Below are 57135 nucleotides of genomic sequence, written 5' to 3' on the forward strand. Positions count from 1 at the left end.
TGCGGCCGCTGCTGACCGCGGTGTCCAGCGCGGCGAGGGTCTCGTCGAGCGGGGTGTGCTCGTCCCAGGAGTGCAGCTGCCACAGGTCGACGTGGTCCAGGCCCAGGCGCTCGAGCGAGGCGTCGAGGGCCGCCAGCAGGTGCCCGCGGGAGGCGCCCCGGCCCATCGCGCCGCTGCGCGTGCGGCCCACGGCCTTGGTCGCCACCAACACGTCCTCCCGGGGGACGACGTCCGAGAGCAGCCGGCCCAGGGTGCGCTCGGACTCGCCGTCGACGTAGACGTCGGCGGTGTCCACCAGCGTGCCGCCGGCGTCGACGAAGGCGGTGAGCTGCATCGCAGCCTCGTCCTCGTCGGTGTCCTTGCCCCAGGTCATCGTGCCCAGCGCGAGCCGGGAGACCACCAGGCCGCTGCGCCCCAACGCCCGCTGTTCCACGAGGGGTCAACCTACCGGGAGCTGCCAGGGCCGGACCGTAGGCTGCCGCCCCGTGGGTTGGGTAGAAGCAGTCGTCCTCGGGTTGGTGCAGGGACTCACGGAGTTCCTGCCCATCTCCTCCAGCGCGCACCTGCGGGTGGTCGGCGCCGTCTTCGGCTGGGACGACCCGGGGGCCGCGTTCACCGCGATCACTCAGATCGGCACCGAGATCGCGGTGCTCCTCTACTTCCGGCACGACATCTGGAACATCATCCGCACCTGGGTGCTGTCGCTGGCCCGCAAGGAGCTGCGCAGCGAACCCGACGCCCGCATGGGCTGGCTGATCATCATCGGCTCGATCCCGATCGTCGTCCTGGGGCTGCTGTTCCAGGACCAGATCGAGACGACGTTCCGCGACCTGCGGATCATCGCCATCGCGCTGGTCGTGTTCTCCCTGGTCCTGTACTTCGCCGACCGGATCGGCACCAAGCAGCGGCAGCTGGCCGACCTCACCGTCGGGCACGGCGTCCTGTACGGGCTGGCGCAGGCCGCCGCGCTGATCCCCGGCGTCTCGCGGTCCGGCGGCACGATCACCATGGGCCTGTTCCTGGGCTACTCCCGGGCGGCCGCGGCGCGCTACTCGTTCCTGCTGGCCATCCCCGCCGTCCTGGGGTCGGGGTTCTTCCAGGCCTACGAGTCGCTGGGCAGCGGCATCGAGTGGGGCCCGACGATCGTCGCGACCGTCATCGCGTTCGGCGTCGGGTTCGCCGTGATCGCCTGGCTGCTGCGCTACCTGGAGCGCGGCACCTTCACCCCGTTCGTCGTCTACCGGATCGTGCTGGGCCTGCTCCTGCTCGCGCTGGTCGGCGCCGGCGTGCTGACGCCCTAACCTCGGGGGCATGACCACCGTCATCCTCCTGCGCCACGGCCGGACCACCGCGAACGCGTCCGGCCTGCTCGCCGGCTGGACCCCCGGGGTGCAGCTGGACGAGAAGGGGCAGGAGCAGGTGGCCGCCGTCGGCGCACGCCTCGCGCCGGTTCCGCTCGCCGCCGTCGTCTCCAGCCCGCTGGAGCGCTGCCAGCAGACCGCCGGCGCCGTGCTGGCCGGGCGCGAGCTCGAGCTGCAGACCGACGACCGGCTGGGGGAGTGCCGCTACGGCGACTGGACCGGCAAGCCGATCAAGGACCTCCTGAAGGAACCGCTGTGGAAGGTCGTGCAGCAGCACCCCTCCGCCGCGGTGTTCCCCGGCCCCGAGGGCGAGGGGCTCGCGCAGACCCAGGCCCGCGCCGTCGCCGCCGTGCGCGAGTGGAACGCCCGGCTGGGCCCCGACGCCGTCTGGCTCGCCTGCACCCACGGCGACGTGATCAAGGCCATCCTGGCCGACGCCTACGGCATGCACCTGGACTCCTTCCAGCGCATCGTCGCCGACCCCGCCTCGATCTCGGTGGTCAGCTACACCGAGACGCGGCCGTTCGTGCTGCGGGTCAACGACTCCGGCGGTGACGTCAGCGGGCTGATCCCGCCGAAGAAGAAGGCCCGCCGCTCCCGCAAGGCCTCCTCCGACGCCGTCGTGGGCGGGGGCGCCGGCCCCGCCGGCGCGTAACCTCGTCGCCGTGCCACGCCAGGTCTTCCTCTTCGAACGCCCCGTCCGCTTCGTCGCCGGCACCGTCGGCCAGCCCGGTGACCGCACCTTCTACCTGCAGGCCGCCGACCAGGCCGGCCGCGTGGTCAGCGTCGCCCTCGAGAAGTCGCAGGTCGAGGTGCTCGCCGAGCGCATGAGCGAGCTGCTGGACGAGATCGCCACCCGCGCCACCACCGTCGTCCCCCCGGACGCCGACGTCGACGACCTGGACCCGCTGACCGCCCCGGTCGACGAGGAGTTCCGGGTCGCGGCCATGGGGCTGGCCTGGGACGGCGAGCAGCAGGCCGTCGTCGTCGAGGCCGTGGCCGCCGGTGAGGAGCCGATCGACGAGGACGCAATCCTCTCCGACGCCGACGAGGGCCCCGACGCCCTCCGGGTGGTCATCACCCCCGCAGCCGCCCGCGGCTTCGTCGCCCGGGCCCGCCGGGTCGTCTCCGCCGGCCGCCCGGCCTGCCCGCTGTGCTCCATGCCGCTGGACCCGGCCGGGCACGTCTGCCCGCGGCAGAACGGGTACCGGCGCTGACCGAGCCCGAGGGCCGCACGGGCGACGAGCTCGTGGACGCCTTCCTCGACGGTGACCTCGACGACCTGGTGGACGACGGGGCCGACGACGAGGAGTACGAGGACGACGAGTCCGGGGACGGCGAGACCCGCGAGGTGGAGGGCCTGGCCTTCGACCACGGCGACCGCCGCTCCCCGCGGGACGACGCCGAGGCCCGCACCCTGCTGCTGGACGGCGAGCTGGACCTCGAGGGCCGGCTGCTCGACGCCTCGAACGTCACGCTGATCGGGGCCATCCGCACCGACGATCTGGCGGGGGAGTGCGTCTACAAGCCGGTGCGCGGCGAGCGCCCGCTGTGGGACTTCCCCGACGGCACCCTGGCCGGCCGCGAGATCAGCGCCTACCTGGTCTCCGAGGCCACGGGCTGGCGGGTCGTGCCGCCGACGGTGCTGCGCGACGGGCCGTTCGGCAGCGGCATGGTGCAGCTGTGGCAGCACATCGACCCCACGGTCGAGATGACCACGTTCGTGCGCCGCGACGTCCCCGAGCTGCGCCGGATGGCCGTCTTCGACGCGGTGGTCAACAACGCCGACCGCAAGGGCGGCCACATGATCCCGGTGGCCGGTGGCCACGTGTACGGCGTTGACCACGGCATCTGCTTCTCCGCCGACCCCAAGCTGCGCACCCTGCTGTGGCGCTGGGCGGGGCAGCCGCTCACCGACGAGGCGCTGGAGGTGCTGGAGCGGCTGCAGGACCAGCTGCGCGGCGACCTCGGCGAGCAGCTGCACGAGCACCTCACGCGCACCGAGGTCCGCCGCACCCAGCAGCGGGTCGCCGACCTGCTGCGCAGCGGCCGGCACCCCGAGCCCAGCGGTGACTGGCCCGCCCTGCCCTGGCCGCCCTTCTAGCCGGTGGCGGCCTGCTCCAGCGCCTCGAGCGACTGGTCCAGGAACGTGCGCGGGAACGCGGGCAGCCCGCCGATCTCGTCGCGGACGGCCTGCGGCGTGGCGCTCCAGTCGTAGGTGAGCGTCACCGCGGTCCCGTCGCCCTCCGGCGCCAGCTCGTACCGCCACGTCCACCCGCCGGTGCCCAGCTCGCCGGCGTCGTCCACCTGGCCCGGCTCCCAGGCAATCACCCGGTCGGGTTCGAACGCGACGACCCGGTTGTGCATCACGTAGGGCTTCCCGCTGCTCGGGAACGCCATGTGCATGCCGAACACCTGACCCACCGCGGTGATCGGGGCCGGGTCGAGGGCGTCCCGCACCCAGTTGCCGGGCTCGGTCTCCCGGTGCCGGGTCGGGTCGGCGAGCACGGCGAACACCGCCTGTGGCGTGGCGGGGACGATCCGGCTGACCACGAACCGCTCCTCGGCGCTCATGCCTGGGCCGCCGGTGCGCCGTACAGCCGGGCGACGTCGGGGGAGTCCAGCCAGCCCGCGTAGGTCTCGCCGACCGGCCAGCCCTCGGGGTGGTCCTGCCAGGGCTCCTGGCGTCCCCACGGGAGGAGGTCGACGAGGGGGAAGGTGTGGCTGAGCTGCTCGACGCCGCGGCCGGACGTCGTCCACGTGCGGAAGACCTGGTCCCCGCGCCGGAGGAGCACGTTGACTCCGAACCCGCCGCCGGCCGGGGCGCCCAGGTCGGCCCCGAACGGGCTGTCGGCCGTGGAGTACCAGGTCAGCCGGTTGCCCACCTTCTCCCGGTAGGCGAGCGCCTGGTCGATCGGGCCCGGGGTGACGACGACGAAGCGGGCGTCGTAGCCGTGCAGGAATCCGGTGCCCCGGAACTGCGAGGTGAAGCTGGTGCAGCCGCCGCACTGCCACTGGGCGCCCGGGTGCCACATGTGGTGGTAGGTGATCAGCTGCGCGGCGCCCTCGAACACGTCGACCAGCCGGACCGGTCCGTCGGCCCCGACCAGGGTGTACTCGGGCAGCGCGACCATCGGCAGGCGGCGCCGCTGCGCCGCGATGGCGTCGAGCTCGCGGGTGGCCGCCTTCTCGCGGGCCCGCAGCTGGTCGAGCTGCGCCTGCCACTGCGCTGCGTCGACCACCTCGGGCCACGCGGTGGGGGTGCTGGACACGGTGCCTCCTCGTCGAGGGATGGGTGCGCGGCTCCCACGCTGGACCCGCTCGGCGTGCGCGGTCAAGGGCACCGGTCCGCACCGGGTGCTCACCGGCCCGGCCACCTGTCGGACACCGCCCGTAGGCTTCCGACGTGCTGAGCTGGCCCGCCCCCCTCCTGCCCTCCCTCCCCGGGAACGGCCCCGCCCTGCGGTTGCACGACACCGCACGCGCCGAGGTCGTGGCGACCAGCCCGGGCCCCACCGCGCGCATGTACGTCTGCGGCATCACGCCCTACGACGCCACGCACCTCGGCCACGCCGCCACCTACCTGGCCTTCGACCTGGTCAACCGGCTGTGGCGCGACCTCGGCCACGCCGTGCACTACGTGCAGAACGTCACCGACGTCGACGACCCGCTGTTCGAGCGGGCGAATCGCGACGGCGAGGACTGGATCGTGCTCGGCATGCGCGAGACCGCGCTGTTCCGCGAGGACATGACCGCGCTGCGCGTGCTGCCGCCCGAGGACTACGTCGGGGCCGTCGAGGCCATCCCGCAGATCGTCGCCCACGTCGAGGAGCTGCAGGCCGCGGGCCTGGCCTACACGCTCGACGACGGCACCGGCGACGTCTACCACGACATCGCGCAGGCGCCGGGCTTCGGCGGCGAGAGCGGCTACGACGAGCCGACCATGCTGCGGCTGTCCGTCGAGCGCGGTGGCGACCCCGACCGGCCGGGCAAGCGCAACGCGCTCGACCCGCTGCTGTGGCGCGGTGCCCGCGAGGGCGAGCCCTCCTGGGCCGGCCCGCAGGGCGTCGCCGGGCGCCCGGGGTGGCACGTCGAGTGTGCCTCGATCGCGCTGGGCACGATCGGCATGGGCTTCGACGTCCAGGCCGGCGGCAGCGACCTGGTCTTCCCGCACCACGAGTTCTCCGCCGTCCACGCCGAGGCGCTCACCGGCACCAAGCCCTTCGCCCAGGCCTACGTGCACGCGGCGATGATCGGCCTCGACGGCGAGAAGATGAGCAAGAGCCGGGGCAACCTGGTGTTCGTCTCCCGGCTGCGCGGCGACGGCGTCGATCCCATGGCGATCCGGCTGGCCCTGCTGAGCGGGCACTACCGCACCGACCGCGCCTGGACCCCCGACCTGCTCACCGCCGCCGAGCGTCGGCTGGCCACCTGGCGCGAGGCGGTCACCCGGCAGTCCGGTGCGTGCGCGGCCGAGGTGCTCATCGCCGTCCGCAAGCGGTTGGCCGACGACCTCGACTCACCCGGCGCGATCGCCGCGGTCGACGCCTGGGCCCTGGCCACCCTGGGCGGCGGCGACACCGCCGAGCAGGACGAGGGCGCCCCCGACGTCGTCCGCGACGCCGTCGACGCACTGCTCGGCGTGGCGCTGTAGGCGCGGTGAGCACCTCCTTCCGGCTCACCGACCGGGCCGCCCGCGAGCAGGCCGAGCAGTCGCTCGCCCCGGGGGCCGCGCGGTCCACGGCGTCCCGCGGCCGGGTGCGGCCCGAGCCCGAGGACCCGCTGCGCACGGCCTACGAGCGCGACCGCGACCGGATCCTGCACGCCAAGGCGTTCCGCCGGCTCAAGCACAAGACGCAGGTCTTCCTGCACCCGGACGGCGACCACTTCGTCACCCGGCTCACCCACACCCTGCAGGTCACCCAGGTCGCCCGGTCGCTCGCCGCCGCGCTGGGGCTGAACGAGACCCTCGCCGAGGCGATCGCCCTGGGCCACGACGTCGGGCACTCACCCTTCGGCCACATCGGCGAGGACGCCCTGGAGCCCTACGTCCCCGGCGGCTGGCACCACGCCGCCCAGGGCGTGCGCATCGTCGAGGTGCTCGAGGACCTCAACCTCACCTGGGAGGTCCGCGACGGCATCCGCGCGCACAGCTGGAAGATCGACCCGCCGCCGACCACCCGCGAAGCCGAGTGCGTGCGGTACGCCGACCGCATCGGCTACCTGTCGCACGACGCCCTGGACGCCGTCCGGGCCGGCGTGCTGCGGCCCGGCGACCTACCCGCCCGGGCCCGGGCGGTCTTCGGCGAGCCCGGCAGCCAGATGGTGGGTGCGATGATCGACGCCGTGGTGGCCGGCAGCCTGGCCGACGGCGGGCGCGTGGTCATGGAGCCCGACGCGCTGGAGGCCATGCACGAGCTGCGGGCGTTCATGTTCGAGCGGGTCTACGGCTCCGAGGTCGCCGCCGGGCAGAAGCACGTAGCGGTCGGGGTGATCCGCCGGCTGGTCGAGCACTACCTGGAGCACCCCGAGCAGATCCCGGCCAGCTACCGCGACCCGGCCGCCGGCACGATGACCCAGGTCGTCGACCACGTCACCGGCATGACCGACCGCTACGCCCTCACCACCCACGACCGCCTCTTCGACGCCGACGCGAGCCTGCGGATGACGCCCCTCCTCTAGCGCTCGCGGCGCTTGAGGTAGCGCTCGAACTCGCGGGCGATCTGGTCGCCGTCAGCCTGGCTGAGGTCGCTCTCCGTGGCCCGCTCCTCGAGGGAGCGGACGTACTCGACGACCTCGTCGTCGTCGGCGGCCATCTCGTCGACCTGCTTGACCCACTGCTCGGCCTGCTCGGGCAGGGCGCCCATCGGCACGGTGAGCTCGAGGACCTCCTCGACCCGGTGCAGCAGCGCGACGGTGGCCCGCGGGGACGGCGGCTGGGACACGTAGTGCGGGACGGCGGCCCAGAAGCTCACCGCGGGCAGCCCGGCCTGGACGCAGGCGTCCTGGAACACCCCGAGGATGCCGGTCGGCCCCTCGTAGGTCGAGGTCTCCAGGCCCCACTTCTGGGCCGACTCGGTGTCGTAGGCCGAGCCCGAGACCGGGGTGGGCCGGGTGTGCGGGGTGTCGGCCAGCAGGGCCCCCAGGGCCACCACCGTGGACACCTGCAGCTCCTGCAGGATCGCGATCAGCTCGGCGCAGAACCCGCGCCACCGCATGTTGGGCTCGATGCCGCGCACCAGGACGACGTCGCGGTCGCCGCCCGCGGGCGTGCGGGCCACCGAGATGCGGGTGGTGGGCCACTCGATCCGGCGGCTGACGCCGTCCTTGAGGGAGACCTGCGGGCGGTTGACCTGGAAGTCGTAGTAGTCCTCGGGGTCCAGGGCGGCCAGCGGCTCGGCGTCCCAGATGAGCTCCAGGTGCTCCAGCGCGCCGGTCGCGGCGTCCCCCGCGTCGTTCCACCCCTCGAAGGCCACCACGACGACGGGGTCGGTGAGCCGGGGCAGGTCGGACGGAGTCGGGTCGATCACCCGACCGAGCCTACGTCGCCCGCGCGGTGTGCCCCCGGCACCGCGGCCCGACGTGCGACCATGGGGTGATCCGGTCGCACCGTGGAGCCCCGCAACGCAGCCGACTCGCCCCGCCGGCGAGCCGCACCCGTTGACCCGTGAGGTACCCGTGCCGCAGTCACCCGACGTCCGTCCCGACGCCACCGAGCAGCTTCGCGAGCTGCTCAGGCAGCGCATCCTCGTGCTCGACGGCGCGATGGGCACCGCGATCCAGCGCGACCGCCCCGACGAGGCCGGCTACCGGGGCGAGCGCTTCGCCGACTGGCCCAGCGACGTCCAGGGCAACAACGACCTGCTCAGCCTCACCGCGCCGGACATCATCCGGGGCATCCACGACGAGTACCTGGCCGCGGGTGCCGACCTGCTCGAGACGAACACGTTCAACGCGACGTCGATCTCGCTGTCGGACTACGGCATGTCCGACCTGGCCTACGAGCTGAACGTGGCCAGCGCCCGGTTGGCCCGGGAGGCCGCCGACGCGGTCGGCACGCCGGAGAAGCCGCGGTTCGTGGTCGGCGCGATCGGCCCGACCAGCCGGACGGCGTCCATCAGCCCCGACGTCAACGACCCGGGCGCGCGCAACGTCAGCTACGACGAGCTCGTCGAGGCCTACCGGGTGCAGGCCGACGGGCTGGTCGACGGCGGGGCCGACGTCCTCCTGGTCGAGACGATCTTCGACACCCTGAACGCCAAGGCGGCGATCTTCGCGCTGGAGTCGCTGTTCGAGGACCGCGGCCGCCGCTGGCCGGTGATGATCTCCGGGACGATCACCGATGCCTCGGGGCGCACGCTCTCGGGGCAGGTCACCGAGGCGTTCTGGAACTCGGTGCGGCACGTCCGACCGCTGCTGGTGGGGCTGAATTGCGCGCTCGGCGCGGCCGAGATGCGGCCCTACATCGCCGAGCTGGCGCGGGTGGCCGACACCTTCGTCTCCTGCTACCCCAACGCCGGCCTGCCCAACGCGTTCGGCGAGTACGACGAGGCCCCCGACGAGACCGCCGCGGTGCTGCGCGAGTTCGCCGACGCCGGGTTCGTCAACCTGGTCGGCGGCTGCTGCGGCACCACGCCCGCCCACATCGCCGCGATCGCCGGGGTCGTCGAGGGCCTGGCGCCGCGCACCCCGGCCGTCATGGAGCCGGCGCTGCGGCTGAGCGGGCTGGAGCCGCTGACCGTCGTCCCCGAGTCGTTGTTCGTCAACGTCGGCGAGCGCACCAACATCACCGGGTCGGCCCGCTTCCGGAACCTGGTCAAGGCCGGCGACTACCCGGCCGCCCTCGCCGTGGCCCGCCAGCAGGTCGAGGCCGGCGCGCAGGTCATCGACGTGAACATGGACGAGGGCATGATCGACGGCGTCGCGGCCATGGACCGCTTCGTCAAGCTGATCGCCGCCGAGCCCGACATCAGCCGGGTGCCCACGATGGTCGACTCCTCGAAGTGGGAGGTCATCGAGGCCGGCCTCAAGTGCGTGCAGGGCAAGAGCATCGTGAACTCCATCTCGCTGAAGAACGGCGAGGCCGAGTTCGTGCACCAGGCCCGGTTGTGCCGCAAGCACGGCGCGGCGGTGGTCGTCATGGCCTTCGACGAGGACGGCCAGGCCGACAGCCTGGAGCGGCGGAAGCAGATCTGCCGCCGGGCCTACGACATCCTGGTCGACCAGGTCGGCTTCCCGGCCGAGGACATCATCTTCGACCCGAACGTCTTCGCCGTGGCCACCGGCATCGAGGAGCACGCCACCTACGGGCAGGACTTCATCGAGGCCACCCGCTGGATCAAGCAGAACCTGCCCGGTGCGCTGGTCTCCGGCGGTGTCTCGAACGTCTCGTTCAGCTTCCGCGGCAACAACAAGGTCCGCGAGGCCATCCACGCCGTCTTCCTGTTCCACGCGATCCGGGCCGGCATGGACATGGGCATCGTCAACGCCGGCGCCCTCGAGGTCTACGACGAGGTGCCCGCGGAGCTGCGCGAGCGCATCGAGGACGTCGTGCTGAACCGGCGGCCCGACTCCACCGAGCGGCTGCTGGAGATCGCCGGGGACTACGCCGGCGACGGCAGCGTGAAGGAGGTGGCCACCGAGGAGTGGCGGTCGCTCCCGGTGGGGGAGCGCATCACCCACGCGCTGGTCAAGGGCATCGACGAGTTCGCCGAGACCGACACCGAGGAGCTCCGGCTGGAGATCGCCGCCCGCGGCGGCCGGCCGATCGAGGTCATCGAGGGGCCGCTGATGGCCGGCATGAACGTGGTCGGCGACCTGTTCGGCGCCGGCAAGATGTTCCTGCCGCAGGTGGTCAAGAGCGCCCGGGTGATGAAGAAGGCCGTGGCGCACCTGATCCCGCACATCGAGGCCGAGAAGCAGCCCGGGGACGCCGCGCGGTCCAACGGCACCGTCGTGATGGCCACCGTGAAGGGCGACGTGCACGACATCGGCAAGAACATCGTCGGCGTCGTCCTGCAGTGCAACAACTACGACGTCGTCGACCTCGGTGTCATGGTTCCGGCGCAGAAGATCCTGGACGCGGCCAAGGAGCACGGCGCCGACGTGATCGGGCTGTCCGGCCTGATCACGCCGTCGCTGGACGAGATGGTCGGGTTCGCCGCCGAGATGGAGCGGCAGGGCTTCGACATCCCGCTGATGATCGGCGGGGCCACGACCTCGCGGGCGCACACCGCCGTCAAGGTCGACCAGCGGTACCACGGGCCGGTGATCTGGGTGAAGGACGCCTCCCGGTCCGTGCCCGTGGTGGCCGCCCTGCTCTCCGACGAGCAGCGGCCCGGGCTGCTGGAGCTCACCGAGGCCGACTACGACGCCCTCCGCGAGCGGCACGCCGCCCGCGAGGACACCCGCTCGCTGCTGCCGCTGGCCGCCGCCCGGGCCGCGGCGCCCGCGCTCGACTGGTCGGACTACCGGCCGCCCCGCCCGCGGCTGCTGGCCCGGCAGGCGCCCGACGCGTGCCGAGGCCCGTCCTGCGACCACCGCGGCGGGCACGTCACCCAGTTCACGAAGGTCTTCACCGACTACCCGCTGGCCGAGCTGCGCGACTACATCGACTGGCAGCCGTTCTTCAACGCGTGGGAGATGCGCGGGCGGTTCCCCGACATCCTCAACAACCCGGCGACGGGGGAGGCCGCCCGGCGGCTCTACGACGACGCCAACGCGATGCTCGACCGGCTGGTCGAGGAGAAGTGGCTGCGCGCCGCCGGGGTGTTCGGCCTCTTCCCGGCCGACCGGGTCGACGGCGTGGAGGACATCACCGTCTACGCCGACGACGACCGCACCGAGGTCGCGGCGACCTTCCACCACCTGCGCCAGCAGGGCGAGGGCCGCGACGGCTCGGCCCGCAAGTCCCTGGCCGACTTCGTCGCCCCGGCCTCGACCGGGCTGCGTGACCACGTCGGCGCCTTCGCCGTCACCGCCGGGCTGGGGTCGGCCGAGAAGGTCGCCGAGTTCAAGGCAGACCTGGACGACTACTCGGCGATCATGCTGGAGTCCCTGGCCGACCGGCTGGCCGAGGCGTTCGCGGAGCGGCTGCACGAGCGGGTGCGCACCGAGTTCTGGGGCTACGCCCCCGACGAGGACCTGGACGGCGACGCCCTGCTGGCCGAGAAGTACCGCGGCATCCGGCCGGCGCCGGGCTACCCGGCCTGCCCCGAGCACACCGAGAAGCAGACCATCTGGCAGCTCCTGGACGTCGAGGCCACCGTCGGCATCGAGCTGACGGAGTCCATGGCCATGTGGCCGGGCGCCGCGGTCAGCGGGCTGTACTTCTCCCACCCGCAGTCGCAGTACTTCGTGCTCGGCCGGGTCGGCCGCGACCAGGTCAGCGACTACGCCGACCGCAAGGGCTGGACCGTGGCCGAGGCCGAGAAGTGGCTCTCGCCGAACCTGGGCTACCGGACGGAGGACGAATGAGAGCCGTGCTGTTCGACATGGACGGGACGTTGCTGGCGACCGAGCAGTACTGGGACGAGGCACTGGTCGAGCTCGGCGCCGGCTGGGGGAAGACGGTGGGGCCCGATGCCCTCGCGGCGACCGCCGGGGTCGACCTGGACGGCGCGATGGCCATCGTCCGGGCCGCCGTCGGCGTGAGCCGGACGCCCGAGGAGTCCGCGGCCGACCACACCTGGGTGGTCGACCGGGTCGAGCAGCTCATGGCCGAGGCGGTCACCTGGCAGCCCGGCGCCCGTGAGCTGCTGCTCGCCTGCCACGCGGACGACGTGAGGACAGCGCTGGTCACCACGACGCCCCGGGCCCTGGTCACCCACGTGCTGGGGCACCTGCGGGCCGACCTGGGGGTCGAACCGTTCGAGGTGGTGGTGTGCGGGGACGAGGTGCCTGCCCGCAAGCCCGACCCGTCGCCCTACCTCCAGGCCATGGCGGCCCTGGACCTCGGGCCCGCGGACTGCGTGGTGGTGGAGGACTCCCTCACCGGCAGCCGGGCGGGTCTGGACGCGGGCTGCCGGGTGCTGGGCGTGCCGGCCGGCCAGGTGCTCCCGGCCGAGGCCGGCCTGACCGTCGCCGAGGGCCTCGAGGGCGTGACCCCGGCCGTGCTGGCCGACCTGCCCCACCCCGTGCGCACCTGACCCCCCGTGCCGGCACCGGCGCAGCGGCCCGTGCGGTCGGTCAGCCCGCGGCGGTCATCGGGAGCGTCGTGCGCCAGCCGGCGGCCGCGGCGGCCTCGGCCGGGAACGGCGGGGGAGTGCCGCCGAAGGACGGGCAGAACGCCTGGTGGTCGCACCAGCTGCACAGCTTGCTGCGGTTGGGTCGGAAGTCACCGGTCTCGACGGCCCGCCCGATCGCCGCCCAGATCGCCTGCAGCGTGCGCTCGAAGCGCAGCAGCTCGGCCTCGTCGGGGCCGTAGGTCAGGACGTCGCCGTCCTTCAGGTAGATCAGCTTCAGCTGGGCGGCCACGACCCCGCGGGTGCGCCACAGCACCAGGGCGTAGAACTTCATCTGGAACAGCGCCTTGGCCTCGAAGGCCTCCCGTGGCATGCCGCCGGTCTTGTAGTCGACCACCCGGAGCGCACCGTTGCGGGCCACGTCGAGCCGGTCGACGTAGCCTCGCAGCAGCAACCCGTCGGGCAGGGTGACCTCGACCAACTCCTCCCGGCCCTCGGGCTGGATGCGGGTGGGGTCCTCGAGCCGGAAGTAGGTCTCGACCAGGGCACCGGCGGACTCGAGCCAGCCGGCCAGCTCGGTCTCGCCCGTGTCGGCGGCCTCGAACAGCTCGGCGACCCCGGGCTCCTCGCGCAGCTCGGCCCACGCCGGGTCGACCAGCTCGCGCGCGGCAGCCACGGTGCGCTGGTCGGCCGGGAGGTCGTACAGCTTCTCCAGCACCGCGTGCACCAGCGTGCCCCGGACGGCGGCCCGGGACTTCTTCTCGGGCAACCGGTCGATGGTGCGGAACCGGTAGAGCAACGGGCAGCTCTTGAAGTCCGCCGCCCGCGACGGGGACAGCGAGGGCCGGCGGGGCGTGGTGTCGGCCGCCGTCGTCCGCTGGTCGGCCGGGTCGGCCGACGGATCGGTGACGTCCAGCGCGAGCTCCGTCGTCGTCATGCCCGCCACGGTAGGTGCGGGGTCCGACAGAACTGCGCTCCGTAGGCTCGGCGTCCGTGGAACCCCAGCCGGACGTGCACGTCCCCGAGCCCCTCACCGCCCCCGGCACCCCGGCCGAGCCCGTCGACGGCGCGTTCGTCGTCGGCGACCGCGTCCAGCTGACCGACCCCAAGGGCAACCGGCACACCGTCGTCCTCGAACCGGGCAAGCAGTTCCACACCCACCGCGGTGCGATCGAGCACGACGCCCTGATCGGCGCCCCCGAGGGGTCGGTCGTGCACTCGACCAACAACACCGGGTACCTGGCGTTCCGGTTCCTGCTGGCGGACTTCGTGCTGTCGATGCCCCGCGGTGCGCAGGTCATCTACCCCAAGGACTCCGCCCAGATCGTCGGCTTCGGCGACATCGGCCCGGGCATGCGGGTGCTCGAGGCCGGGGCCGGCTCGGGCGCGCTGTCGATCTCGCTGCTGCGGGCGGTGGGCGGTACCGGCACCCTGACCAGCTACGAGCGCCGCGAGGACTTCGCCGAGGTCGCCCGCGGCAACGTGGCCTCCTTCCTCGGCGAGGTGCCCGACAACTGGTCGCTGCGGCTGGGCGACCTCGACCAGCACCCGGCCGAGGAGACCGTCGACCGGGTGGTGCTGGACATGCTGGAGCCCTGGGCCGTGCTGCCCACCGTCGCAGCGGCGCTGCGGCCCGGCGGTGTGCTCATCGGCTACGTGGCGACCACCACCCAGCTGTCGACCTACGTCGAGGCGTTGCGGGCGCAGGCCTGCTGGACCGAGCCGTACCCGTGGGAGTCGATGATCCGGCCCTGGCACGCCGAGGGCCTCGCCGTCCGGCCCGAGCACCGCATGGTGGCCCACACGGCGTTCCTGGTCACCTGCCGGCGGCTCGCCGAGGGTGCGGTCGCCCCGCTGCGGGCGCGCAAGGTACGCCGCTTCTGAGCGCCCGGCGGGCACGAGTGACGAGGTGTTGCACGCCTGTCACGCAGCGGCCCCGCGGTGCGGGCGTTCTGTCGTACGGCGTGGATACAGTGGCGGCTCGGCAGCCCCTGACGTGTGCGGAGGTGCGTGGTGGGTTCTCTCGGGCCTGATGAGTTCCGAGCGCGACGTGAGCGTGACGTCGCCTCCCTGGTGAGCCAGATCAGCTACCTCGAGGAGGAGATCGGCCTCCTGCGGCGCAAGGTGTCCGACAGCCCCCGGCAGGTGCGCGCGCTCGAGGAGCGGGTGGCCGAGGCCGAGGGCCGGGTGGCCTTCCTGTCCGAGCGCAACGACAAGCTCACCGACACCCTGCGGGGCGCGCGCGACCAGCTCGTGCAGCTCAAGGAGGAGATCGACCGCCTCGGGCAGCCGCCGTCGGGCTACGGCGTGTTCCTGGGCCGGTTCGACGACGGCACGGTCGACGTGTTCACCGGCGGCCGCAAGCTGCGGGTCTCGGTCTCCCCGGCGGTCGACGGCGAGGGCCTGCAGTACGGCCAGGAGCTGATGCTCAACGAGGCCATGAACGTGGTCGAGGCCCGCGGCTTCGAGCGGTCCGGCGACGTCGTCACCCTCAAGGAGCTGCTGGAGCCGATCGAGGGTCAGCCCGCCCGCGCGCTCGTCGTCGGGAACACCGACGAGGAGCGCGTGGTCCAGCTCGCCGACTCCCTGACGGGTCAGAAGCTGCGCAGCGGGGACTCGCTGCTGCTGGAGAGCCGCTCCGGGTTCGTCTACGAGCGCATCCCGAAGAGCGAGGTCGAGGAGCTGATCCTCGAGGAGGTCCCCGACATCGACTACGGCGACATCGGTGGCCTGTCGCGGCAGATCGAGCAGATCCGCGACGCCGTCGAGATGCCGTTCCTGCACAAGGACCTCTTCAAGACCTACGAGCTGCGCCCGCCGAAGGGCATCCTGCTCTACGGTCCGCCCGGCTGCGGCAAGACGCTGATCGCCAAGGCGGTGGCCAACTCGCTGGCCAAGCAGATCGCCGTGGCCCACGGGGCCGAGGAGGCCACCCGCGCGCGGTCCTACTTCCTCAACATCAAGGGCCCCGAGCTGCTCAACAAGTACGTCGGCGAGACCGAGCGGCACATCCGGCTGGTGTTCCAGCGCGCCCGCGAGAAGGCCAGCGAGGGCGCTCCGGTCATCGTGTTCTTCGACGAGATGGACTCCATCTTCCGCACCCGCGGCACCGGCGTCAGCTCCGACGTCGAGTCCACGATCGTGCCGCAGCTGCTCAGCGAGATCGACGGCGTCGAGGGCCTCGAGAACGTCATCGTCATCGGCGCCTCCAACCGCGAGGACATGATCGACCCGGCGATCCTGCGGCCGGGCCGGCTCGACGTGAAGATCAAGATCGAGCGCCCCGACGCCGAGGCGGCCCGGGACATCTTCACCAAGTACCTGACGACGACGCTGCCGATCCACACCGACGACCTGGCCGAGCACGGCGGCAGCCGCGAGGCCACCATCGCCGGGATGATCCAGTCGACGGTGGAGCGCATGTACACCGAGAGCGAGGAGAACCGCTTCCTCGAGGTGACCTACGCCAACGGCGACAAGGAGGTCCTGTACTTCAAGGACTTCAACTCCGGCGCCATGCTCCAGAACATCGTCGACCGGGCCAAGAAGATGGCCATCAAGGACCACCTGGAGACCGGCGGGCACGGCCTGCGGGTGGGCCACCTGATGGCGGCGTGCGTCGACGAGTTCAAGGAGAACGAGGACCTCCCCAACACCACCAACCCCGACGACTGGGCGCGGATCTCGGGCAAGAAGGGCGAGCGGATCGTGTACATCCGCACGCTGATCAGCGGCAAGGGCAACGAGACCGGTCGGGCGATCGACACCGCCACCAACACCGGTCAGTACCTGTAGACCGGTGCTGGGTCCGGCTCGGGGGGCGGTGTTGGCGTTCGGCGCCGCCCTCCTGCTGGTCGGGTGCACCTCGACCGTGGACGGCACGGCGTCCCCGGCGCCGGTGGTCGCGCCCACGCCGGGCGACGACCCGCTGGTCGACGCGCCCGCCGTCGGCACGTGCCACGACATCGAGACCACCTACTCGCCGCTCGAGGTCCCGCCCGTCGTCCCCTGCGACGCCGAGCACACGGGTGAGACCGCGGTCGTGCAGGACACCGGCCTGGCGCTGGAGGCCGCCTACCCCACCGAGGACGGAATCGACGAGGGCTACCTGGGCGACGTCTGGGACGAGGTCTGCGGGTACGACCTCGTCCAGGACTACCTGCAGGGGCAGGTCGGCGACCAGGCCTACGCCAGCTACACGCAGGTGCTCCCGACGCAGGAGCAGTGGGCGGCCGGTGCCCGGTGGGTGGCCTGCGACATCACCTACGGCTACGGCCAGCCCGAGCCGGCCCCGGGCCGCATGGCCGGTGCACTGCGGTCGGGCGAGACCGCCCCCTACCGCGCGTGCCTCGACGGCGATGCCCAGGTCAGCGATGTCGTCGCCTGCTCCGACGACCACTGGGCCGAGCAGATCAGCGGCTCGCCCGACATCGCCGAGGGCACCCCGTTCCCGGCCGACCAGGCGGCCCGGGCGCCGATCGCCGCGCAGTGCCTGCCGGCCGCGGTCGACTACCTGGACGGCCCGCTCCCCGCGGACGTCACCGTCGACATCACCACCGAGGACCCCGACGACTGGGCCGGCTTCCCGTTCGCCACCTGCGTGCTGGTCCCCACCGCGGGCGGTACGACCGACACGAGTTTCCGCGATCAATAGGCTGGCGGCATGAGCGTGCGGCGGGTCATGGGCACCGAGTTGGAGTACGGCATCTCGGTGCCGGGGCAGCCGGGGGCCAACCCGACGACGTTGTCCAGCCAGGTGGTCAACGCGTGGGCCCCGGCGGAGGCGGCCGCGCGGCGCCGCCCCCGGTGGGACTTCGAGGAGGAGAACCCGCTGCGCGACGCCCGGGGGTTCGACCTCTCGCCGGCCCGGGCACTGGACCACAACGACCCCGACGAGGACCCGGGCATGGCCAACGTCGTGCTCACCAACGGCGCCCGGCTCTACGTGGACCACGCCCACCCCGAGTACTCCACGCCCGAGGTGACCAGCCCGCGGGACATCGTGCTGTGGGACAAGGCGGGGGAGCGGGTGATGGCCGAGGCCTCGATCCGCGCCGCGCGGGTGCCCGGCGCCGTCCCCATCCAGCTGTACAAGAACAACACCGACGGCAAGGGCCAGTCCTACGGGGCGCACGAGAACTACCTCATGGACCGCCGCACCCCGTTCCTGGACATCATCAAGGGCCTGGTGCCCTTCTTCGTCACCCGGCAGGTGTTCGCCGGGGCCGGCCGGGTCGGCATCGGCCACGACGGCCGCGCACAGGGTTTCCAGCTCTCGCAGCGCGCCGACTTCTTCGAGGTCGAGGTCGGTCTCGAGACCACGCTGAAGCGGCCGATCATCAACACCCGCGACGAGCCGCACGCCAACCCCGACGAGTACCGCCGGCTGCACGTGATCATCGGTGACGCGAACCTCGCCGAGTGGTCGACCTACCTGAAGGTCGGCACCACGTCGCTGGTGCTGGCGATGATCGAGGCCAAGGCGCTGACCTCGGACCTCGCGATCGAGGAGCCCGTGGCCGAGCTGCAGGCGGTCAGCCACGACCCGTCGCTGACCCACCGGGTCCGGCTGCGCGACGGCCGCCGGCTGACCGCGCTCGAGGTGCAGCAGGACTTCCTCGCCCAGGCGCGGGCCTTCGTGGCCCGCACCGGGGACGACGACCCCCAGACCCACGACGTGCTGGCCAAGTGGGGCCAGGTGCTCGACGACCTCGCGGTCGACCCGATGCGGTGCGCCGACCGGCTGGACTGGCCGGCCAAGCTGCGGCTGCTCGAGGGCTACCGGAAGCGCGACGGCCTCGAGTGGGGCGATGCCCGGTTGGCCCTGGTCGACCTGCAGTACTCCGACATCCGGCCCGACAAGGGCCTGTACCAGCGGCTGGTGGCCCGAGGTGCGATGCAGCGGCTGGTCACCGAGGACGAGGTGACGGCGGCGATGACCAGCCCGCCGGCGGACACCCGGGCCTACTTCCGCGGCGAGTGCCTGCGGCGCTACCCGGCTCAGGTCGCCGCCGCGTCGTGGGACTCCGTGGTGTTCGACCTCGGGCGGGAGAACCTCGTGCGCGTGCCGACGATGGAGCCGCTGCGCGGCACCCGGGAGCACGTGGGGGCGCTCTTCGACCGCGTGGGCAGCGCCCAGGAGCTGGTCGACACCATCACCGGGAACTGACCGTGGCGTCGCCGGAGCCCCCCGCCCCGCGCCGCGCCCGCCGGTCCACGACGCGCACGGTGCGGCCCGAGGACGTCGGAGCGCTGGTGCGGGTGCTGTCGGCGCTGCAGGTGCACCTGCTGTCGGGTGATCTGCCGCCGCAGCTGACGACGTCGCTGTCGGGCCACCTGACCACCGCCGGCCTGCTGGCCCCCGGGGCCACCCCGGCCGACCTCCTGCTGGCCCTGGACGACCTGGCGGGCCGGCTGCGCTCCGGCGGGGCACCGGTGGAGGTGTCGGGGGAGACCCGGCACCTGGTCGGCTTCCCCACCCGGGAGCAGGCCGACGCCTTCGTGCTGGGGGTCACCCGCCGCGCCGGGGACGAGGTCGAGGGTCCGGTGGCCGCCGAGGTCGGCCGCTGGGTCGGCGACGTGCGGTGGCAGGTGACCGTGCGGGTGACCGAGCGGCCGATGACGCCGGCGTTCGACGCCCGGATCGCCTGGTTGCACGCCCTCGCCGATGCCCACGCCGGCCACCTCGGCGGTTGGGAAGCCTGAGCGGTTCCTGTCACACCCTCCGGGTAGCTTGCGCAGCAGGGCACCACACGCACTCGAGCTGGAGGATCAGATGGCCACCAGGGACACCGGCGGGCAGCAGAAGGCGACCCGGTCGCGCGAGGAGACCGAGGAGGTCGAGGCCTCGGTCGACGCCGAGGGCACCGAGCGCCGCGAGCAGATGAGCTCCGACGTCGACGACATCCTCGACGAGATCGACGGGGTGCTCGAGTCCAACGCCGAGGAGTTCGTGAAATCCTACGTTCAGAAAGGCGGAGAGTAGTCGTTCCGTCGCTCTAGGTATTCACCGTGAAGACTTGCCCATCGTGCAGGCAGGAGCTGCATCGCAGCGCCTTCGGCAGCAACAAGGCAAGACCAGACGGACTGTCCTTCTACTGCCGCGCGTGCAACCGAGACCGCAACAGACGGTGGTACAGGGCTTCCCGGAGCCGGGGTGGCCACGAGGTGCGGGACCTGTCGTGGGTGCCGGCGGGTCATCGATGGTGCCCGACCTGCAAGCAGGCGGTGCCCGAGGCTGACTACAGCCGGAATGCTGCGGTCCCGTCGGGATTCGGAGCCGAGTGCCGCCCGTGCCGGAGGACGAGCCAGAACGAGGCCTACTCCATCCGGAAGTACGGCCTGACCCGAGCCGCCGTCGCGCTGATGCGGGAGGAGCAGGCTGACCGCTGCGCCATCTGCGGCGACGTCGGAGCAGGTCACCTCGATCACGCACACGACTCCGGGGTCGTCCGAGCGCTGCTGTGCAGCCGGTGCAACATGGGTCTTGGCCTTTTCCTCGAGGACCGCAGGCGCCTGCTGGCCGCCGTCGCCTATCTGGAGAAGCACGCCGTCGGTGCATCGCCCGGAGCCCCACCCCCGGCGGCGGGCTGCAGCACGACGCCGCGACTAGGGTCGGATCGAGCAGAACGCCGGGGCCTGCGCCCCGGCCGACGCAGGACCGATCGGGTCGCCCACGACCAGATCGGACAGCAGCGGTCCGGCCCCGACGGGCCGGCGGAGGAGGCGCACGGGTGAGCGAGCAGATCGCCGGACGGAGCGGGTTCACCCCCGCCTACCTGGACCGGGTGGGGTCCTCCTTCACCGACTTCCTCGGCGCCACCGCGCCCGACCTGCTGCCCGGTCGCCGGCCGGTGCCGGCGGTGCCGATGGGCGAGATGGCCCCGCACGGCACCACGATCGTCGCGGCCACCTTCGACGGCGGTGTGCTGATGGGCGGTGACCGGCGGGCCACCATGGGCAACCTGATCTCCAGCCGGGACATCGAGAAGGTCTACGCCGCCGACTCCTGGTCGGTCATCGGCATCGCGGGCGCCGCCGGCATCGCGATCGAGATGGTCCGGCTCTACCAGGTCGAGCTCGAGCACTACGAGAAGATCGAGGGGATGACGCTGTCCCTCGACGGCAAGGCCAACCGGCTGGCCGCGATGATCCGCGGCAACCTCGGCGCCGCGATGCAGGGCCTGGCCGTCGTCCCGCTATTCGCCGGCTACGACCTCGACGCCGCCGAGGGCACCAGCCCCGGCCGCATCTTCAGCTACGACGTCACCGGCGGGAACTACGAGGAGCGCGGCTACGCCTCGGTGGGCTCCGGCTCGCTGTTCGCCCGCAGCTCCCTGAAGAAGACCTGGCGCCCCGGCCTGTCCGCCGACGCCGCCACCCGCAGCCTGGTCGAGGCGCTCTACGACGCCGCCGACGACGACTCCGCCACCGGCGGGCCCGACAGCGTCCGCCGGCTCTACCCGATCCTGTACCGGATCGACGCCGAGGGGGCCGCCCGGCTGCCCGACGCCGAGGTGGCCGAGATCGCCGCGTCGATCACCGCCGACCGGTCCGCCGGCTCCGCGAACCGGGAGGCCTGAGCCATGACCATGCCCTACTACGCCTCGGCCGAGCAGGTCATGCGCGACCGCTCCGAGTACGCCCGCAAGGGCATCTCCCGCGGTCGCAGCGTCGCCGTCCTCACCTGTGCCGACGGCGTCCTGCTCATCGCCGAGAACCCCAGCTCCACGCTGCACAAGGTCGGCGAGATCTACGACCGGATCGGCTTCGCCGCCGTCGGCCGGTACTCCGAGTTCGAGAGCCTGCGGGTGGCCGGCGTCCGGCTGGCCGACGTCCGCGGGTACTCCTACAACCGCCGGGACGTCACCGGCCGGGTGGTCGCCAACGCCTACGCGCAGACCCTCGGCTCCATCTTCACCGAGCAGATGAAGCCCTTCGAGGTCGAGCTGTGCGTCGCCGAGGTCGGCACCACGCCCGAGGCCGACCAGCTCTACCGGCTGACCTTCGACGGGTCCGTGGTCGACGAGCCCGACTTCGTGGTCATGGGCGGTCAGGCCGAGGCGGTCTCCACGCACCTGCGTGAGCACTTCCGCCCCGGGCTGCCGCTGCGCGAGGCCCTGGCGGTCGGCGTCGCGGCGCTCTCGGCGGTCAGCGCCTCCACCCAGGCCAACGGCGGGGCGCACACCACCCTCCCCGCCGAGCAGGTCGAGGTCGCCGTCCTCGACCGAGCACGCCCCAAGCGCACCTTCCGCCGGATCACCGGGGCCGCGCTGCGCGCGCTGCTCGCACCCGCCGAGGCATCCGCTGCTGCTCCCGCCGAGGCCACCGGGGCAGCGGCCGACGAGACCGAGCCGGCCGCGCACCTGCCCAGCGCCCCCGCTCCGGGCACGCCGCCCGGCCTGGGCGACCCCGCGGCCCCGGACACCGCAGGCGGCACCTCGCCGGCGCACGACCCGGCGCAGGACACCGGAACGGCTCCGGCCACGGACGACCCCCAGCCCGGCGCACCGGCCTAGGCTCGAACCGTGAACCGCAGGATCTTCGGCATCGAGACCGAGTACGGCGTGACGTGCACCTTCGAGGGCCAGCGCCGGCTCTCGCCCGACGAGGTCGCGCGCTACCTGTTCCGCCGGGTGGTCTCGTGGGGGCGCAGCTCGAACGTGTTCCTCCGCAACGGCGCGCGGCTCTACCTGGACGTCGGCAGCCACCCCGAGTACGCCACGGCGGAATGCGACGACCTCACCGAGCTCGTCGTCCACGACAAGGCCGGTGAACGGATCCTGGAGGGTCTGCTGGTCGACGCCGAGCAGCGGTTGGCCGACGAGGGCGTCGCGGGCGACATCTACCTGTTCAAGAACAACACCGACTCCGCCGGCAACAGCTATGGCTGCCACGAGAACTACCTGGTCGGCCGACAAGGCGAGTTCTCCCGCCTCGCCGACGTGCTGATCCCGTTCCTGGTGACCCGGCAGATCGTCTGCGGCGCCGGCAAGGTGCTGCAGACCCCTCGCGGCGCCGTCTACTGCGTCAGCCAGCGGGCCGAGCACATCTGGGAGGGCGTCTCGTCGGCGACCACCCGCTCCCGACCGATCATCAACACCCGCGACGAGCCGCACGCCGACGCCGAGCGCTACCGCCGGTTGCACGTGATCGTCGGCGACTCCAACATGAGCGAGACCACCACGCTGCTCAAGGTGGCGATCACCGACCTCGTGCTGCGGATGATCGAGGACGGCGTCCCCATCCGGGACATGACACTGGAGAACCCGATCCGGGCGATCCGCGAGATCAGCCACGACCTCACCGGCCGGCGCAGGGTGCGGCTGTCCAACGGCCGCGAGATGTCGGCCCTGCAGATCCAGACCGAGTACCACGACCGGGCCGCCGAGTACGTCGACCGCGAGGGCCTGGGCCCGGTGCACCGGCAGATGCTCGAGCTGTGGGGCCGCACCCTCAAGGCCGTCGACACCGGCGACCACTCCCTCATCGACCGCGAGGTCGACTGGGCGATCAAGCAGTCGCTGATCGAGCGGTACCGGGCCAAGCACGACCTGTCGCTGTCGGCGCCCCGCATCGCCCAGCTGGACCTCGCCTACCACGACATCCGCCGCGGCCGGGGCCTGTACTACCTGCTGGAGCGGGCCGGGCAGGTCGACCGGATCACCCACGACCCGCGGGTGTTCGAGGCCAAGAACGTGCCGCCGCAGACCACCCGGGCCAAGCTGCGCGGTGAGTTCATCCGCAAGGCCCAGGAGAAGCGCCGCGACTTCACCGTCGACTGGGTGCACCTCAAGCTCAACGACCAGGCCCAGCGCACCGTGCTGTGCAAGGACCCGTTCAAGTCCGTCGACGAGCGCGTGGACAAGCTGATCAACTCGATGTGAGGCAGGGTCGGCGTCGTGGCCACCGTGGACGACCGCTCGGCGCAGCTGCTGGCCGGCCCGCGCGGGCGTCGGCTCTGCCTGCACCTCGCGGTGGCCGGATCGCTCTGGCCCCCGCGCGGCACCACCGACCCACGCGATGCGCTGCGCCGAGCCGTCGCGGGCCTCGGCGGTGCCGCACCTCCGCCGGAGCTGCTGTGGGCGGGCCTCGTCGCCGCAGTGGACAGCGGACGCTACTGGCAGGGACCCGAGGACGCCGACGCCCTGCTGGCCGACCCGGGGACGGCCGCCGTGCTGCGTCCGGTCGCCGACGCCGTCGCGGCCGACCAGCGCGTCGGGTGGTGGTGGGAGGACCTCGACCGCGCCACGCAGACGTCGATCAGCTGGCCCGGCGCCGACGACGCGCCGGCGACCGCGCCGTCCACCGGTGACCGCGCACGGGCTCGGCGCTGGTCCTCCTCCCTGGTCGCAGAGGAGGACCGTGCGGCCCGGGGGAGACCCGCGGACCCGACGGCTGCGTGGTCGGGGTCCTGGTGGTCCGCGCCCTGCCTCAGCGGTCTGCCGCACACGTCACGGACCAGGACCGCGTCCGTGCGGGTCGGGGCCGCGCTCGTGTCGCCGGTGCCCACCCCGGTCGGCCTGCACCTCGTCGAGGACGAGATGGGCTGGCCCACCGCCCGTACCTGGCCGGTCCGCGCGCGGGACGGCGCCCGGGTCCTCAAGATCCGCGGTCCCCAGGACTGGGTAGACCTGGTGGCCCGCCACCCCCTGCCGGCGACCGCGTCCCGCCGGCACGACTGGTACAGCTGCACCGGACGCACGGGGGAGTGGCTGGTCCCCGACTGGGGCTCCGTCGCCGACGAGGTGGACGCGGTGCACGTCTCGGTGGGCGCCTGGTCGGCGACGGCCGGGCGGGCCCTCGACGTGCCCGGCAGCACCGCGGCGACGGTGCTCGCGGGGTGGGACCCCGATGCCACGTGGTGGCTGACCGACTGCGTCGAGTCGGGTGACCCGACCGACTGGGTCCGCACCGACGAGGACCCGCCGGACCGGTGGGTCCCCGCCTGAGCCTCAGGCCAGCCGGGCGGCGTGCCGACCGGCGCAGGCCGCGGCCAGGAAGTAGGCGTGGTCGGCGTCCAGCCCCCGGCCCATCGTCGACAGCCCGACCGGCAGGGCGCGCAGCGCGTCGTCCAGACCCTCGACCTCGACCTCGACCACAGGGTTGCGGTCGGGTTGGCCGGCGAGGTCCTCGGCCACCTGCACGGCCAGCTCGTCGGACAGACCGGAGGCGGGGACCGGCAGCACGACCCCACCCATCGCCACACGCCCGAAGGCCGTCAGCGAGTGGTGGGAGACCCCCCGGTGCCGCGGGCGCGGGTCGGCGTCGGAGATACGCAGCGCACCGACCGCCTGCCCACCCAGCACGTGGACCGCGTTGCAGGCGTCACCGGCAGCCACCCCCGAGAACCCCCACGGCGTCCCCGTACCCAGGTTGCCCGGCCCCTGGGCGACCACCGCCACGTCGGCGGACAGCACGTGGCGGGCGGCCAGCAGACCGGTGTGCACGGTGACCGCCTCGAGGTCGCCGCCGAACGCCTGGCCCACGGTGACCACCCCGGCCAGCGACGCGGCCAGGCCGTCCAGGGTGCGCGAGAACGCCGCCGGCAGCGCACCGCCGTCGGTCATCACGTAGGCCACCCGCAGGCCGGGAGCGGTGGCCAGCACCCCGGCCAGCACCGCCGGCAGCGCCGAGTGCAGGTCGGCCACCACCACCGGCATGCCCCCGACGTCCTCGGCCTCGACGATCACCGCGTGGTGCGGCGTCTCCTGCTCATCCACGCCCTGCACCGTGACCTGCAGCCCGGTGTACCGGCCCTTGACCAGGTGACCGGGGCCGGTCGGGTCGGCCGGCAACCGGTCGGGGAACGCGACCACCAGCGCGTAGCCGCCGGTGCCCAGCCGCTGCGCCCAGGCGGTGGTGTTCAGCAGCACCGCGTCACCCACCTCGGGCGTGCCCACCACCGAGGGGTGGGCCAGGGCGCGGAGCTCGCCGTCGCCGGGCACCTCGACCTGCAGCTCGAGCGAGTCGCGCCAGGTGCGGCCCAGGGCCAGCACCGTGCCGCGCCGCCAACGGATCCGGGACTCGGGGCTGGTCACCCGGCCCAACCTAGGCGACGCACTAGCCTGGCCCACGTGTCGGCCAAGCGTGCGGAGAGACTGGTCAACCTGGTCTTCGCGCTGCTGGGCACCCGGCAGTTCGTGACCGCCGAGCGGATCCGCAGCACCGTGCCCGGCTACGAGCAGGCCGACGGCACCGAGCGCGCCGACGAGGCCTTCAAGCGCATGTTCGAGCGCGACAAGACCGACCTGCGCGAGCTCGGCGTCCCGCTCGAGACCGGCCGCACCAGCATGTTCGACACCGACGACGGCTACCGGATCGCCCGCTCCGCCTACGAGCTGCCCGAGATCACCCTCACCGGTGACGAGGCCGCGGCGGTCGGCCTGGCCCTGCGGCTGTGGCAGTCCGCGCAGCTGGGCGGTGCCGCCCAGGGCGCCCTGGTCAAGCTGCGCGCCGCCGGGGTCGACGTCGACGGCGCCGGCGCGCTGCCGCTGCAGCCCCGGCTGGACGGCGGCGAGCCCGCCTTCGACGCCTGCTACACCGCCGCCCGCGACCGCCGGCTGCTGACCTTCACCTATACCCGCCCCGACGAGGACACCGGCGTCCGCCGCCGGGTGCACCCGTGGGGCGTCGTGTCCTGGCACGGCCGCTGGTACCTGGTCGGGCACGACCTGGACCGCGACGGCACGCGGGTGTTCCGGCTCTCCCGGGTGACCGGCACGGCCCGGGCGGCCGGGCCGTCCGACGCGTTCACCCCGCCCGACGACCTCGACCTCGCCGCCGTCGTCGCCCGGCAGGTGGGCCGGCCCGAGCACGTCGCCGTCCTCCTCGTCCGGCCCGGCACCGCCGTCGGGCTGCGCCGCCGGGCCGCCGACCTCGGCCCGGCCCCGGACGGCGACGACCGGCTCGAGCTGCGGACGACGGAGCTCTGGGCCCTCGCCGACGAGATCGCCGCGCACGGCCCCGACGTCCTGGTCGAGTCCCCGCCCGAGCTGCGGTCGGCCGTGGTCGAGCGGCTGACCCGGTTGGCGGCGTCGGCATGAGCGCGCCGACGACCGACCGGATGACCCGGCTGCTGGCCCTGCTGCCCTACCTGGAGGCCCGGCCCGGCGGCGTGCTGCTGGCTGACGCCGCCCGCGACTTCGCCATCACCGAGGCGCAGCTGCAGAAGGACCTCGAGCTGCTGTGGGTGTGCGGGTTGCCCGGCCACGGGCCCGGCGACCTGGTCGACCTGTCGTTCGAGGGCGACCGGGTGCGGGTCACCGACACCGCCGGGCTGGTCCGACCGCTGCGGCTGGCCACCGACGAGGCCGTCGCCCTGGTCGTCGCGCTGCGCGCCCTGCTCGAGCTGCCCGGGTTGGCCGAGACCGACGCCGTGAGCCGCGCGTTGGTCAAGGTGTCGGCCGCGGCGGGGGAGCCGGTGGACCTCGCCGGGGCGGTCACGGTGAGCATCGACGCCCGCGAGCAGACCCTCGCCGTCGTCCGGCAGGCCCTGCAGGCCCACCGCGCGCTGCACCTGCACTACTACGTGCCCAGCCGCGACCAGCGCACCGAGCGCACGGTCGACCCGATGCGCCTGCTGCTGGTCGACGGGCACTGGTACCTGGAGGCCTGGTGCCGGCTGGCGGTGGGCACCCGGCTGTTCCGGTTGGACCGGGTGGACGACGTCGCGGTGCTCGACGAACCCTCCGCGCCCCCCGAGCAGGCGCAGCCGCGCGACCTCGACGACGGCCTCTACCAACCCGGCGCCGACCAGCCGCTGGTCCGCCTCCGGCTGGACCGCAGCGCCCGCTGGGTGGCCGACTACTTCCCGGTCGAGGAGGTCGTCGCGGTGGACGACCCGCCCGGCGGCCTGGCCGTCTCGGTGCGCACCGCCGACCCGGCCTGGGCCCGCCGGCTGGTGGCCTCCCTCGGGGGTGCGGCCCGGGTGGACGACCCGCCCGAGCTCGCCGACGAGATCGCCGCCGACGCCCGCGCCGCGCTCCTGCGCTACAGCGACTGACCAGGCTGCGCACAGCAGGGGCGTGGGTGGTCCCGGCTAGGGTCGGCCCCGTGCTGCTGCTGATCGTGCTGGGCGTCGTCGTCGTGCTGGCCCTCGTCGTCCTGGGAGCCCTCGGCTTCGGCCTGCTCGGCGCGGTCGGTCGACTGACCCGCGAGATGGCCGCCCTGCAGCGCGACGTCGCCCCGGTGGCGGCCCAGCTGCAGGCCTCGCTGGCCGAGGCGGCAGCCAAGCGCGGGCAGCCCACCGACGCGTAACCTCGGACCCGGCCCCACACCCCACGGAGGACCCGATGAGTCTCGGCCCGCTCGAGATCGGCCTGATCATCCTGGCCATCCTGCTGCTGTTCGGCTACAAGAAGCTGCCCGACGCGTCCCGGTCGCTCGGCCGGTCGATGCGCATCTTCAAGGGCGAGATGAAGGGCATGAAGGACGACGACGTCCGCGCCAAGGACCCCGCGACCACCAGCCGCGGTGAGCTCGCACCCCCCGTGCCGCCGGTGACCCCGGACTACGAGGCCGAGGCCCGCGCGGCCGAGGCCCGGGCCGCCGAGGCGCGCGCCCGCGCCGACGCCAGCCGCACGGGGACCACCCCCGTCGACGGCACCCGCTGATCCCGCCCGGCACCGGGTCGTGAGCACCGCCGAGGCCAGCCGACCGCGCATCGGGCGGCGGAAGCGACCGCCGCGCGACGACGCGGCGACGATGTCGCTCATCGCGCACCTCAAGGAGCTGCGCAACCGCATCGGCATCGCGCTGCTCTTCGTGCTCATCGCCACGGCGATCGCGTTCTGGTGGTACGACCACGGCCTCGGCCAGTTCATCCGGGCGCCGTACTGCTCCATCCCGGCCGACAACCGGGCCCTGGACACCGGGAACAGCAGCGACGACTGCCGCCTGCTGGTCACCGACGTCTTCGGTGGGGCCCTGATCCGGCTGAAGATCGCGTTCATCGCCGGCATCGTGCTGTCGGCCCCGTTCTGGCTCTGGCAGATTTGGGCCTTCCTCACCCCGGGGCTGAAGACGCACGAGAAGCGCTACGGCGTCGGGTTCGTGGTCGCCTCGAGCACCCTGTTCGCCCTCGGGGCCGTGCTGGCCTACATCTCCCTCAAGGCCGGGCTCACCCTGCTGCTCGGGCTGGCCGGGGACAACGTGGCCATCGCCCTGACGGCGCAGGACTACATCGGGTTCGTCATCTCGATCCTGCTGGCGTTCGGCGTCTCCTTCGAGGTCCCGCTCATCGCGGTGGCCCTCAACCTCATCGGGGTGCTGTCCTACGCCGTCCTGGCGAAGTCCCGCCGGTGGATCTTCTTCCTGACCATCGTGTTCGCGGCGTTCATCACGCCCACCCAGGACCCGTTCACGATGCTGCTGATGGCGCTGCCGATGTGCGTGCTGTTCGAGGTGGCCATCCAGATCGCCCGGGTGGTCGACAAGCGCCGGGCCCGCCGCGACGGCACGGCCGGGTTCGCCGACCTGGACGACGACGAGGCCTCGCCGCTGGATGTCCGCCCGTCGGTGCTGGACGACCCGGACCGCTGACCGGTGGAGGTCGCGCTGCTGGTCAACACCGCTGCCGGCCGCGGCCGGGCCCGTGCCGCCGCGGACGCCGCCACCGCCCGGTTGGCGGCGGGCGGGGTGCGGGTGCGCCCGCTGGTCGCCGCGGACCGGTCGGCCGCCGAGGCGGCGGTCCGGGCGGTGCGCGCGGACGTCGACGCCGTGGTCGCCCTCGGCGGTGACGGGGTGGTCCACGCCGCCGTCCAGGGGCTGGCCGGCACCGGCACCCCGCTGGCGGTGCTGCCCGCCGGTACCGGCAACGACCTCGCGCTGGCCCTGGGCATCCCGGCCGACCCGCTGGCGGCCGCCGACGCCGCGGCCGCCGACCTGCGCGCAGCCGCGGCGACCGGCATCGACCTCGTCCGGAGCAGCTCGGCGGCGGGGGAGCGGTGGTGGGCCACCGTGCTGTGCTGCGGGTTCGACTCCGCCGTCAGCGACCGGGTCAACCGGCTGCGCTGGCCGCGCGGACCCCGCCGCTACGACCTGGCCATCGCCGTCGAGCTGGCCCGGCTGCGCTCGCGCCGGGTGCGGCTGACCCTCGACGGCGTCGCCGCCGACCGGGAGGTCACGCTGGTCGCGGTCGGCAACACGCCGTTCTACGGCGGTGGGCTGCGGATCTGCCCCGATGCCGACCCCGCCGACGGGTGGCTGGACGTCACCGTGGTGGGCCCGGTGAGCCGCCGCGAGCTGGTGCGCACCCGTCCCCGGTTGGCCGCCGGCACCCACGTCGCGCACCCCGCGGTCGAGGTGCTGCGCGCCCGGGAGGTGCTGGTCGAGAGCACCGAGGCGTTGACGACCTGGGCGGACGGCGAACCGGTCGGCCCGTTGCCGCAGCGCTGCACCGTCGTCCCCGGGGCGCTCTCGGTCCTCGGCGCCGGGCGGCGCGCGGCCTCGTAACGTGGGGGCATGCTCGACACCGGCGACCTCAGCCCCGCCGAGCGGTACGCGGCCTCCCGGCGCCGCGGACGCTTCCCCCTGCTCTCGGACTTCGTGCTGGACCTCGGCTTCACCCTGGACCCGTTCCAGCAGGAGGCCTGCGAGGCGCTCGAGGGCGGGTCGGGCGTGCTGGTCTGCGCCCCGACCGGTGCCGGCAAGACGGTGGTCGGCGAGTTCGCGGTGCACAAGGCGTTGGCCGAGGGCCGCAAGGCGTTCTACACGACGCCGATCAAGGCGTTGTCCAACCAGAAGTTCGCCGACCTGGTCGACCGCTACGGCCCGGAGCAGGTCGGCCTGCTGACCGGCGACAACGCGGTCAACGGCGATGCGCCGGTGGTGGTGATGACCACCGAGGTGCTGCGCAACATGCTCTACGCCGACTCCCCGGCGCTGCGCGGGCTGGGGTACGTCGTCATGGACGAGGTGCACTACCTGGCCGACCGGTTCCGCGGGGCGGTGTGGGAGGAGGTGATCATCCACCTCCCGGACGACGTCGCCCTGGTCTCGCTGTCGGCGACGGTCAGCAACGCCGAGGAGTTCGCCGACTGGCTGGTCACGGTGCGCGGCGACACCGCCGTGGTGGTCAGCGAGGTGCGGCCCATCCCGCTGTGGCAGCACATGCTGGTCGGCGGTCGGGTGTTCGACCTGTTCGCGCTGCGGCCGGGGGCCCACCTGGCGGGCGAGGTCGAGCTGTCCAGCCGGCAGCGCGGCGCGGCCGTCGTCGACCCCGAGCTGGTCCGGTACGTGAAGGAGCAGGAGCGCCGGCTGGACTCCTGGCACGGCGGGGCCACCCGGCGCAGCAAGGAGCGCTACGAGCACCGCCCGCGGTACACCCCGCCGGGCCGGTCCGAGGTGCTCACCCGGCTCGACGCCGCCGGCCTGCTGCCGGCGATCACCTTCGTGTTCAGCCGCAAGGGCTGCGACGCCGCGGTCGAGCAGTGCCTGCGTGCCGGGCTCCGGCTCACCGACGAGGCCGAGCGGGCCGCGGTCGCCGAGGTGGTCGACCGGCACACCGGCTCGCTGCACGAGGCCGACCTGCAGGTGCTCGGGTTCTGGGAGTGGCGGGAGGGCCTGCTGGCCGGGCTCGCCGCCCACCACGCCGGCCTGGTGCCGGCGTTCAAGGAGGCCGTGGAGGAGTGCTTCGTGCGCGGTCTGGTGAAGGCGGTGTTCGCGACCGAGACCCTGGCGCTGGGCATCAACATGCCGGCCCGCACCGTCGTCCTCGAGAAGCTCACCAAGTGGAACGGCGAGGCCCACGTCGACGTGACGCCGGGGGAGTACACCCAGCTGACCGGTCGGGCCGGCCGTCGCGGCATCGACGTCGAGGGCCACGCCGCCGTCGTGTGGGCACCCGGTGTCGACCCGGCGGCGGTCGCCGGGCTCGCCAGCACCCGCACGTACCCGCTGCGGTCGTCGTTCCGGCCCAGCTACAACATGGCCGTCAACCTGGTCGGCTCCCACGGCCGGGAGCGCGCCCGCGAGCTGCTGGCGTCCTCCTTCGCGCAGTTCCAGGCCGACCGGTCGGTCGTGGGCCTGGCCCGCCAGGCCGCGCGCAACGAGGAGGACGCCGGCCGACTGGAGGCCGCGGTCCCGTCCGGCAAGGGGGACGTCGCCGGCTACGCGCAGCTGCGTGCGGAGATCTCCGACCGGGAGAAGGAGCTGGCGCGGGACACCCAGGCCCGCCGCCGCCGGGAGGCCGCCGAGACGCTGCTGGCCCTGCGGCCCGGCGACGTCATCCGGGTGCCCTCGGGCCGGCGCCAGGGGCTGGCCGTCGTCCTCGACCCCGGCATCACCGAGCTCGCCGACCCCCGGCCGCTGGTGCTGACCGAGGACAAGTGGGCCGGTCGGCTGGGCCCGCTGGACTTCCCGAGCCCGGTCGACGCGCTGGCCCGGCTCCGGGTGCCCAAGAACTTCAACCACCGCAGCCCGCACGCCCGCAGGGACCTCGCCGCGGTCCTGCGCGACACCCGCACCGAGCTGGGCCTGGGCGCGCGCAAGACCTCGGTCCGGTCCGGGGCCGACGACGACCCGGTGCTGGTGGACCTGCGGCACGCCCTGCGCCGGCACCCCGTCCACCAGCTCCCCGACCGCGAGGAGCTGGTCCGCACCGCGCAGACCTGGCTGCGGGCCCGGCGGGACGCCGAGCGCGTGCGCGGCCAGGTGGCCGAGCGCACCGGCTCGCTGGCCAGGCAGTTCGACCGCACCTGCGACGTCCTCGAGCAGCTGGGCTACCTGCGGCCCGACGCGCCCTCGGCCGCCGACGAGCACAGCCCCGGCCCGCACCCGGCCGCCGAGGCGCCCGTGGTGACCACGGCCGGGCGGCAGCTGTCCCGGATCTGGTCGGAGGCCGACCTGCTCACCGCCGAGTGCCTGCGCGCCGGGGTCTTCACCGGCCTCGACGCCCCGGGGCTCGCCGCCTGCGCCTCCGCGCTGGTGTTCGAGGCCCGGCGGGACTCACCCAGCCAGCCCCCCGTGCCGGCCGGGCCGGTGTCGGCGGCGCTGGTGGCCATGCGCCGCGTGCACGCCGAGCTGCACGCGGTCGAGACCGACCACGGCGTCCGGCCCGGCCGGGACCTGGACCTGGGGTTCGTCCGGGCCGCGTACCGGTGGGCCGAGGGCCAGTCGCTGGACCGGGTGCTGGCCGAGGCCGAGCAGGCGGGCACCGAGCTGTCCGGCGGGGACTTCGTGCGGTGGGCCCGGCAGCTGGTGGACCTGCTCGACCAGCTGGCCAAGGTCACCGACGGGGCGCTGTCCCGCACCGCGCGGTCGGCGGTGGAGCGGGTCCGCCGCGGCGTGGTCGCGGTGGCCGTCAGCGGGTGATCGCACCGGGCGCCGCTCCGGGGGCGGCTCGCCCGGTGCCGGCGCCCGGCGTGGTGGAGAATCGGCGCGGCCCGCTGCCGGCGCCCTCCGGGGACCGGCCCGCCTCGACGAGGGAGCGTTCATGTCCAACCCGCCGCAGGGTGGCGACCACCAGGACCCCGACCGCACGCCGGACCAGGCGAGCGACGGCCACGACGGGGCCCCGGGCACCGACAGCACGCGGCTGATCCCGCTCCGCCAGCCCGAGGGCAGCAGCGGGTCGAGCAGCTCGGGGTGGGGTCAGCAGTCCGGCGAGCAGGGGTCGGCGGCACCGTCGTGGGGCCAGCCCTCCGCGAGCCAGGAGCAGCAGCCCGCCGCGGGTCAGCCGCACGACCAGCAGAGCGGCTCCGCCGGCTGGGGCCAGCAGGGCCAGCCGGGCCCCGCCCAGCAGCCGGGCCAGCCGGGTGCCGGCCAGCAGCCGGGTCAGGGCGGGTACGGCCAGCAGTACGGCCAGTCGGGGTCGAGCGGCTACGGCCAGCAGCAGTACGGCCAGCAGCCGGGGCAGCCGGGCCAGGGCCAGTCGGGCGCCGGCCAGCAGCCGGGTCAGGGCGGGTACGGCCAGCAGGGCCAGGGCCAGCAGGGCCAGGGCCAGCAGGGCCAGGGCCAGCAGGGCCAGGGCCAGCAGGGCCAGGGCCAGCAGGGCCAGGGCCAGCAGGGGTACGGCCAGCAGGGGTACGGCCAGCAGGGGTACGGCCAGCAGGGGTACGGCCAGCAGGGGTACGGCCAGCAGGGGTACGGCCAGCCGGGCCAGGGCCAGCAGGGGTACGGGCAGCAGGGGCAGAACCAGCCGGGTCAGGGCGGGTACGGCCAGCAGTACGGCCAGTCGGGGTCGAGCGGCTACGGCCAGCAGCAGTACGGCCAGCAGCCGGGCCAGTTCGGCCAGGGCGGTGCGGGGCAGCCCGGGCAGTTCGGGCAGCCGGGCGGCAGCTCGCAGTACGGCCCGGGTGGCTTCGGCCAGCCCGCCACGCCGGCCAAGCCCAAGCGCACCGGCCTCGTCGTGGGTCTCGTCGTCCTCGGCCTGCTGGTCATCGCGGCGGCGATCGTGCTGCCGATCGTCCTCGGGTCGAAGACGTTGGACCCCCAGGCGGTGCAGCGGGACGTCGCGAGCCAGTTCGAGGAGCGCGAGAACGTGTCGTTGGACCTCACCTGCGACCAGGACATGGAGGTGGAGACCGACGCCACCTACACCTGCACCGGCACCACCGGTGACGACGAGGACGTCACCATCACCATCCGCATCACCGACGACGACGGCGCCTACGAGTGGTCCGAATGACCGCAGGACCCGGCCGCTGCTACCAGGCGAGGGCGGCGGAGAGCCTGGCCACCGACGTCTGCAGGCCGTAGCGGCGGGTGAGCTCGGCCAGCGCGTCGGGGTCGGCGGGGACCCGGGGGAGGCCCCCGTCGACCGGCGGCAGGTCGATGTCCTTCACCACCTCGACGACGGCCGGTGCGACGTCCAGGTAGGCGGCCGAGTCGTGCAGCTTGCGCAGCACCGACGCCGTCAGGGGCGCCTTCGGCACCGCGGTGCGGGCCGCGGCCTCGCGGATGCCGGCCAGCGACCCGAAGGCGGTGATCAGGGCAGCGGCGGTCTTCTCGCCGACCCCCTTGACCCCGGGCAGACCGTCGCTGGGGTCGCCGCGCAGCACCGCGAAGTCCGCGTACGCCCGCCCCGGGACCCCGTACTTCTCGGCGACGGCCGCCTCGTCGACGAGGTCCAGGTCGCCGATGCCGCCCCGCGCCGTGTAGAGGACCCGCACGCCGCGGGCGTCGTCCACGAGCTGGAACAGGTCGCGGTCGCCGGTCACGATGTCGACCGGCCCCTGGGCGCGGGTCGCCAGGGTGCCGATGACGTCGTCGGCCTCGTACCCGGGGGCACCGACCCGGGCCAGCCCGACGGCGGCCAGCACCTCGACGAGCACCGGCACCTGCGGGCCCAGCTCGTCGGGCACCTCCTCGCCGCCGTCGGGGGACTGCCGGTGGGCCTTGTACGACGGCACCGCGTCGGTGCGGAACGCCGGCCGCCAGTCGTCGTCCCAGCAGGCGACGAACCGGTCGGGCCCGTGGGCGACGATCAACCGGGCGGACATGTCGAGGAACCCGCGGACGGCGTTGATCGGCCGCCCGTCGGGTGCGGTCACGGTCATCGGCACCCCGTAGAAGGCGCGGAAGTACAGGCTCGCGGCGTCCAGGAGCATCGTCGTCACGTCCGGGACGGTAACGGCCGGGCCGCCGGACGGGGAGGTCCCGGCACCTAGCCCGGGATGGGGCGGGCCACCACCACCAGGGAGTCCGTCCGCAGCGCGTTGGCAGAGGACAGCGGACTGCGCAGGACCTGGGTCACCGCCAGGCCGGCGCGGGCGGCGAGGACCGCGTGGGACCGGGGGGTGAAGTGCCAGATGTGCTCGGCGGGCTTCAGCGTCCACCACCGGCTCCCCAGCAGCCGGGCCGGGACCGAGGCGACTGAGGGCGTGGACAGGACCACCACCCCGTCGTCGGCGACCAGAGCGCGGACCGCGCGCAGGAACGCCAGCGGGTCGGGTACGTGCTCCAGGGTGTCCCAGGCGCACACGACGTCCACGCCCGGGGTGATCGGGGCCTCGGTGAGCGGGCCGTTGAACACGTCGAGCCCGAGGTCGCGGCGGGCGTGCTCGGCCGCGGTGCGGCTCAGCTCCACCCCCGACGTCGTCCACCCCGCCGACCGCGCCGCGTCGAGGAACAGGCCGTAGGCGGCCCCCACCTCGAGCAGCCTGCCGCCCGGGCCGCGCCCGCGGACCCGGTCGATCAGCCGCAGCCGACCGCCGGTCCAGATGCGGGGGAGCACGGTGGCCGGGGAGAACCGACCTCCGCTGCCGTCGATGCGCCCCTCGAAGTAGCCGGCGTCGTCGTAGAGCCGCTGCAGCGCGTCGGGGCGCAGCCGAGGACTGGTGAAGACCAGGTCGCAGGTGGGGCACCGCACCACCCCGAAGATCCCCACGGTCCGGGTGCGCCGTCCGGAGACGCCGCACAGGCAGCAGACGACCTCCTCGGTGTCCGCTGCGGACCACCCGACGGGGCGGGCTGCGGGGGTCCGGGTCGGGGTCATGACGTCCTCTCCACGACGCACACCATGCTGCACCCGCCGTCCTCGTGCTGCGACGACCCTGACGACGACGCCTACGTCATGGCATCGGAGCCCGGCTCGACCACCGGGGCGGACCACTAGTCTGCGGCTGTGCCCACCCACAGCGACCCCGAGCAGCACGGTGGCACCGCCACCGTGCAGCGGTTGGCGGGTGCCCGGGCGGTCGCCGACGAGCTGGGGCTGGACGCCGTCGTGGTCACCCCCGGGTCGGACCTGCGGTACCTGTGCGGCTACGTCGCCCACGCCATGGAGCGCCTGACGGCCCTCGTGGTGCCCCGCCGGGGCGAGCCGCTGCTGGTCGTGCCGCGCCTCGAGGCGCCGATGGTGGCTGCCTCGCCGGCCGGTGCCCTCGAGCTGGAGCTGCTGGCCTGGGACGAGACCGACGACCCGTTCGCCCTGGTCGCCGCTGCTCTGCAGGAGCGGCTGGGTGGCCACGCGGGTGTGCTCGCGGTCGGGGCACGCACCTGGGCCGAGCACGCGCTCGGCCTGCAGCGGGCGGTGCCGGGCGCCCGCCTGGAGCTGGCCACCCCGGTGCTGGACCGGCTGCGCATCGTCAAGTCCGCCGACGAGGTCGCCGAGCTGGCCGCGGCCGCGGCCGCGATCGACCGGGTGCACGCGCGCATGGGTGAGTGGTTGCGCGTGGGCCGCACCGAGGCCGAGGTCGGTGCAGACATCGCGGCGGCGATCGTCGCCGAGGGCCACGTCGCGGTCGACTTCGTCATCGTCGGGTCCGGGCCCAACGGCGCCAGCCCGCACCACGAGCTGTCCGACCGGGTGGTGGTGGCCGGCGACCTGGTCGTGGTCGACATCGGCGGCGAGCTGCCCAGCGGCTACCGCTCCGACTGCACCCGCACCTACGCCGTCGGCGGCGCGCCCGACGCCGAGACCGCCGAGTGGTACGCGGTGCTGCAGCGCGCCCAGGCCACCGCGTGCGCCGCCGTCCGGCCCGGGGTGACCGCCGAGCAGGTCGACGCCGCGGCCCGCGACGTCATCACCGCGGCCGGCTGGGGCGAGGCGTTCCTGCACCGCACCGGGCACGGCATCGGCCTGGACACCCACGAGGCGCCCTACGTCGTGGCGGGCAACGCGGTCGAGCTGGTGCCGGGCATGGCGTTCTCCGTCGAGCCGGGCATCTACCTGGCCGGCCGGCACGGCGCCCGGATCGAGGACATCGTCGTCTGCACCGAGGACGGCGTCCGACTGCTGAACGAAGGACCCCGTGACCTCGTCGAACTCCCGGGCTGACCCCGTGGCCGAACCGCTGGACAAGATCGAGCCGCGCACCGACGTCGACCGCGCCCTGCTCGCCGCCCTGGCCCGCGACGGGCGGGCCAGCTACACCGAGCTGGCCACGCAGGTCGGGCTGTCGGTCTCCGCGGTGCACCAGCGCGTCCGCAGGCTCGAGCAGCGCGGGGTCATCACCGGGTACTCGGCCCGGGTCGACGCCAAGGCGGTGGGGCTGCCGATGGTGGCGTTCGTGTCGATCACCCCCATCGACGTGGCCCAGCCCGACGACGCGCCGGCCCGGCTGGCGCACCTGACCGCGATCGAGGCCTGCCACTCGGTGGCTGGTCCCGACAGCTACATGCTCAAGGTGCGGGTGGCCTCGCCCGACGCGCTCGAGGGCCTGCTCGCCGAGATCCGGGCCGCCGCGAACGTCACCACCCGCACCACCGTCGTGCTCACCACCTTCTACGAGGACCGCCCGCCGGTGTGAGCCCCGACGACCTCACCGCCCTCTACGCCGACTGGTCGGCCGGCGACCTGACCGCGCTGGTCGACCGGCTGCACCCGCAGGTGGACTGGCCCGAGCCCTGGTCGGGCGGGCGGGTGCTCGGGAGGGCTGGGGTGGCCGAGCACCTGGCGCAGCAGGCCCGGGACGTGCGGTTCACCGTCGTGCCCCGGCAGCTGGTCGACACCGGCCGCGGGTGGGCGGTGACGGTGCACCAGGTCGTCCGGGACGCCGACGGCGACCTGCTCTCGGACACCACCGTGCTGCACACCCTCACGGTGGACGACGACCTCGTCCGCCGGCTGGACGTCGGCGAACCGCCGCCCTGAGCGGGTTCGTCCACACCCCGGCCCGGCGCGTCGACAAGCTGGCCGAACGTGTGTTCGACTGAGTGCATGCGATGGGATGCCCAGCGGCTGGACCTGGTGGAGCCCGAGGTCCTGCCCGGCCTGCCGACCGTGGCCGGGCTGCTGCGCAGCCTGCAGGTGCCCGAGTTCCCCGGCCTGACCCTGCACGAGGTCCGCGCCAAGTCCGCGCTGAACAAGGTCCCCGAGAACTCGGCGATGCCGTTCGCCTACACGGTCAACACGTTCCGGGGCTGCTCCCATGCGTGCGTTTACTGCCTCTCGGGCGACACGTCGGTGCTGATGGCCGACGGACGCACCCGCCGCATCGCCGACCTGCAGGTGGGGGACCAGATCATCGGGACGGAGGTCGTCGGTTCCTACCGCCGCTACGTCGCCACCGAGGTCCTCGCGCACTGGAACACCCGGAAGCCCGGCTACCGGGTCACGCTGCACGACGGGACCGAGCTGGTGACCAGCGGCGACCACCGGTTCCTCACCGGCCGCGGGTGGAAGCACGTCACCGGCACCACCGCCGGCGCGGACCGGCGTCCGCACCTGACGACCAATGACTCCATGCTCGGCTTCGGGCGCACCACCGAGACACCCAAGGCCACGGACGAGTACCGCCGGGGGTACCTGACCGGCATGGTCCGAGGCGACGCGAACCTGAAGCGGTACGAGATCACGAACCCCGACGGGCGCCACCGCGTCGTGCACCGGTTCCGCCTCGCCCTGGCCGATGTCGAGGCTCTGGACCGCTCCCAGCAGATGCTGGAGGAGGAGGGCATCCGCACCGACCGCTTCGAGTTCAGCCCCCAGACCGACGTCCGGCAGGCCATGACTGCCATCCGCACCCAGCGCCGCAACGACTTCGAGCAGATCACCCGGCTCGTCGCCTGGCCCGATCGGCCCGGTGAGGAGTGGCGACGGGGATTCCTGGCCGGGATCTTCGACGCCGAGGGTTCGCGCAGCACGCACGTCGTGCGGATCGCGAACTGCGACGACGAGATGCTGCGGCACACCCAGGAAGCCTTTGCCTCGTTCGGCTTCGACGTGGTCCGCGAGGACAGACGCCGGGTGAACGGGCTGCGCTACATCCGTCTCCGCGGTGGTCTGCCGGAGCACATGCGTTTCATCCACCTCGTCGACCCCGCCGTCCGTCGCAAGTGCGCCGTCGCCGGGATCGCCATCAAGAGCAGTGCCGATCTGCGGGTCGCTTCCGTCGAACCGATCGGGCTCGAGCTGCCCATGTACGACATCACCACGGGCACCGGAGACTTCATCGCCAACGGCGTCGTGAGCCACAACTGCTTCGCCCGGAAAACCCACGAGTGGCTGGAGCTGGACAGCGGCGCGGACTTCGACCAGGAGATCGTCGTCAAGACCAACATCGCCGAGGTGCTGCGGCGCGAGCTGGGCCGGGCGTCGTGGAAGCGCGAGCACGTCGCGCTGGGCACCAACACCGACCCCTACCAGCGGGCCGAGGGCCGGTACCGGCTGATGCCCGGGGTGATCGAGGCGCTGGCCCGCTCGGGCACCCCGTTCTCGATCCTGACCAAGGGCACGCTGGCCCGTCGCGACCTGCCGCTGCTGGCCGCCGCGAGCAAGGACGTCCCGATCGGCATGGGCGTCTCCCTGGCGATCTGGGACGACGACCTGCACCGCTCCCTCGAACCGGGCGTGCCCACGCCGAAGGCCCGGCTCGAGCTGGTGCGGCAGATCGCCGACGCCGGCCTGCCGTGCGGGGTGTTCCTGGCCCCGGTGCTGCCGGGCCTCACCGACCAGCGCGAACACCTGGAGAAGGCGATCGCGGCGGTGGCCGAGGCCGGCGCCACGGGGGTCACCGTCGTGCCGCTGCACCTGCGGCCCGGGGCCCGCGAGTGGTTCACCAGCTGGCTGGCCCGTGAGCACCCGCGGCTGGTCAGCCGGTACAAGTCCTTGTACGGCCGCGGCGCGTACCTGCCGGCCGAGTACCGCGACTGGCTCTCCGCACGGGTGGCCCCGCTGCTGGCCGCGCACGGGCTCGACCGGCACAGCGGGGGAGCGGCCCGCGGCATCGGCGGTCTCCCCGGCGACGAGTCGGCCTCCTTCCCGTTCGGCTCCCTCCCGGGCCCGGCCGCCGTCCCCGCACCGCGCGACGAGCCCGAGCAGCTGGCGCTGTGCTGAGCCCCGGGCCTGCCCTCACCTGCGCCGGTTAGGGTCCGGCCCATGTACACGGCCAGTTGGCGCGACGTCGTCCGCCGCGACCTCTTCGGACCCTCCCCGGACCCCCGCGACCGGCCCTACCGGCTGGTGATCCGGCTGGCCCTGGTCGTGTTCGAGCTCTTCGGCTTCCGGTTCGACGTCCGCGGCGCCGAGCACGTGCCCGCGACCGGTGGCGCGGTGATCGCCAGCAACCACGTCAGCTACTTCGACTTCACCTACCTCGGGCTGGGCGCGCTGCCCCAGCACCGGCTGGTGCGGTTCATGGCCAAGGCCTCGGTGTTCGGCAACGGGTTCGCCGGGCCGTTCATGCGGGCCATGCAGCACATCCCGGTCGACCGCACCGCCGGCGCGGCCGCCTTCGACGAGGCGGTCCGGGCGCTGAAGGACGGCCAGGTCGTCGGGGTCTTCCCCGAGGCGACCATCTCCAGCTCCTTCACCGTCAAGGAGCTCAAGGCCGGCGCGGCCCGCATGGCCGTGCAGGCCGGGGTGCCGATCATCCCGGCGGCCGTCTGGGGCGGGCACCGGATCGCCACCAAGAACCACAAGGTGGTGCTGCGCCGCGGGGTGCCCGTGACCGTCGTCCTGGGGGAGCCGATCGTGCCCGCGCCGGGGGAGAAGGCGCAGGCCGTCCTGCGCCGCACCCGGGCCGCGATGGAGGAGCTGCTGGACCAGGCCCAGCGCAGCTACCCCGATGCCCCGGCCGGGGACGACGACCGCTGGTGGCAGCCCGCCCACCTCGGCGGCACCGCCCCCACCCCCGAGGAGGCGCACGAGCTGGACATCCACGACGTCCGCGGCACCGCCGTCAAGGTGCAGCGCACCCCGCTGCAGAAGGTCCGCTACCTGCTGGGCCCGCTGGTCAGTCGACGACGTCGGGGGCGATGAGCCGGAACGCCTCGCAGTCCACGCCGTACCAGCGGGTGGTGCGGCCCAGCGGACTCATGCCCAGCCGGGTGCAGACCGCGACCGACCGCTCGTTGCCCGGGCGCACGACGGCGTAGACCTCGGGCAGGCCGTCCTCGAAGGCGTGCTGCACCACCGCGGCCGCGGCCTCGGTGGCGTAGCCGTGGCCCCAGCTGTCGGGGTGCAGGTGCCAGCCCACCTCGAACTCGCCCACCCCGTTGGGCAACGGCTTGAACAGCAGCGTGCCCGCCACCGGCCCACCGGACAGCGGCTGCACCGCCCAGCACCCGGCCCGCCGGTCTGCCTGGTGCACCTGCTCCCAGCGCTCGACCAGGGCGGCCACCCCACCCGAGGGCGGGCCCGACAGCCAGCGCAGCACCTCGGGCCGGGAGTAGAGGTCGGCCAGCCGCGCGAGGTCGTCGTCCGACGTCGTCCAGGACCGGATCAGCAGCCGGTCGGTCCGCAGCAGCTCCACCCGACCTGCCTACCCCAGATCAGCCCAGCTGCGCGACCGAGGCCTGCCGGGAGGCCGCCGCCGAGGCCTCGGCGGCCACCGGGTCGACGGCCCGGTCGGCCCACCAGCGCCGCCCCGACCCGGGCAGCGAGTGGATCGGGTCGTAGTAGGTGTAGCGGCGGTCCAGGGCGCCCTCGTCGGTGCGCTCGATGCCGGTCCGGTAGTTCTTGGTCCAGTAGCTGATGCCGCGCTCGCGGTCGTACTCGGCGACCTGGTGCACCCACCGCTTGCCGACGTAGGGCACGTCGCAGACGATCCGCGGGGTGGCGAAGCCGGGCAGGTAGCCCATCAGGTCGTGCTGCAGGGTCTGCCCCTGCGACAGCGGCACCCGCCAGTGCTCGGCCGACGGGATCATGTCGCACATGTAGAAGTAGTAGGGCGTGACGCCGGCGCCGTCGAGCAGCGCGAAGCACAGGTCCAGCAGCTGGGTCGCGGTGTCGTTGACCCCGTGCAGCAGCACGCCCTGGTTGCGCACGTCGCGCACGCCGGCGGCCAGCATCGCCTGCGCGGCCTCGGCGACCAGGGGGGTCACCGACTGCGCGGCGTTGACGTGCGTGTGCACGGCGAGGGACACCCCGCGGGCGCGGGCCGTCGAGGCCAGCCGGGTCATGCCGGCCACGACGTCGTCCTGCAGCCAGTGCTGCGGCATCCCCATCAGCGCCTTGGTGGCCAGCCGGATGTCCCGCACCGACTCGACCTCCAGCAGGCCCGAGACGAAGGCCTCCAGGTTCCTGAACGGCAGGTTGGCGACGTCGCCGCCGGAGACCACGACGTCGCGCACACCGGGGGTGCGGCGCAGGTAGGCCAGCATCTCGGCCTGCCGGTCGACCGGCTTGAGGTCGAACTTCAGCTTGGTGACCGCCGGGGTGGAGTTGCCTACCAGGTCCATGCGGGTGCAGTGCCCGCAGTACTGGGGGCAGGTGGGCAGCAGCTCGGCCAGCACCTTCGTGGGGTAGCGGTGGGTCAGGCCCTCGACGGCCCACATCTCGTGCTCGTGCAGCGAGTCCCGCGCCGCGTACGGGTGGCTGGCGGCCGCCCCGGCCAACCGGTCCGACGCCACCGGCAGCATGTAGCGGCGCACCGGGTCGGCCAGCATCGCCGCGGTGGTGGGCACGGCCGTCGGCACCATCGTGTTGAGCATCTGCGGGGGCAGCAGCAGCGACATCGTCGCCCGCCCGGCCTGGTCGGCCTCGACGTCGGCGTAGAAGGACTCGTCGAGCAGGTCGCCGTAGACCCCGCGCAGCTGGCGCAGGTTCTTCACGCAGTTCACCCGCTGCCACTGCGCGCTGCGCCACTGCTCGACGGTGACGTCGGCGAAGCCCGGCAGGCGCCGCCAGTCGGGCTCGACCAGCGCGCGGGCGGTGTACTCGTAGGGCTGCTCCAGCACGACGACCTCCTGCGGCGACCGGCGCTTCCGACCGCGACATCGACACCATACGGGAGATCGTTCGGTGAAACGTGACTTTCGCGATACGTTCTGCACCCACGACCGACGAGGAGGACACCCGGTGACGACGGCGGCAGAGCGAGCGCTCGGGGTGCACCGGGTGCTGGAGCCGGTCGGGGTGCTGCCCCAGGCCGCCCGCCGGCTGGACCCCCACGCCCCCACGGGCCCGGACGAGGTGCGCATCGACGTCGAGCGGCTGAACCTCGACGCGGCCTCCTTCCGGCAGCTCACCGAGGCCCACGGCGGCGACGGCGCGGCGGTGCGCGACGCGGTGCTGGCGATCGTCGCCGAGCGCGGCAAGATGCAGAACCCGGTGACCGGCTCGGGCGGAATGCTCATCGGGCGGGTCGCGGAGGTGGGGGAGGAGTCCCCGCTGGGTCTCGCCGTCGGCCAGCGCGTGGCCACCCTGGTGTCGCTGACCCTCACCCCGCTGACGATCACCGACGGGCTGGCCGGCTGGGACGGCCGCGGCGAACAGGTGCCCGCCCGCGGCTCCGCCGTCCTGTTCGCCCGGTCGATCGCCGCCGTCCTGCCCGACGACCTGCCCGAGGTCGTCGCGCTGGCCCTGCTCGACGTCTGCGGGGCCCCCGCGGCGACCGAGCGGGTCGTCCGGCGGGGGTCCTCGGTGGCCGTGCTGGGCGCGGCGGGCAAGTCCGGCTGCCTGTCCGTGGCCGCCGCCCGCGACGCCCACGCCCGGCGGGTGGTCGGCGTCGTCCGCGACGAGCGCGAGGCCGCGGCGCTGCGGGCGGCCGACCTCGCCCACGACGTCGTGGTCGCCGACGCCACCGACCCGCTGGCCGTCGCCGCTGCGCTCGGCGAGCCGGTGGACGTGACCGTGGTCTGCGTCGACGTGCCCGGCGCCGAGCACGGGGCGGTCCTCGCGACGGCCGACGGGGGCACCGTGGTCTTCTTCTCGATGGCCACCTCCTTCCCGGCGGCGGCCCTGGGCGCCGAGGGGATGGCAGCGGACGTGACGATGCTGATCGGGAACGGCTACACGCCGGGGCACGCCGCCCTGGCCCTGGACCTGTACCGCCGCAACGCCGGGGTGCGCGCCCTGGTCGACCCCCGCGTGCAGGCGTGAACGTGCTGATCGCCGATGTCACCGTCGGCGACGCCCGGGGTCGGGCGGTGCACGTCGTCGACGGCGCGGTCGCCTGGGCCGGGCCCGCCGCCGACGCCCCCGCGGCCGACCGCACGCTGGACGGCGGGGGAGCCCTGCTCACCCCGGCCTTCGTCGACGCCCACGTGCACGCCACCGGCACCGGCCTGGCGCTGACCGGGCTGTCGCTGCACGGGGCCGACAGCCTCCGCTCCGCGCTGGTCGCCGTCGCCGCGCAGGTGGCCGCCCAGCCCACCGGCACGGTGCTGGGCACCGGCTGGGACGAGACCACCTGGCCCGAGGGCCGGGCGATCACCCGGCACGACCTGGACGCCGTCGTCGGCGACCGGGCCGTCTACCTGGCCCGGGTCGACGTGCACTCGGCCACCGTCTCCACGGCCCTGCTCGACCGGGTGCCGGGCATCACCGACCTGCTCGGCTTCTCCGCCGACGGCCAGCTGCGGCTGGACGCCCACCACGCCGCCCGGCAGGCCGCCTTCGGCGCGGTCAGCCCGGCCCAGCGGACGGCGGCCCAGCGCAGCACCCTGGACGCCGCGGCCGACCTGGGCATCGGCTGCCTGCACGAGATGGCCGGCCCCGAGGTCTCCAGCGCCGACGACCTCGCCGCCCTGCTCGAGCTCTCGCGCAGCACCCCCGGCCCGCTCGTGCTGGGCTGGTGGGGCGAGCTGGCCGAGCGCGGCGGCCTGGACGTCGTGCGCGAGCTGGGGCTGGCCGGCGCCGGGGGCGACCTGTTCTGCGACGGCGCGTTCGGCTCGCACACCGCCGCCCTGTCGGAGCCCTACACCGACCGGCCGGAGACCGCGGGCAGCATGCGGTTCGAGCTCGGCCAGGTCGTCGAGCACGTGCGGGCCTGCACCCTGGCCGGCGTCCAGGCCGGGTTCCACGTCATCGGCGACGCCGCCGTCGACCAGGTGCTCGCCGCGGTCGCCGCGGTGGCCGACGAGCTGGGCCGCGACGCCGTCCGGGCCTGCCGGCACCGGCTGGAGCACGTGGAGATGGTCGGCCCCGACGCGATCGCCGGCATGGCCCGGTTCGGCATGGTGGCCAGCGTGCAGCCGGCCTTCGACGCCGCCTGGGGCGGGGACGGCGGCATGTACGCCGAGCGCCTGGGCGTCGAGCGGGCCCTGGGCTGCAACCCGTTGGCCGACCTCTCGGACGGCGGGGTGGCCATCGCGCTGGGCTCCGACGCCCCGGTCACCGCCCTGGACCCGTGGGGCGGGGTGCACGCCGCGGTGGACCACCGCACCCCCGGCGCCGGCCTGCGGCCCTTCGACGCCTACGACGCGGCCACCCACGGCGGCTGGCACGCCGCCCGCGCGGAGCACCGCGACGGCCCGCTGGGCATCGGCGCCCCGGCGCACCTGGCGCTGTGGGCCACCGACCTGACGCTGTCCGGGGTGCTCGCCGAGCGCGCCCGGCCCACCTGCCGCGGCCTGCTGGTGGCCGGCGAGCTCGTGCGGGGCGACGCGTGAGCGCCCGGTTGACGCTGGACGCCGGGCTGGTCACCCGGGCCCGGGAGCTCGCCGCGCTCGCCGCGCAGCCGGTCATCGACCTGGCCGGGCAGCACACCACGGTGTCCGTCGAGCGGGCCGTGCTGCGGCTGGCCGGGCTGGAGGGCACCGACCCGGTCACCGGCGAGGGCGAGATCCCCTGGGTCAACCGCGTGGTGGACGTCGTCCGCGAACAGGTGGGCCTCGAGCACGGCGTGGCGCTGCCGGTGTGGCACGCCATCGCCTCCGGGGGAGCGGGCAGCCTGCAGGAGGTCGCCGAGCAGGTCGGGGCCGGCACCGCACGCTTCGAGGTGCCCACCGGCGGCGCCGAGGAGCGGGCCCGGGAGGCCGCGCTGGCCGCCGTCGGCGCCGGGTTGTCCCGCGTGGACGGCGCCCGCCGGCGGCGGGAGGAGCTGGTGGCCACCCACGGCGACCCGCCCCGCCGTCCCTGGATCTACCTGATCGTGGCCACCGGCGACATCTACGAGGACATCCCGCAGGCGCAGGCCGCCGCGCGCGCCGGGGCCGACGTCATCGCCGTCATCCGCTCGACCGGGCAGTCGCTGCTGGACTACGTGCCCGAGGGCGCCACCCGCACCGGGTACGCCGGCACCTACGCCACCCAGGAGAACTTCCGGCTCATGCGGGCCGCCCTCGACGAGGTCAGCGCCGAGCTGGGCCGCTACGTGCGGCTGACCAACTACGCCTCGGGGCTGTGCATGCCCGAGATCGCCGCACTGGCCGGGCTCGAGCGGCTGGACATGATGCTCAACGACGCGATGTACGGGATCCTCTTCCGCGACATCAACCCGATCCGCACCTTCGTCGACCAGCGGTTCAGCCGCATGGTGCACGCCCGCGCCGGCATCATCATCAACACCGGCGAGGACAACTACCTCACCACCGCCGACGCCGTCGACGAGGCGCACACCGTCACGGTCAGCCAGCTGCTCAACGAGCGGTTCGCCCGCGAGGCCGGGCTCGAGGACTGGCAGCTGGGCCTGGGCCACGCGTTCGAGATCAACCCGACGGTGCCGGGGTCGTTCCGGCTGGAGCTGGCGCACGCGATGCTGGCCCGCTCGCTGTTCCCCGACGCCCCGCTGAAGTGGATGCCGCCCACCAAGCACATGACCGGCGACGTGTTCGGCGGCTACCTGCTCGACGGGTTCTTCAACCTGGCCGGCATGCTCACCGACCAGTCGATCCTGCTGGTCGGCATGATGACCGAGGCCGTCGTCACCCCGTGGCTCTCCGACCGGGACCTCGCGCTGCGCAACGTCCGCTACGTGCTGGACGCCGCCGGGGGACTGGGGGAGGATTTCAGCCCCCCGCCGGGCGGGTTCATCGACACCCGCGCGCACACCGTGCTCGGCGAGGCGGTCGACCTGCTCGAGCGGATCACCGCCGACGGCCTGCTGCCCTCGATCGCCCAGGGCACCTTCGGCATCACCAAGCGCCCGGCCGACCGCGGCAAGGGCCTGGACGGCGTGGTCGTGAAGGCCCCGGGCCACCTGGACCCGGCCACCGAGTTGATGGAGGCAGCGCTGTGAGCATCGTGCGCCCCTACGGCGACACCACCGGCGACGGCATGGTGCAGACGTCGTTCACCCTGCCCGTCCCGCCCGGGCCGAAGGCCGAGGGCGCCGCCCTCCAGCTGGCCGGCAAGATGGGCATCCACCCGGCGATGGTCGTGCACAGCCACGGCATCGGCACCGGCTTCACCTTCTTCGTCGTCTACGGCTCGGTGACCCACCTGGTCGACCTGGACGCCGTCGAGGTCGAGGAGCGCGACTACCCGCTGCTGAGCCCCACCGAGGTCAACGGAGCCATCAAGACCCGGCTGCACCGCAAGCTGGTGGTCATGGGTGCCTGCATCGGCACCGACGCGCACACCGTCGGCATCGACGCGATCCTCAACCTCAAGGGCTTCGCGGGGGAGAAGGGCCTGGAGTACTACCGGGAGATGGACGTCGCCAACCTCGGCGCCCAGGTCACCGTGCCCGAGCTGGTGGGGCAGGCCCGGGCCGCCCGCGCCGACGCCGTCCTGGTCAGCCAGGTCGTCACCCAGAAGGACGCGCACCTGCGCAACACCCGCGAGCTGGCCGGTGCGTTCCGCGAGGCGATGGGGGAGTCCCGCCCCCTGCTCGTGGTCGGCGGCCCCCGCTTCGACCCGGCGATGGCCCGCGACCTCGGCGTCGACAAGGTCTTCGGCCGCGGCACCACCCCCGGCGAGGTGGCCTCCTACCTCGTCTCCGCCCTCCTCCCGGAAGAGGTCGCCGCATGAGCACCGTCGGTCTGGTCGTCACCCACCGCCGGTACGTGCCGTACGCCCACGCCCACTACGGCGGTTCGCTGGTCGACGGCGCGTACACCCTGGGCCTGTTCGGCGACGTCGCCACCGAGGTGGCGATCGTCGGGGACGGCGACGAGGGCCTGCTCGCCGGCTACTCCGAGGTGCGCTTCCTCGCCCCGGTGCAGGCCGGTGACGTGCTGGAGGCCTCGTGCGAGGTCACCCGGGTGGGCACCCGCTCCCGCACCCTGCGCTGCTGGGCCGACGTCGTCGCCCGCGCGGTGCCCGAGCGCGGGGCCTCCGCGGCCGCGGTGCTCGACCCGCCGCTGCGGGTGGTGGAGGCGACCGCCACCCTGGTCGTCCCCCTCGCCGGCACCACTGAGCGTGAGTGACACGTAACGATCAGGTAACGGCCTGCCGCAGGTGTCCCGATGCCCTGTGCGTGGGGGGCCGGGCTCCCTAGGGTTCCCCCGTCGCACCTCAGCGATCCCGCCGCGGTCTGCAGCACGGCCGTCGACCGGACGGGACCGCCGGGCGGCACCCCGCGCCACCAGACAACGGCGGGACCGGAGGCAGCCAGTCCCCGGACCGCCGGCCCGAAGGCCGGGGTGCCGCCATCGGCGGGCCGATCCGGAGCCCGCCCAGGCCGGGATGGGATGCTCGGCGGGTGACCGCGACCGCACCGGTGGACCACGACGTGCCCGCCGACGACCCGCCCGCCACCCGTCGCGGACTCGGGCTGCTGGGCCGCACGCTGCTGGCCGCGGTCGGCGGGATCGCGCTGTTCTTCGCCTTCCCGGGCTGGGACCTGTCCGCGCTGGCCGTGCTGGGCCCCGCCGCGCTCTCGCTCGCCACCCGCGGCGTGCGGTTCCGCACCGGCCTGTGGCTGGGCCTGGTCCACGGGCTGGCCTTCTTCCTGCCGCTGCTGTCCTGGACGGGCATCTACGTCGGCTCGTTCCCCTGGTTGGCCCTCGCGGTCACCGAGTCCCTGTACGTCGCGCTGCTGGGCGGCGCCCTGGCCGCCACGGCGCGACTGCGGGGCTGGCCGCTGTGGGCCGCCGCGCTGTGGGTCGGCGACGAGGCGCTGCGCGGGCGGTGGCCGCTGGGTGGGTTCCCCTGGGGACGACTGGGGTTCAGCCAGGCCGAGGGCCCCTTCACCGCGTTCGCCGCCTACGGCGGGGTGCCGCTGGTGAGCTTCGCCGTCGCCCTGACCGGCACGCTGCTGGCCGCGGCCGGTCTCGGCCTGGCCCGGGCCTGGCGGGACAGCTCGGTCGAGGAGCGGCGGTCGAGGTCGCTGCGCACCGCTGCACTGGCCGTCGTCGGCACGCTCGCCGTCCCAGCCCTGGGCACCGCCGCCGCGCTGCCGCTGGCCGGGGGTTCGCTGACCGAGGGTGGCCCCACCCGCACCGTCGCCGTCGTGCAGGGCAACGTGCCGCGGGCCGGGTTGGACTTCAACGAGCAGCGCCGCGCCGTGCTGGACAACCACGTGTCCGAGACGCAGGCGCTGGCCGCCCGGGTGGCCGCCGGCGACGCCGCCCAGCCGGACCTGGTGATCTGGCCGGAGAACAGCTCCGACATCGACCCCTACCTCAACGACGACGCCGCCGCCGCGATCGACCGCGCGGCCCAGGCCATCGGCGCCCCGATCCTGGTGGGCGCCGTGGTCAGCGGCCCGGGCCGGTTCATCAGCAACACCGCCATCGTCTGGGACCCCGAGACCGGCCCGGGGGAGACCTACGTCAAGCGGCACCCGGTCCCGCTGGCCGAGTACGTGCCGGCCCGGTCGTTCTTCCGCTTCTTCAGCGAGAAGGTCGACCTGGTGCGGGCGGACTTCCGCGCCGGCACCGAGGTCGGCACCCTGGACATGGCGGGCACGACCGTCGGCGACGTCATCTGCTTCGAGGTCGCCTACGACGGCCTGGTGCAGGACGTCGTCGACGGCGGCGCCACGATGATCGTCGTCCAGACCAACAACGCCACGTTCGGGTTCACCGACGAGAGCCCGCAGCAGCTGGCCATGGGGCGGCTGCGCGCCGTGGAGTTCGGGCGCTCGGTGGTCATGGCCTCGACCAGCGGCATCAGCGCGATCATCGCCCCCGACGGGTCGCTGGTGCGCAGCTCGGACCTGTTCACCCCGGCCGCCTTCGTCGAGGACATCGCCCAGCGCGACGGCATGACCGTCGCCGCCCGGCTCGGGGTCTGGCCCGAGGTCGCCCTCACCGCCCTGGGGGTCGGCGCGTTCCTGGCCGTGGTGGCGGGCGGTGTCCGCGCGCGGCGAGCAGCCCGGTGACCGCCCCGGCCGACGGGGTGCTGGTCGTCGTCCCCACGTACTGCGAGATCGAGAGCCTCGAGGCCGTCCTGGCCCGGTTGCACGCCGCCGTGCCCACCGCGCACGCGCTGGTGGTGGACGATGGGTCACCCGACGGCACCGGCCAGCTGGCCGACCGGTTGGCCGCGGCCGACGAGCGGGTGCACGTGCTGCACCGCACCACCAAGGCCGGGCTCGGACCGGCCTACGTCGCCGGGTTCCGCTGGGCCCGTGAGCACGCCTGGCCGGTCGTGGTCGAGATGGACGCCGACGGCTCGCACCCGCCCGAGCAGCTGCCCGACCTGCTGGCCGCCCTCGCCGACGCCGACCTCGTGCTCGGGTCGCGCTACGTGCCCGGTGGGCGGGTCGAGAACTGGCCGGCGCACCGGCTGGCGATCTCCCGCATCGGCAACCTCTACACCCGGCGAGCGCTGCGCCTGCAGCTGACCGACGCCACGGGCGGTTTCCGGGCCGCCCGGGCCGAGCTGCTGGCCCGGCTGCCCTTCGACGAGGTGGCCAGCCAGGGCTACTGCTTCCAGGTCGACTGGGCCTGGCGGGCGGTCCGGAGCGGGGCCCGGGTGGTCGAGGTGCCGATCACGTTCAGCGAGCGCACAGCCGGCAGGAGCAAGATGAGCTCCTCGATCGTTGGGGAGGCACTGGCCCGGGTGACCTGGTGGGGTGTGCTGGACCGGATGGCCGATCGGCTGCCCGGACGCGTGCCCCGACCCGTGCCGGCCCGAAGACGAACCGGAGGACGACGATGACGAGCCGACTGCGCACCGCGCTGGGCCTGGGTGCCCTGGCCGAGGTGGTGGTCTTCATCGCCCTGGGCGCGACCATCGGCTGGGGCTGGACCATCCTGGCCGCGCTGGTGACCAGCGCCCTGGGCTGGGTGCTGCTGGCCAAGCAGGGCACGAAGACCCTGACCGAGCTGCGTCTGCGGGCGCAGGAGCACCGCGCGCCGGGCACGGCCCTCGGCGACGCCGGGCTGGTCGCCGCCGGTGGTGCGCTGATGATCCTGCCGGGGTTCATCGGCGACGTGCTGGGGCTGCTGTGCCTGCTGCCGGGCACCCGCAAGCTGCCCCGAGCCCTGATCGCCCGGGTCGTGCTGAGCCGCCTGCCCGACCGCGCTCGGGGCCCGGTGCGGGTGCAGAGCACGCGCCCGGCCCAGGTCGACCCCGAGCCGGTGAAGCACCCCGCCGTCGTCGAAGGCACCGTCGTCGAGCGCTGACCACGCAGAAGGGCCCCGCCGGAGTGGTCCGGCGGGGCCCTTCTGCGTCGTTCAGCTGACCTTGGTGCGGCGGCTCTTCAGCACGTCGAGGCGCTCGGCGAGCACCTCTTCCAGGTCGGCCTCGGAGCGGCGCTCGAGCAGCATGTCCCAGTGGGTTCGCGGCGGCTTGACCTTCTTGGGGGCCGGCTCGGCGCCGCCCACCAGCTTGGCGGCCGTGCCGTCGTACTTGCACTCCCAGGTGTCGGGGAGCTCGGCGTCGTCGGCGAAGGGCACCGTGACGATGTGGTTCTGCTCGCAGCGGTACTCGGCGTACTGCCGGTCGATCGGCGCGGTGTTGCGCTCGGTCTCGTAGCTGACGCTGCCCAGTCGGCTGCCTCGCAGGGAACGCTCGCCCATGGCACACCGTCCTCTCGTGCTCGTGGTGGTCCGTGCTCTGCGTGATCCAGGGCCCCATCGGCAGGACCGCGCCACCGCCGCAGGGCGGACGGTGGGTGGTCACCCGGAGGGGCTGTGCGGATCAACGACGGAAGTCGGACGGAGATTCCGTCTCGTCAGTCGCTCATCATCGCACGGACACCTCGTCGTCGGCCAGCTGCTGCCCGGACAGCGCCAGCTGACCCGGTCCGGTGGGGGTGGGACCGAGCTGGCCGCGCACGTGGTGGCGCCGGCAGAGCACCTGGTAGCGGGTGTCGTCGACCGACCCGCTCGGCACGGTGTCGGCGACCACCACGGTCTCGCCCACCCGCACCATCGCGCCGTCGACCACCCGGGCGTTGAGCAGACCCGGTGCCCCGCACCAGCAGAGCACCTCCACCTGGATGCGCTGCACGGTGTCGGCCAGCTCGAACAGCCGGCGGGTGCCCGGGAACAGCTGCGCGCGGAAGTCGGTGGTCAACCCGAACGCGTAGACGTCGACGTGGGACTCGTCGACCAGCTCGGCCAGCTGCTCGACCTGCCGGTCGGTCAGGAACTGCGCCTCGTCCACGACGACGTAGTCGACCCGGTGGCCGCCGGCCCACCGGTCCCGCACCAGCAACCGGACGTCGGTGCCGGCGTCCACCTCGACGGCCTCGCGGGACAGCCCCACGCGGCTGCTGATCCGCGGCGACCGGGACCGGTCGCCCTGGGTCAGCCGGAGCCCCTGGCGACCCTGCCGGCTCTGGTTGTGGTCGACCTGCAGGGCCAGCGTCGACTTCCCGCAGTCCATGGGGCCGTGGAAGAACGTCAGGTGCGCCGGCGCCGCGTGCCGCCGCCGGTCACCCGACGCCGGGACGACGGACGGGGGCTGGCTCACAGCTTCTCCGGCGGGGTGTTGCCGGCCTCGACGACGGCCCGGCGCATCGGCAGCCGCGCCAGCAGCACGAAGCCGGCGACGAAGAACACCACGAGGCTGATGATGGCCAGCCGGTAGGAGCCGGTGAACTGGTAGGTCAGCCCGAACGCCAGCGGGCCCAGCCAGCTGGTGCCGCGGTCGCTGATCTCGTAGAAGCCGTAGTACTCGGCCTCCTTGCCGGCCGGGATGAGGTGGCTGAACAGCGACCGGGACAGCGCCTGGGTGCCGCCCTGCACCAGCCCGATCACCGCGGCGAGGGCGTAGAACTGCACGGCCGCACCGGTCTGCAGGAAGAAGGCGGCCACCAGCACCGCCGTCCAGGCCACCAGGCAGGCCAGGACCGTGCGGGTGGCGCCGTACCGGGCCGCGACCCGACCCAGGCCCAGCGCGCCGGCGATGGCGACCACCTGGACCATGAGGATGGCGCCGGTGAGCACCGACTGGTCCAGCTCGAGCTCCTCGGTGGCGTAGACCGCCGAGAGCGAGATGACGGTCTGCACGCCGTCGTTGAACAGCAGGTAGGCGCCCAGGAACCACAGGGTCAGCGGGAAGGCCCGCATCTCCTTGAGCGTCGCCGCCAGCTGCCGGAACCCGCTGCCGGTGCGGCCCTCGGCCACGGCCACCGGCCGGTTGCGCAACCGGGAGACCGTGAACACGGTGAACGCGCCCCACCACAGGCCGGCCGTGGCCAGGCAGATCCGCACCGCCTCGCCCTCGGTCAGGCCCAGCGAGTCGTGCGCGAGGAACAGGCCCAGGTGGACGGCGAGCAGCAGCGCCCCGCCGACGTACCCGACGGCCCAGCCGCGGCTGGAGACCTTGTCGCGCTCGTCGGGTGCGGCCAGGTCGGGCAGCCAGGAGTAGTAGACGACGGTGGCCGCACCGAAGGCGATGTTGGCGACGACGAACAGCGCGGCACCGAGGAGGTAACGGCCGTCGGCGACGAAGAACAACCCGGTGCAGGCCGCCGCGCCGAGGAACGCGAAACCGGCCAGCAGCTCGCGGCGCCGTCCGGTCCGGTCGGCGATCGCCCCGGTCACCGGCAGGACGACGACCTGGGCCACGACGGAGAACGACAGCACGAAGGAGAACCAGCTGCCCGGGTCGATGCCCAGGAAGCCGAGCCTGCCGTCGGCGCCGGCTGCGTCACGGGCAACCGACGTCAGGTAGGGCCCCAGGAAGACCGTGGTGACGCTGGTGTTGAACACCGACATCGCCCAGTCGTAGGAGTACCAGCCGGTGCGCTCGCGGCGCAGTGCCCGGTCGGGGGTGCTGGTGGTGCCCTGGGCTGCGCTCACCGGCGCAGGGTGCCAGCCGGGGGCAGGGGTGGTCCAGCACCGGGGACGTCGGCGGGCACGCGTCCTCCCGGGAAGGCCGCCTGCGCCTTCACCGGCCGGGTGGGGTCGACGAAGGCGATCCGGTCGGCGGGTTCGCCGGCGCGCAGCGGCACCAGGCCGCGGGTGATGGCGGCCATGATGCGGGTGCGGGCCCGGTTGGCGTCGCCGGTGCGCCCGGGCGCGAGGTCGTCGAGGGGGACCGGCGCCCCGACGTGCACCCGCAGCGCCGGCTGCCGCCAGGCCGCCGACAGCGCGGTGCGCAGCTTGCCCCAGTCGTTGGCGTACTGCAGCACCTCGTGGGCGCCCCACTGGCTGACCGGGATCACCGGCACCCGGGTCTGCAGGGCCAACCGGGCCAGGCCGGTGCGGCCGCGCTCGGGCCAGCCGTCGGCGGTCAACCCCACCCGGCCCTCGGGGTAGACCAGCACCTGCCCGCCGTGCTCGAGGGCGACCAACACCACCCGCATGGCGTGCGCGGCGACGTCGGTGCCCCGGTCGACCCGGATGCCGCCGGCGCGCTCGAGCACGGGCCCGGCGACGGGGGCCTTCATGATCCCGCCGGTGGCCAGGAACCGGGGGACGACGCCCACCCGGTGCAGCGCGGCGGCCACGGTGAACGTGTCGTAGTCGCCGATGTGGTTCGCGGCCAGGATCAGCGGCCCCCCGCGCAGGTGCTCGGGGATCGACCCGGTGACCACGACCCGGCCGAACAGCGACACGGCCGGCGAGACGGTGGTCAGCAGGAAGCGCCACAGCCACCACGGTGGTCGGGCGGCGATCGCCAGCTCGCGGCCGAACCACTCCGGGTCGGTGTCGACGACGGAGGCCTCCAGGTCGGCCGGCAGCGGCGGGGTGGCCGGCCGCCAGGCGCGCAGCCGCTCCCTCATGCCGGAGCCCAGACCCCGCGGCGGGTGTACACCTCGCGGAGCATGGTCGGCCGGTCGGTGAGGATGCCGTCGACCCCGAGGTCCAGCAGCCGGTCCACCTCGTCGGGGTCGTCGACGGTCCACACGTGCACCTGCAGGCTGCGCTCGTGGGCGGCGGCGAGGAACCGCTCGTCGACCAGCGGGCGCCCGCCGAGGTGCAGCGGGACCTGCGCGCAGCCGGCCTGGATGCGCACGAGGCCGGCTGCCCGGGGGGAGTAGGACGACAGACGCAGCGCCGCCACGCCCTTGGGGCCCAGCGAGGTGCACAGCTCCGGTCCGAGCAGCCGCCGTGCCGCCGCCACCCGCGCGTCGGAGAACGAGGCCAGGCAGATCCGGTCCAGGGTGCCGGTGCGGCGGATCAGCGCCGCCAGGGGAGCGAGGACGCCGGCGGTCTTCACGTCGATGTTGAACCGGACGTCGGGCCAGGCCGTGAGCAGCTCCTCGAGCGGGAGGACCGGCTCGCGGCCACCGATGAGCGCGTGCCGGACCTCGCTCCAGGGGAGCGCGTCGATGCGCCCCACGCGGTCGGTGACCCGGTCCAGGACGGCGTCGTGGAAGGCCACCAGCACGCCGTCGGCGGTCGCCCGCACGTCGGTCTCGAGGTAGCGGTAGCCCAGGTCGACGCAGGCCTGGAACGCAGGACGGGTGTTCTCGACGTGCTCGATGGCCCCGCCGCGGTGCGCCATGGCCAGCGGCACGGGCCCGTCGAGGAACGGGAAGCGCTGCACGGGCACGGCGTCACGCTATGGGCGGGCGCCCGACGCGCGGCTGCCGGGGGTCCCACGGGCGTGTCCGGCCCCTGTGCGGGCGCTGCACGTCTACCTTCTCGGTCGTGGTGGCAGAGCAGGTCCCGGTGCGCGACATCCCCGCGCACGACGTCCCGACGACGGGGGCGTCGACCCGGCGATCCCGGCGCCGTCCGGCCGAGGCCGAGGAACGCCGCTGCGGCTGGTGCCGCAACGTGCTGCCCGTGCAGGAGTCGGTGGGCCGCCCGCGGCTGTACTGCGGCCAGGCCTGCCGGCAGCGTGCCTACGAGCAGCGGTCGGCGACGGCGAAGGCGGGGCTCTCGCCGGACGTGGTGCTGGTGACCCGCACCGAGCTGGACGGGCTGCAGGACCGCCTCTTCCAGCTGCGCTGCGCCCTGGAGGACGTGCAGACGCTGCTCACGGAGAAGCCGACCAAGCCCGAGCTGGAGCGGGCGTTGTCGGAGCTGGTGCGCTCGACGGGTCGGCTGGACAAGCTGTGGCTGTCCGGGCGGTCGGCGGGCTGAGCCGCCGACCGGCCCCGGGCGGGTCAGTCGACCGGTTCGCCGTTCTCGATCCCGGCGTCGCCGGCGGGGTCCTGGTTGCCGTGGTTGTAGACGCTGCCCTGGCTGACCGAGGCCGGGTCGTTGCCGGAGGTGTTCGTCGAGGAGTCCTTCGACGTGCCGGTGCGCTGGTCCAGACCGTCGGTGTCGCTGCACCCGGTGAGGGCGGCCCCGCCACCGAGGAGGGTCAGGGCGGTGAGGGCGACGACGACCGGGCGGCGGATCTGCATGCCCGGAGCCTAGGCGACACGGCGGTCGCGCGAGCACCCGACACCCGGCCCCGGTCTGGCACCATCCGGCCGTGCCCGACACCTACACCGTGACCCGCGAGGTCCTGGTCGCCGCGCCGCCCGCGGCCGTCCACGAGCTGCTCGTCGACTTCCGCCGGTGGCGCGAGTGGTCGCCGTTCGAGGACCTCGACCCCGGCATGCAGCGCCGCTACGAGGGCTCCGACGTCGGCAGCACCTACGCCTGGTCGGGCTCGACGAAGGCCGGCACGGGCCGCATGGAGCTCGTCGTCGCGGACCCCGACCGGGTGGTGGTCCATCAGCAGAACCACAAGCCGTTCCGGACCACCAGCACGACGACTTTCACGCTCGTCCCGGTCGACGGCGCGACCCGGGTGA

The 57135-nt window shown here is 73.9% G+C and carries 58 protein-coding genes (2 of these 58 only partly in view); 42 read left to right on the forward strand and 16 right to left on the reverse strand.

Features of this window, described 5'->3' with window-relative positions; translation table 11 throughout:
- A protein-coding gene (locus BLS67_RS05965; RefSeq protein ID WP_091241416.1) for an aldo/keto reductase crosses the window boundary here: on the reverse strand, nt 1–433 show its beginning. 545 nt of this gene lie to the left of the window's left edge; the window shows 433 of its 978 coding nt (coding positions 1–433); it begins with the start codon at nt 431–433; its stop codon lies off the left edge, out of view.
- Nucleotides 434–485: 52 nt separating this feature from the next.
- Here BLS67_RS05965 and BLS67_RS05970 point away from each other — a divergent pair, with 52 nt between their 5' ends.
- Genes BLS67_RS05970 through BLS67_RS05985 form a run of 4 tightly spaced genes read left to right on the forward strand, consistent with a single transcriptional unit; the run spans nt 486 to nt 3465 of the window.
- Complete coding sequence (locus tag BLS67_RS05970; RefSeq protein WP_091241419.1) at nt 486–1301, forward strand: undecaprenyl-diphosphate phosphatase; 816 nt, start codon at nt 486–488, stop codon at nt 1299–1301.
- Nucleotides 1302–1311: 10 nt separating this feature from the next.
- Nucleotides 1312–2016: a histidine phosphatase family protein gene (locus BLS67_RS05975; RefSeq protein WP_091241422.1), complete on the forward strand. Its 705-nt coding sequence runs from the start codon at nt 1312–1314 to the stop codon at nt 2014–2016.
- A 10-nt stretch (nt 2017–2026) separates the two neighbouring features.
- Nucleotides 2027–2578: a DUF3090 family protein gene (locus tag BLS67_RS05980; RefSeq protein WP_091241424.1), complete on the forward strand. Its 552-nt coding sequence runs from the start codon at nt 2027–2029 to the stop codon at nt 2576–2578.
- Nucleotides 2579–2610: 32 nt separating this feature from the next.
- Nucleotides 2611–3465 carry an SCO1664 family protein gene (locus BLS67_RS05985; RefSeq protein ID WP_242653852.1) on the forward strand — a complete coding sequence of 285 codons (855 nt, stop codon included), beginning with the start codon at nt 2611–2613 and terminating at the stop codon, nt 3463–3465.
- On the opposite strand, the gene BLS67_RS05990 is transcribed toward BLS67_RS05985, so the two are convergent.
- A complete protein-coding gene (locus tag BLS67_RS05990; protein WP_091241427.1) occupies nt 3462–3935 on the reverse strand; it encodes an SRPBCC family protein in 474 nt (157 codons plus the stop codon). The genes BLS67_RS05985 and BLS67_RS05990 overlap by 4 nt on opposite strands.
- The gene (locus tag BLS67_RS05995; protein ID WP_091241429.1) at nt 3932–4633 is read right to left on the reverse strand and encodes a DUF899 family protein; all 702 of its coding nucleotides are present in this window, start codon (nt 4631–4633) and stop codon (nt 3932–3934) included. The genes BLS67_RS05990 and BLS67_RS05995 overlap by 4 nt, the downstream gene beginning before the upstream one ends.
- Before the next feature lie 134 nt (nt 4634–4767).
- Here BLS67_RS05995 and mshC point away from each other — a divergent pair, with 134 nt between their 5' ends.
- Both mshC and BLS67_RS06005 read left to right on the forward strand, forming a co-directional pair.
- Nucleotides 4768–6015: a cysteine--1-D-myo-inosityl 2-amino-2-deoxy-alpha-D-glucopyranoside ligase gene (gene mshC / locus BLS67_RS06000; RefSeq protein ID WP_091241433.1), complete on the forward strand. Its 1248-nt coding sequence runs from the start codon at nt 4768–4770 to the stop codon at nt 6013–6015.
- 5 nt (nt 6016–6020) lie between these two features.
- Nucleotides 6021–7043: an HD domain-containing protein gene (locus BLS67_RS06005; protein ID WP_091241436.1), complete on the forward strand. Its 1023-nt coding sequence runs from the start codon at nt 6021–6023 to the stop codon at nt 7041–7043.
- Here BLS67_RS06005 and BLS67_RS06010 read toward each other — a convergent pair.
- Nucleotides 7040–7891 (reverse strand): PAC2 family protein, encoded by an 852-nt coding sequence (locus tag BLS67_RS06010; protein ID WP_091241439.1) that lies wholly within the window; start codon nt 7889–7891, stop codon nt 7040–7042. The two genes, BLS67_RS06005 and BLS67_RS06010, sit on opposite strands and share 4 nt — an antisense overlap.
- 148 nt (nt 7892–8039) lie before the next feature.
- Here BLS67_RS06010 and metH point away from each other — a divergent pair, with 148 nt between their 5' ends.
- Together metH and BLS67_RS06020 are read left to right on the forward strand one after the other, a co-directional pair.
- Complete coding sequence (gene metH / locus BLS67_RS06015) at nt 8040–11837, forward strand: methionine synthase (protein WP_165617494.1); 3798 nt, start codon at nt 8040–8042, stop codon at nt 11835–11837.
- Nucleotides 11834–12508: an HAD family hydrolase gene (locus BLS67_RS06020; protein ID WP_242653853.1), complete on the forward strand. Its 675-nt coding sequence runs from the start codon at nt 11834–11836 to the stop codon at nt 12506–12508. Before metH ends, BLS67_RS06020 begins: the two co-directional genes overlap by 4 nt.
- Nucleotides 12509–12548: 40 nt before the next feature.
- Here the strand turns inward: BLS67_RS06020 and BLS67_RS06025 are convergent, their stop codons facing one another.
- Entirely contained in the window at nt 12549–13481 is a 933-nt protein-coding gene (locus tag BLS67_RS06025; protein WP_091241925.1) for a RecB family exonuclease, read from the reverse strand.
- Nucleotides 13482–13537: 56 nt separating this feature from the next.
- Here BLS67_RS06025 and BLS67_RS06030 point away from each other — a divergent pair, with 56 nt between their 5' ends.
- From BLS67_RS06030 to BLS67_RS06080, 11 genes are all read left to right on the forward strand, one after another.
- On the forward strand, nt 13538–14428 hold the full coding sequence (locus BLS67_RS06030; protein WP_278247111.1) for a tRNA (adenine-N1)-methyltransferase: 891 nt from the start codon (nt 13538–13540) through the stop codon (nt 14426–14428).
- 189 nt (nt 14429–14617) lie between these two features.
- Nucleotides 14618–16339, forward strand: a complete 1722-nt coding sequence (arc, locus tag BLS67_RS06035) for a proteasome ATPase (protein ID WP_242653854.1) — start codon at nt 14618–14620, stop codon at nt 16337–16339.
- A 28-nt stretch (nt 16340–16367) separates the two neighbouring features.
- Nucleotides 16368–17198 (forward strand): septum formation family protein, encoded by an 831-nt coding sequence (locus BLS67_RS06040; RefSeq protein WP_165617495.1) that lies wholly within the window; start codon nt 16368–16370, stop codon nt 17196–17198.
- A gap of 9 nt (nt 17199–17207) precedes the next feature.
- Complete coding sequence (gene dop, locus BLS67_RS06045) at nt 17208–18713, forward strand: depupylase/deamidase Dop (protein WP_091241454.1); 1506 nt, start codon at nt 17208–17210, stop codon at nt 18711–18713.
- Between the two features lie 2 nt (nt 18714–18715).
- A complete protein-coding gene (locus BLS67_RS06050; protein WP_091241456.1) occupies nt 18716–19249 on the forward strand; it encodes a hypothetical protein in 534 nt (177 codons plus the stop codon).
- Nucleotides 19250–19319: 70 nt separating this feature from the next.
- Nucleotides 19320–19529: a ubiquitin-like protein Pup gene (locus BLS67_RS06055; protein WP_091241459.1), complete on the forward strand. Its 210-nt coding sequence runs from the start codon at nt 19320–19322 to the stop codon at nt 19527–19529.
- Between the two features lie 242 nt (nt 19530–19771).
- Nucleotides 19772–20281: an endonuclease domain-containing protein gene (locus BLS67_RS24945; protein ID WP_091241462.1), complete on the forward strand. Its 510-nt coding sequence runs from the start codon at nt 19772–19774 to the stop codon at nt 20279–20281.
- Complete coding sequence (gene prcB, locus BLS67_RS06065) at nt 20278–21126, forward strand: proteasome subunit beta (RefSeq protein WP_091241466.1); 849 nt, start codon at nt 20278–20280, stop codon at nt 21124–21126. Before BLS67_RS24945 ends, prcB begins: the two co-directional genes overlap by 4 nt.
- A 3-nt stretch (nt 21127–21129) precedes the next feature.
- Nucleotides 21130–22062: a proteasome subunit alpha gene (gene prcA / locus BLS67_RS06070; RefSeq protein ID WP_091241470.1), complete on the forward strand. Its 933-nt coding sequence runs from the start codon at nt 21130–21132 to the stop codon at nt 22060–22062.
- 9 nt (nt 22063–22071) lie between these two features.
- Nucleotides 22072–23430 carry a Pup--protein ligase gene (gene pafA, locus BLS67_RS06075; RefSeq protein ID WP_091241473.1) on the forward strand — a complete coding sequence of 453 codons (1359 nt, stop codon included), beginning with the start codon at nt 22072–22074 and terminating at the stop codon, nt 23428–23430.
- 15 nt (nt 23431–23445) lie between these two features.
- Nucleotides 23446–24495 (forward strand): hypothetical protein, encoded by a 1050-nt coding sequence (locus BLS67_RS06080; RefSeq protein WP_091241476.1) that lies wholly within the window; start codon nt 23446–23448, stop codon nt 24493–24495.
- A gap of 3 nt (nt 24496–24498) precedes the next feature.
- Here BLS67_RS06080 and BLS67_RS06085 read toward each other — a convergent pair whose 3' ends face one another.
- Nucleotides 24499–25584 carry a DUF3866 family protein gene (locus BLS67_RS06085; RefSeq protein WP_242653855.1) on the reverse strand — a complete coding sequence of 362 codons (1086 nt, stop codon included), beginning with the start codon at nt 25582–25584 and terminating at the stop codon, nt 24499–24501.
- Nucleotides 25585–25620: 36 nt separating this feature from the next.
- Here BLS67_RS06085 and BLS67_RS06090 point away from each other — a divergent pair, with 36 nt between their 5' ends.
- The 8 genes from BLS67_RS06090 (at nt 25621) to BLS67_RS24705 (ending at nt 34172) form a co-directional block, all read left to right on the forward strand.
- Complete coding sequence (locus BLS67_RS06090) at nt 25621–26589, forward strand: helix-turn-helix transcriptional regulator (protein WP_091241480.1); 969 nt, start codon at nt 25621–25623, stop codon at nt 26587–26589.
- A complete protein-coding gene (locus BLS67_RS06095) occupies nt 26586–27548 on the forward strand; it encodes a helix-turn-helix transcriptional regulator (protein ID WP_091241484.1) in 963 nt (320 codons plus the stop codon). Before BLS67_RS06090 ends, BLS67_RS06095 begins: the two co-directional genes overlap by 4 nt.
- Before the next feature lie 50 nt (nt 27549–27598).
- Nucleotides 27599–27802, forward strand: coding sequence for a hypothetical protein (locus BLS67_RS06100; RefSeq protein WP_091241487.1), 204 nt, complete (start codon nt 27599–27601; stop codon nt 27800–27802).
- 35 nt (nt 27803–27837) lie between these two features.
- On the forward strand, nt 27838–28158 hold the full coding sequence (gene tatA / locus BLS67_RS06105) for a Sec-independent protein translocase subunit TatA (RefSeq protein ID WP_091241490.1): 321 nt from the start codon (nt 27838–27840) through the stop codon (nt 28156–28158).
- A gap of 19 nt (nt 28159–28177) precedes the next feature.
- On the forward strand, nt 28178–29086 hold the full coding sequence (gene tatC / locus BLS67_RS06110) for a twin-arginine translocase subunit TatC (protein ID WP_242653856.1): 909 nt from the start codon (nt 28178–28180) through the stop codon (nt 29084–29086).
- Between the two features lie 3 nt (nt 29087–29089).
- A complete protein-coding gene (locus BLS67_RS06115) occupies nt 29090–29998 on the forward strand; it encodes a diacylglycerol/lipid kinase family protein (RefSeq protein ID WP_091241493.1) in 909 nt (302 codons plus the stop codon).
- Between the two features lie 9 nt (nt 29999–30007).
- Nucleotides 30008–32857 (forward strand): DEAD/DEAH box helicase, encoded by a 2850-nt coding sequence (locus BLS67_RS06120; protein WP_091241496.1) that lies wholly within the window; start codon nt 30008–30010, stop codon nt 32855–32857.
- 121 nt (nt 32858–32978) lie between these two features.
- The gene (locus BLS67_RS24705) at nt 32979–34172 is read left to right on the forward strand and encodes a DUF4333 domain-containing protein (RefSeq protein WP_091241498.1); all 1194 of its coding nucleotides are present in this window, start codon (nt 32979–32981) and stop codon (nt 34170–34172) included.
- A 19-nt stretch (nt 34173–34191) separates the two neighbouring features.
- On the opposite strand, the gene BLS67_RS06130 is transcribed toward BLS67_RS24705, so the two are convergent.
- Together BLS67_RS06130 and BLS67_RS06135 are read right to left on the reverse strand one after the other, a co-directional pair.
- Entirely contained in the window at nt 34192–35094 is a 903-nt protein-coding gene (locus tag BLS67_RS06130) for a 5'-3' exonuclease (RefSeq protein ID WP_091241501.1), read from the reverse strand.
- A 56-nt stretch (nt 35095–35150) separates the two neighbouring features.
- Complete coding sequence (locus BLS67_RS06135; RefSeq protein WP_091241504.1) at nt 35151–35981, reverse strand: class I SAM-dependent methyltransferase; 831 nt, start codon at nt 35979–35981, stop codon at nt 35151–35153.
- A 129-nt stretch (nt 35982–36110) separates the two neighbouring features.
- Here BLS67_RS06135 and BLS67_RS06140 point away from each other — a divergent pair, with 129 nt between their 5' ends.
- From BLS67_RS06140 to BLS67_RS06160, 5 genes are all read left to right on the forward strand, one after another.
- Complete coding sequence (locus BLS67_RS06140; protein WP_091241506.1) at nt 36111–37265, forward strand: M24 family metallopeptidase; 1155 nt, start codon at nt 36111–36113, stop codon at nt 37263–37265.
- 4 nt (nt 37266–37269) lie between these two features.
- Nucleotides 37270–37737: an Lrp/AsnC family transcriptional regulator gene (locus BLS67_RS06145; protein WP_242653857.1), complete on the forward strand. Its 468-nt coding sequence runs from the start codon at nt 37270–37272 to the stop codon at nt 37735–37737.
- A complete protein-coding gene (locus BLS67_RS06150) occupies nt 37734–38081 on the forward strand; it encodes a nuclear transport factor 2 family protein (protein WP_091241509.1) in 348 nt (115 codons plus the stop codon). The genes BLS67_RS06145 and BLS67_RS06150 overlap by 4 nt, the downstream gene beginning before the upstream one ends.
- A gap of 66 nt (nt 38082–38147) precedes the next feature.
- Entirely contained in the window at nt 38148–40265 is a 2118-nt protein-coding gene (locus BLS67_RS06155; protein ID WP_091241512.1) for an intein-containing Rv2578c family radical SAM protein, read from the forward strand.
- A gap of 42 nt (nt 40266–40307) precedes the next feature.
- Nucleotides 40308–41189, forward strand: coding sequence for a lysophospholipid acyltransferase family protein (locus BLS67_RS06160; protein WP_091241514.1), 882 nt, complete (start codon nt 40308–40310; stop codon nt 41187–41189).
- Here the strand turns inward: BLS67_RS06160 and BLS67_RS06165 are convergent.
- Together BLS67_RS06165 and BLS67_RS06170 are read right to left on the reverse strand one after the other, a co-directional pair.
- Complete coding sequence (locus BLS67_RS06165) at nt 41164–41682, reverse strand: GNAT family N-acetyltransferase (RefSeq protein ID WP_091241517.1); 519 nt, start codon at nt 41680–41682, stop codon at nt 41164–41166. The two genes, BLS67_RS06160 and BLS67_RS06165, sit on opposite strands and share 26 nt — an antisense overlap.
- A 19-nt stretch (nt 41683–41701) precedes the next feature.
- Nucleotides 41702–43108 (reverse strand): KamA family radical SAM protein, encoded by a 1407-nt coding sequence (locus BLS67_RS06170; protein ID WP_091241520.1) that lies wholly within the window; start codon nt 43106–43108, stop codon nt 41702–41704.
- 121 nt (nt 43109–43229) lie between these two features.
- Between BLS67_RS06170 and kdd the strand changes: the two genes are divergently transcribed.
- From kdd to BLS67_RS06210, 8 genes are all read left to right on the forward strand, one after another.
- Nucleotides 43230–44252 (forward strand): L-erythro-3,5-diaminohexanoate dehydrogenase, encoded by a 1023-nt coding sequence (kdd, locus tag BLS67_RS06175; RefSeq protein ID WP_091241523.1) that lies wholly within the window; start codon nt 43230–43232, stop codon nt 44250–44252.
- On the forward strand, nt 44249–45763 hold the full coding sequence (locus BLS67_RS06180; RefSeq protein WP_091241526.1) for an amidohydrolase: 1515 nt from the start codon (nt 44249–44251) through the stop codon (nt 45761–45763). Before kdd ends, BLS67_RS06180 begins: the two co-directional genes overlap by 4 nt.
- Entirely contained in the window at nt 45760–47331 is a 1572-nt protein-coding gene (gene kamD, locus BLS67_RS06185) for a lysine 5,6-aminomutase subunit alpha (RefSeq protein ID WP_091241528.1), read from the forward strand. Before BLS67_RS06180 ends, kamD begins: the two co-directional genes overlap by 4 nt.
- Nucleotides 47328–48065 carry a lysine 5,6-aminomutase subunit beta gene (gene kamE / locus BLS67_RS06190; RefSeq protein WP_278247112.1) on the forward strand — a complete coding sequence of 246 codons (738 nt, stop codon included), beginning with the start codon at nt 47328–47330 and terminating at the stop codon, nt 48063–48065. The genes kamD and kamE overlap by 4 nt, the downstream gene beginning before the upstream one ends.
- Nucleotides 48062–48463: a 3-aminobutyryl-CoA ammonia lyase gene (kal, locus tag BLS67_RS06195; RefSeq protein WP_091241532.1), complete on the forward strand. Its 402-nt coding sequence runs from the start codon at nt 48062–48064 to the stop codon at nt 48461–48463. Before kamE ends, kal begins: the two co-directional genes overlap by 4 nt.
- A 275-nt stretch (nt 48464–48738) precedes the next feature.
- Nucleotides 48739–50361, forward strand: coding sequence for an apolipoprotein N-acyltransferase (lnt, locus tag BLS67_RS06200; protein ID WP_091241534.1), 1623 nt, complete (start codon nt 48739–48741; stop codon nt 50359–50361).
- Nucleotides 50358–51143: a polyprenol monophosphomannose synthase gene (locus BLS67_RS06205; RefSeq protein WP_207500340.1), complete on the forward strand. Its 786-nt coding sequence runs from the start codon at nt 50358–50360 to the stop codon at nt 51141–51143. The genes lnt and BLS67_RS06205 overlap by 4 nt, the downstream gene beginning before the upstream one ends.
- Nucleotides 51140–51610: an FxsA family protein gene (locus BLS67_RS06210; RefSeq protein ID WP_091241537.1), complete on the forward strand. Its 471-nt coding sequence runs from the start codon at nt 51140–51142 to the stop codon at nt 51608–51610. Before BLS67_RS06205 ends, BLS67_RS06210 begins: the two co-directional genes overlap by 4 nt.
- 51 nt (nt 51611–51661) lie before the next feature.
- Here BLS67_RS06210 and BLS67_RS06215 read toward each other — a convergent pair whose 3' ends face one another.
- From BLS67_RS06215 to BLS67_RS06235, 5 genes are all read right to left on the reverse strand, one after another.
- Nucleotides 51662–52006, reverse strand: coding sequence for an RNA polymerase-binding protein RbpA (locus BLS67_RS06215; protein WP_091241541.1), 345 nt, complete (start codon nt 52004–52006; stop codon nt 51662–51664).
- A 166-nt stretch (nt 52007–52172) separates the two neighbouring features.
- On the reverse strand, nt 52173–52904 hold the full coding sequence (locus BLS67_RS06220) for a thymidine kinase (RefSeq protein ID WP_091241544.1): 732 nt from the start codon (nt 52902–52904) through the stop codon (nt 52173–52175).
- The gene (locus BLS67_RS06225) at nt 52901–54238 is read right to left on the reverse strand and encodes an MFS transporter (RefSeq protein WP_165617497.1); all 1338 of its coding nucleotides are present in this window, start codon (nt 54236–54238) and stop codon (nt 52901–52903) included. The genes BLS67_RS06220 and BLS67_RS06225 overlap by 4 nt, the downstream gene beginning before the upstream one ends.
- Nucleotides 54235–55164, reverse strand: coding sequence for a lysophospholipid acyltransferase family protein (locus tag BLS67_RS06230; RefSeq protein WP_091241547.1), 930 nt, complete (start codon nt 55162–55164; stop codon nt 54235–54237). The genes BLS67_RS06225 and BLS67_RS06230 overlap by 4 nt, the downstream gene beginning before the upstream one ends.
- Nucleotides 55161–55937: a glycerophosphodiester phosphodiesterase family protein gene (locus BLS67_RS06235; RefSeq protein WP_207500341.1), complete on the reverse strand. Its 777-nt coding sequence runs from the start codon at nt 55935–55937 to the stop codon at nt 55161–55163. Before BLS67_RS06235 ends, BLS67_RS06230 begins: the two co-directional genes overlap by 4 nt.
- Before the next feature lie 98 nt (nt 55938–56035).
- Here BLS67_RS06235 and BLS67_RS06240 point away from each other — a divergent pair, with 98 nt between their 5' ends.
- Nucleotides 56036–56473: a hypothetical protein gene (locus tag BLS67_RS06240; protein WP_242653858.1), complete on the forward strand. Its 438-nt coding sequence runs from the start codon at nt 56036–56038 to the stop codon at nt 56471–56473.
- 23 nt (nt 56474–56496) lie between these two features.
- On the opposite strand, the gene BLS67_RS06245 is transcribed toward BLS67_RS06240, so the two are convergent.
- Nucleotides 56497–56739, reverse strand: a complete 243-nt coding sequence (locus BLS67_RS06245; protein WP_091241550.1) for a hypothetical protein — start codon at nt 56737–56739, stop codon at nt 56497–56499.
- Nucleotides 56740–56810: 71 nt separating this feature from the next.
- On the opposite strand from BLS67_RS06245, the gene BLS67_RS06250 reads away from it, so the two are divergent.
- A protein-coding gene (locus BLS67_RS06250) for an SRPBCC family protein (protein ID WP_091241553.1) crosses the window boundary here: on the forward strand, nt 56811–57135 show its 5' portion. 137 nt of this gene lie beyond the right edge of the window; the window shows 325 of its 462 coding nt (coding positions 1–325); the start codon lies at nt 56811–56813; its stop codon lies beyond the right edge, outside the window.

The organism is Klenkia soli (genome assembly GCF_900103975.1).
In the GTDB taxonomy this organism is placed as follows: Bacteria; Actinomycetota; Actinomycetes; order Mycobacteriales; family Geodermatophilaceae; genus Klenkia; species Klenkia soli.

What these genes read in the sequence shown, in the direction of transcription:
- tatA (WP_091241490.1), top strand. Translation starts at nt 27,838, where the DNA reads ATGAGTCTCGGCCCGCTCGAGATCGGCCTGATCATCCTGGCCATCCTG.
- BLS67_RS06155 (WP_091241512.1), top strand. Translation starts at nt 38,148, where the DNA reads ATGCGATGGGATGCCCAGCGGCTGGACCTGGTGGAGCCCGAGGTCCTG.
- prcA (WP_091241470.1), top strand. Translation starts at nt 21,130, where the DNA reads ATGACCATGCCCTACTACGCCTCGGCCGAGCAGGTCATGCGCGACCGC.
- BLS67_RS06215 (WP_091241541.1), bottom strand. Translation starts at nt 52,006, where the DNA reads ATGGGCGAGCGTTCCCTGCGAGGCAGCCGACTGGGCAGCGTCAGCTAC.
- BLS67_RS06210 (WP_091241537.1), top strand. Translation starts at nt 51,140, where the DNA reads ATGACGAGCCGACTGCGCACCGCGCTGGGCCTGGGTGCCCTGGCCGAG.
- BLS67_RS06055 (WP_091241459.1), top strand. Translation starts at nt 19,320, where the DNA reads ATGGCCACCAGGGACACCGGCGGGCAGCAGAAGGCGACCCGGTCGCGC.
- BLS67_RS06245 (WP_091241550.1), bottom strand. Translation starts at nt 56,739, where the DNA reads ATGCAGATCCGCCGCCCGGTCGTCGTCGCCCTCACCGCCCTGACCCTC.
- BLS67_RS06160 (WP_091241514.1), top strand. Translation starts at nt 40,308, where the DNA reads ATGTACACGGCCAGTTGGCGCGACGTCGTCCGCCGCGACCTCTTCGGA.
- BLS67_RS06230 (WP_091241547.1), bottom strand. Translation starts at nt 55,164, where the DNA reads ATGAGGGAGCGGCTGCGCGCCTGGCGGCCGGCCACCCCGCCGCTGCCG.
- BLS67_RS06025 (WP_091241925.1), bottom strand. Translation starts at nt 13,481, where the DNA reads ATGACGACGACGGAGCTCGCGCTGGACGTCACCGATCCGTCGGCCGAC.
- BLS67_RS06095 (WP_091241484.1), top strand. Translation starts at nt 26,586, where the DNA reads ATGAGCGCGCCGACGACCGACCGGATGACCCGGCTGCTGGCCCTGCTG.
- BLS67_RS06120 (WP_091241496.1), top strand. Translation starts at nt 30,008, where the DNA reads ATGCTCGACACCGGCGACCTCAGCCCCGCCGAGCGGTACGCGGCCTCC.
- BLS67_RS06135 (WP_091241504.1), bottom strand. Translation starts at nt 35,981, where the DNA reads ATGACCCCGACCCGGACCCCCGCAGCCCGCCCCGTCGGGTGGTCCGCA.
- BLS67_RS06020 (WP_242653853.1), top strand. Translation starts at nt 11,834, where the DNA reads ATGAGAGCCGTGCTGTTCGACATGGACGGGACGTTGCTGGCGACCGAG.
- kal (WP_091241532.1), top strand. Translation starts at nt 48,062, where the DNA reads ATGAGCACCGTCGGTCTGGTCGTCACCCACCGCCGGTACGTGCCGTAC.
- BLS67_RS05975 (WP_091241422.1), top strand. Translation starts at nt 1,312, where the DNA reads ATGACCACCGTCATCCTCCTGCGCCACGGCCGGACCACCGCGAACGCG.
- BLS67_RS05990 (WP_091241427.1), bottom strand. Translation starts at nt 3,935, where the DNA reads ATGAGCGCCGAGGAGCGGTTCGTGGTCAGCCGGATCGTCCCCGCCACG.
- dop (WP_091241454.1), top strand. Translation starts at nt 17,208, where the DNA reads ATGAGCGTGCGGCGGGTCATGGGCACCGAGTTGGAGTACGGCATCTCG.
- BLS67_RS06130 (WP_091241501.1), bottom strand. Translation starts at nt 35,094, where the DNA reads ATGCTCCTGGACGCCGCGAGCCTGTACTTCCGCGCCTTCTACGGGGTG.
- BLS67_RS24705 (WP_091241498.1), top strand. Translation starts at nt 32,979, where the DNA reads ATGTCCAACCCGCCGCAGGGTGGCGACCACCAGGACCCCGACCGCACG.